General features: G+C 67.0%; 54 protein-coding genes, 1 tRNA gene and 1 pseudogene. 27 read left to right on the top strand and 29 right to left on the bottom strand.

The features are described 5' to 3' along the window. Window positions 1-164 precede the first annotated feature (164 nt). From pdhA to F0L46_RS11965, 9 genes are all read left to right on the top strand, one after another. Window positions 165-1214 (top strand): pyruvate dehydrogenase (acetyl-transferring) E1 component subunit alpha, encoded by a 1050-nt coding sequence (pdhA, locus tag F0L46_RS12005; RefSeq protein WP_149817796.1) that lies wholly within the window; start codon window positions 165-167, stop codon window positions 1212-1214. A 45-nt stretch (window positions 1215-1259) separates the two neighbouring features. After that, entirely contained in the window at window positions 1260-2714 is a 1455-nt protein-coding gene (locus F0L46_RS12000; protein WP_149817794.1) for a pyruvate dehydrogenase complex E1 component subunit beta, read from the top strand. A gap of 4 nt (window positions 2715-2718) precedes the next feature. Beyond that, window positions 2719-3012 carry a DUF5076 domain-containing protein gene (locus F0L46_RS11995; RefSeq protein WP_149817792.1) on the top strand — a complete coding sequence of 98 codons (294 nt, stop codon included), beginning with the start codon at window positions 2719-2721 and terminating at the stop codon, window positions 3010-3012. 124 nt (window positions 3013-3136) lie between these two features. After that, window positions 3137-3724 carry a Uma2 family endonuclease gene (locus F0L46_RS11990; RefSeq protein WP_149817790.1) on the top strand — a complete coding sequence of 196 codons (588 nt, stop codon included), beginning with the start codon at window positions 3137-3139 and terminating at the stop codon, window positions 3722-3724. A gap of 9 nt (window positions 3725-3733) precedes the next feature. Beyond that, the gene (locus tag F0L46_RS11985) at window positions 3734-5176 is read left to right on the top strand and encodes a pyruvate dehydrogenase complex dihydrolipoamide acetyltransferase (protein WP_149817788.1); all 1443 of its coding nucleotides are present in this window, start codon (window positions 3734-3736) and stop codon (window positions 5174-5176) included. 77 nt (window positions 5177-5253) lie between these two features. Then, on the top strand, window positions 5254-5688 hold the full coding sequence (locus F0L46_RS11980; protein WP_149817786.1) for an endonuclease domain-containing protein: 435 nt from the start codon (window positions 5254-5256) through the stop codon (window positions 5686-5688). Then, window positions 5685-7121 carry a dihydrolipoyl dehydrogenase gene (gene lpdA / locus F0L46_RS11975; protein WP_149817784.1) on the top strand — a complete coding sequence of 479 codons (1437 nt, stop codon included), beginning with the start codon at window positions 5685-5687 and terminating at the stop codon, window positions 7119-7121. The genes F0L46_RS11980 and lpdA overlap by 4 nt, the downstream gene beginning before the upstream one ends. A 349-nt stretch (window positions 7122-7470) precedes the next feature. After that, entirely contained in the window at window positions 7471-8430 is a 960-nt protein-coding gene (gene lipA, locus F0L46_RS11970) for a lipoyl synthase (RefSeq protein WP_149817782.1), read from the top strand. Between the two features lie 6 nt (window positions 8431-8436). Then, on the top strand, window positions 8437-8892 hold the full coding sequence (locus tag F0L46_RS11965; protein WP_149817781.1) for a type II toxin-antitoxin system RatA family toxin: 456 nt from the start codon (window positions 8437-8439) through the stop codon (window positions 8890-8892). Here the strand turns inward: F0L46_RS11965 and F0L46_RS11960 are convergent. Together F0L46_RS11960 and recG are read right to left on the bottom strand one after the other, a co-directional pair. Beyond that, on the bottom strand, window positions 8877-9371 hold the full coding sequence (locus F0L46_RS11960) for a CinA family protein (protein WP_149817779.1): 495 nt from the start codon (window positions 9369-9371) through the stop codon (window positions 8877-8879). The genes F0L46_RS11965 and F0L46_RS11960 overlap by 16 nt on opposite strands. Window positions 9372-9706: 335 nt before the next feature. After that, on the bottom strand, window positions 9707-11818 hold the full coding sequence (gene recG / locus F0L46_RS11955; RefSeq protein WP_149817777.1) for an ATP-dependent DNA helicase RecG: 2112 nt from the start codon (window positions 11816-11818) through the stop codon (window positions 9707-9709). 127 nt (window positions 11819-11945) lie between these two features. Here recG and F0L46_RS11950 point away from each other — a divergent pair, with 127 nt between their 5' ends. Continuing rightward, the gene (locus tag F0L46_RS11950; protein ID WP_149817775.1) at window positions 11946-12242 is read left to right on the top strand and encodes an FAD assembly factor SdhE; all 297 of its coding nucleotides are present in this window, start codon (window positions 11946-11948) and stop codon (window positions 12240-12242) included. Between the two features lie 202 nt (window positions 12243-12444). After that, window positions 12445-15969, top strand: a complete 3525-nt coding sequence (gene mfd, locus F0L46_RS11945) for a transcription-repair coupling factor (RefSeq protein WP_149817773.1) — start codon at window positions 12445-12447, stop codon at window positions 15967-15969. Between the two features lie 293 nt (window positions 15970-16262). Here mfd and F0L46_RS11940 read toward each other — a convergent pair whose 3' ends face one another. The 3 genes from F0L46_RS11940 to F0L46_RS11930 form a co-directional block, all read right to left on the bottom strand. Next, window positions 16263-16610 carry a PleD family two-component system response regulator gene (locus F0L46_RS11940; RefSeq protein WP_149817771.1) on the bottom strand — a complete coding sequence of 116 codons (348 nt, stop codon included), beginning with the start codon at window positions 16608-16610 and terminating at the stop codon, window positions 16263-16265. Between the two features lie 133 nt (window positions 16611-16743). After that, window positions 16744-18042 carry an AMP-binding protein gene (locus F0L46_RS11935; RefSeq protein ID WP_149817769.1) on the bottom strand — a complete coding sequence of 433 codons (1299 nt, stop codon included), beginning with the start codon at window positions 18040-18042 and terminating at the stop codon, window positions 16744-16746. Window positions 18043-18092: 50 nt separating this feature from the next. Continuing rightward, the gene (locus F0L46_RS11930) at window positions 18093-19892 is read right to left on the bottom strand and encodes an extracellular solute-binding protein (protein WP_149817767.1); all 1800 of its coding nucleotides are present in this window, start codon (window positions 19890-19892) and stop codon (window positions 18093-18095) included. A gap of 221 nt (window positions 19893-20113) precedes the next feature. On the opposite strand from F0L46_RS11930, the gene F0L46_RS11925 reads away from it, so the two are divergent. Continuing rightward, a complete protein-coding gene (locus tag F0L46_RS11925; RefSeq protein WP_149817765.1) occupies window positions 20114-20929 on the top strand; it encodes an invasion associated locus B family protein in 816 nt (271 codons plus the stop codon). Between the two features lie 66 nt (window positions 20930-20995). On the opposite strand, the gene F0L46_RS11920 is transcribed toward F0L46_RS11925, so the two are convergent. Next, on the bottom strand, window positions 20996-21907 hold the full coding sequence (locus F0L46_RS11920; RefSeq protein ID WP_149817763.1) for an alpha/beta fold hydrolase: 912 nt from the start codon (window positions 21905-21907) through the stop codon (window positions 20996-20998). 176 nt (window positions 21908-22083) lie between these two features. Here F0L46_RS11920 and F0L46_RS11915 point away from each other — a divergent pair, with 176 nt between their 5' ends. From F0L46_RS11915 to F0L46_RS11900, 4 genes are all read left to right on the top strand, one after another. Then, window positions 22084-22587 carry a tripartite tricarboxylate transporter TctB family protein gene (locus tag F0L46_RS11915; RefSeq protein WP_149817761.1) on the top strand — a complete coding sequence of 168 codons (504 nt, stop codon included), beginning with the start codon at window positions 22084-22086 and terminating at the stop codon, window positions 22585-22587. Between the two features lie 7 nt (window positions 22588-22594). Further along, entirely contained in the window at window positions 22595-24136 is a 1542-nt protein-coding gene (locus F0L46_RS11910; RefSeq protein ID WP_149817759.1) for a tripartite tricarboxylate transporter permease, read from the top strand. Window positions 24137-24237: 101 nt separating this feature from the next. Continuing rightward, entirely contained in the window at window positions 24238-25194 is a 957-nt protein-coding gene (locus F0L46_RS11905) for a tripartite tricarboxylate transporter substrate-binding protein (RefSeq protein ID WP_240539975.1), read from the top strand. A 123-nt stretch (window positions 25195-25317) separates the two neighbouring features. Then, a tRNA-His gene (locus F0L46_RS11900) sits at window positions 25318-25394 on the top strand. A gap of 59 nt (window positions 25395-25453) precedes the next feature. Here F0L46_RS11900 and F0L46_RS11895 read toward each other — a convergent pair. Both F0L46_RS11895 and F0L46_RS11890 read right to left on the bottom strand, forming a co-directional pair. Next, a complete protein-coding gene (locus F0L46_RS11895) occupies window positions 25454-25819 on the bottom strand; it encodes a hypothetical protein (RefSeq protein WP_149817756.1) in 366 nt (121 codons plus the stop codon). A 78-nt stretch (window positions 25820-25897) separates the two neighbouring features. Continuing rightward, the gene (locus tag F0L46_RS11890) at window positions 25898-26272 is read right to left on the bottom strand and encodes a hypothetical protein (protein WP_149817754.1); all 375 of its coding nucleotides are present in this window, start codon (window positions 26270-26272) and stop codon (window positions 25898-25900) included. Window positions 26273-26842: 570 nt separating this feature from the next. Between F0L46_RS11890 and F0L46_RS11880 the strand changes: the two genes are divergently transcribed. The 3 genes from F0L46_RS11880 (at window position 26843) to F0L46_RS11870 (ending at window position 28776) form a co-directional block, all read left to right on the top strand. Next, window positions 26843-27358, top strand: coding sequence for a Panacea domain-containing protein (locus tag F0L46_RS11880; RefSeq protein ID WP_149817751.1), 516 nt, complete (start codon window positions 26843-26845; stop codon window positions 27356-27358). 43 nt (window positions 27359-27401) lie between these two features. Continuing rightward, a complete protein-coding gene (locus F0L46_RS11875; protein ID WP_149817749.1) occupies window positions 27402-28136 on the top strand; it encodes a hypothetical protein in 735 nt (244 codons plus the stop codon). Between the two features lie 304 nt (window positions 28137-28440). Beyond that, window positions 28441-28776: a BRA0787 family protein gene (locus F0L46_RS11870; RefSeq protein WP_149817748.1), complete on the top strand. Its 336-nt coding sequence runs from the start codon at window positions 28441-28443 to the stop codon at window positions 28774-28776. Window positions 28777-28780: 4 nt separating this feature from the next. Here the strand turns inward: F0L46_RS11870 and F0L46_RS11865 are convergent, their stop codons facing one another. Next, entirely contained in the window at window positions 28781-29431 is a 651-nt protein-coding gene (locus F0L46_RS11865) for a hypothetical protein (RefSeq protein ID WP_149817746.1), read from the bottom strand. Between the two features lie 183 nt (window positions 29432-29614). Here F0L46_RS11865 and F0L46_RS11860 point away from each other — a divergent pair, with 183 nt between their 5' ends. Next, complete coding sequence (locus tag F0L46_RS11860) at window positions 29615-30349, top strand: hypothetical protein (protein ID WP_149817744.1); 735 nt, start codon at window positions 29615-29617, stop codon at window positions 30347-30349. 38 nt (window positions 30350-30387) lie between these two features. On the opposite strand, the gene F0L46_RS26155 is transcribed toward F0L46_RS11860, so the two are convergent. Both F0L46_RS26155 and F0L46_RS11855 read right to left on the bottom strand, forming a co-directional pair. After that, window positions 30388-30633 carry a hypothetical protein gene (locus F0L46_RS26155; RefSeq protein WP_188311938.1) on the bottom strand — a complete coding sequence of 82 codons (246 nt, stop codon included), beginning with the start codon at window positions 30631-30633 and terminating at the stop codon, window positions 30388-30390. 21 nt (window positions 30634-30654) lie between these two features. Continuing rightward, a complete protein-coding gene (locus tag F0L46_RS11855; protein ID WP_149817743.1) occupies window positions 30655-30870 on the bottom strand; it encodes a hypothetical protein in 216 nt (71 codons plus the stop codon). Between the two features lie 80 nt (window positions 30871-30950). Between F0L46_RS11855 and F0L46_RS27060 the strand changes: the two genes are divergently transcribed. Then, entirely contained in the window at window positions 30951-31082 is a 132-nt protein-coding gene (locus F0L46_RS27060) for a hypothetical protein (protein ID WP_276315530.1), read from the top strand. Between the two features lie 9 nt (window positions 31083-31091). After that, a complete protein-coding gene (locus tag F0L46_RS11850; protein WP_149817741.1) occupies window positions 31092-31424 on the top strand; it encodes a DHCW motif cupin fold protein in 333 nt (110 codons plus the stop codon). A 645-nt stretch (window positions 31425-32069) separates the two neighbouring features. Here F0L46_RS11850 and F0L46_RS11845 read toward each other — a convergent pair. Together F0L46_RS11845 and F0L46_RS11840 are read right to left on the bottom strand one after the other, a co-directional pair. Continuing rightward, window positions 32070-32528 carry a hypothetical protein gene (locus F0L46_RS11845; protein ID WP_149817739.1) on the bottom strand — a complete coding sequence of 153 codons (459 nt, stop codon included), beginning with the start codon at window positions 32526-32528 and terminating at the stop codon, window positions 32070-32072. A gap of 403 nt (window positions 32529-32931) precedes the next feature. Then, the gene (locus tag F0L46_RS11840) at window positions 32932-33228 is read right to left on the bottom strand and encodes a DUF3761 domain-containing protein (protein WP_149817737.1); all 297 of its coding nucleotides are present in this window, start codon (window positions 33226-33228) and stop codon (window positions 32932-32934) included. Window positions 33229-33505: 277 nt separating this feature from the next. Between F0L46_RS11840 and F0L46_RS11835 the strand changes: the two genes are divergently transcribed. Then, a complete protein-coding gene (locus F0L46_RS11835) occupies window positions 33506-34255 on the top strand; it encodes a WYL domain-containing protein (RefSeq protein WP_149817735.1) in 750 nt (249 codons plus the stop codon). A gap of 1296 nt (window positions 34256-35551) precedes the next feature. Here F0L46_RS11835 and F0L46_RS11830 read toward each other — a convergent pair. The 11 genes from F0L46_RS11830 to F0L46_RS11780 all read right to left on the bottom strand — a co-directional run bounded on the left by F0L46_RS11830 (window position 35552) and on the right by F0L46_RS11780 (window position 46823). Continuing rightward, window positions 35552-36301, bottom strand: coding sequence for a hypothetical protein (locus F0L46_RS11830; RefSeq protein ID WP_149817732.1), 750 nt, complete (start codon window positions 36299-36301; stop codon window positions 35552-35554). Window positions 36302-36407: 106 nt separating this feature from the next. After that, window positions 36408-36635, bottom strand: a complete 228-nt coding sequence (locus tag F0L46_RS11825) for a hypothetical protein (protein WP_149817730.1) — start codon at window positions 36633-36635, stop codon at window positions 36408-36410. A gap of 114 nt (window positions 36636-36749) precedes the next feature. Further along, window positions 36750-37856 (bottom strand): phage baseplate assembly protein, encoded by a 1107-nt coding sequence (locus tag F0L46_RS11820; RefSeq protein WP_149817728.1) that lies wholly within the window; start codon window positions 37854-37856, stop codon window positions 36750-36752. 100 nt (window positions 37857-37956) lie between these two features. After that, window positions 37957-39900, bottom strand: coding sequence for a hypothetical protein (locus tag F0L46_RS11815; protein ID WP_149817727.1), 1944 nt, complete (start codon window positions 39898-39900; stop codon window positions 37957-37959). Then, the gene (locus F0L46_RS11810) at window positions 39893-40171 is read right to left on the bottom strand and encodes a hypothetical protein (RefSeq protein ID WP_149817725.1); all 279 of its coding nucleotides are present in this window, start codon (window positions 40169-40171) and stop codon (window positions 39893-39895) included. Before F0L46_RS11810 ends, F0L46_RS11815 begins: the two co-directional genes overlap by 8 nt. Next, window positions 40168-40506: a hypothetical protein gene (locus F0L46_RS11805; protein ID WP_149817723.1), complete on the bottom strand. Its 339-nt coding sequence runs from the start codon at window positions 40504-40506 to the stop codon at window positions 40168-40170. Before F0L46_RS11805 ends, F0L46_RS11810 begins: the two co-directional genes overlap by 4 nt. Before the next feature lie 405 nt (window positions 40507-40911). Continuing rightward, window positions 40912-41943, bottom strand: coding sequence for a hypothetical protein (locus tag F0L46_RS11800; RefSeq protein WP_149817721.1), 1032 nt, complete (start codon window positions 41941-41943; stop codon window positions 40912-40914). 41 nt (window positions 41944-41984) lie between these two features. Then, complete coding sequence (locus tag F0L46_RS26840; RefSeq protein ID WP_240539968.1) at window positions 41985-42839, bottom strand: helix-turn-helix domain-containing protein; 855 nt, start codon at window positions 42837-42839, stop codon at window positions 41985-41987. A gap of 332 nt (window positions 42840-43171) precedes the next feature. Further along, on the bottom strand, window positions 43172-45124 hold the full coding sequence (locus F0L46_RS11790; RefSeq protein WP_188311936.1) for a bifunctional DNA primase/polymerase: 1953 nt from the start codon (window positions 45122-45124) through the stop codon (window positions 43172-43174). A gap of 127 nt (window positions 45125-45251) precedes the next feature. Then, window positions 45252-45449, bottom strand: coding sequence for a helix-turn-helix transcriptional regulator (locus tag F0L46_RS11785; protein ID WP_149817718.1), 198 nt, complete (start codon window positions 45447-45449; stop codon window positions 45252-45254). Window positions 45450-45581: 132 nt separating this feature from the next. Continuing rightward, entirely contained in the window at window positions 45582-46823 is a 1242-nt protein-coding gene (locus F0L46_RS11780) for a tyrosine-type recombinase/integrase (protein WP_149817716.1), read from the bottom strand. A 1168-nt stretch (window positions 46824-47991) separates the two neighbouring features. Between F0L46_RS11780 and F0L46_RS11775 the strand changes: the two genes are divergently transcribed. Both F0L46_RS11775 and F0L46_RS11770 read left to right on the top strand, forming a co-directional pair. Next, window positions 47992-48672: a TerC family protein gene (locus F0L46_RS11775; protein WP_149817714.1), complete on the top strand. Its 681-nt coding sequence runs from the start codon at window positions 47992-47994 to the stop codon at window positions 48670-48672. 41 nt (window positions 48673-48713) lie between these two features. Next, on the top strand, window positions 48714-49034 hold the full coding sequence (locus tag F0L46_RS11770) for a hypothetical protein (RefSeq protein WP_149817712.1): 321 nt from the start codon (window positions 48714-48716) through the stop codon (window positions 49032-49034). Between the two features lie 167 nt (window positions 49035-49201). Here the strand turns inward: F0L46_RS11770 and F0L46_RS11765 are convergent, their stop codons facing one another. The 4 genes from F0L46_RS11765 to F0L46_RS26150 form a co-directional block, all read right to left on the bottom strand. Next, complete coding sequence (locus F0L46_RS11765; protein WP_149817710.1) at window positions 49202-49429, bottom strand: YARHG domain-containing protein; 228 nt, start codon at window positions 49427-49429, stop codon at window positions 49202-49204. Between the two features lie 128 nt (window positions 49430-49557). Further along, entirely contained in the window at window positions 49558-50043 is a 486-nt protein-coding gene (locus tag F0L46_RS11760; protein WP_149817708.1) for a hypothetical protein, read from the bottom strand. A 1150-nt stretch (window positions 50044-51193) separates the two neighbouring features. Next, window positions 51194-51868 (bottom strand): sigma-70 family RNA polymerase sigma factor, encoded by a 675-nt coding sequence (locus tag F0L46_RS11755; protein ID WP_188311935.1) that lies wholly within the window; start codon window positions 51866-51868, stop codon window positions 51194-51196. Between the two features lie 584 nt (window positions 51869-52452). Continuing rightward, window positions 52453-52596 (bottom strand): hypothetical protein, encoded by a 144-nt coding sequence (locus F0L46_RS26150; RefSeq protein ID WP_188311934.1) that lies wholly within the window; start codon window positions 52594-52596, stop codon window positions 52453-52455. A 547-nt stretch (window positions 52597-53143) separates the two neighbouring features. Between F0L46_RS26150 and F0L46_RS11750 the strand changes: the two genes are divergently transcribed. Then, window positions 53144-53608 (top strand): hypothetical protein, encoded by a 465-nt coding sequence (locus F0L46_RS11750; RefSeq protein ID WP_149817704.1) that lies wholly within the window; start codon window positions 53144-53146, stop codon window positions 53606-53608. Window positions 53609-53626: 18 nt separating this feature from the next. Here F0L46_RS11750 and F0L46_RS11745 read toward each other — a convergent pair whose 3' ends face one another. Next, the gene (locus F0L46_RS11745) at window positions 53627-53827 is read right to left on the bottom strand and encodes a hypothetical protein (RefSeq protein WP_149817702.1); all 201 of its coding nucleotides are present in this window, start codon (window positions 53825-53827) and stop codon (window positions 53627-53629) included. A gap of 296 nt (window positions 53828-54123) precedes the next feature. Here F0L46_RS11745 and F0L46_RS26595 point away from each other — a divergent pair. Further along, window positions 54124-54338: pseudogene (locus tag F0L46_RS26595) on the top strand (cytochrome P460 family protein); the annotation flags it as partial.

Here is a 54338-nt window from a genome sequence, read left to right as displayed (position 1 = left end):
GCTCGAAATACTGATCAACCAAAAACCGGTTAACTGCCGAAATCTGCGGTTCAGCAATGATTTAGCTTCGCGGCGTCACGCGGCGGCGCGGCCGCGCGCCCCCTCGCTTTCGGCATGCCCGTGCGTTAAATGGGAAGGGACACGACCGCTCTGGAGAGTATTTGATGGCCACGGCTGCTCGATCCGCGGGAGGCGCAGGTGACGCCAAGGGCGCCCGCAGCGCCGGACGCGGCAAGTCCGCCTCCAACACGCCTGTGCTCAGCAAGGAGCAGGAGCTCTCCGCCTATCGCGAGATGCTGCTGATCCGCCGCTTCGAGGAGAAGTCGGGGCAGATGTACGGCATGGGCCTGATCGGCGGGTTCTGCCACCTCTATATCGGCCAGGAGGCCGTCGTCGTCGGCATGCGCATGGCGGCGCAGGACGGCGACCAGATGATCACGGGCTACCGCGATCACGGCCACATGCTCGTCATGGGCATGGACCCCAAGGGCGTCCTCGCCGAGCTCACCGGCCGCCGCGGAGGCTACTCCCGGGGCAAGGGCGGCTCGATGCACATGTTCTCCAAGGAGAAGGAGTTCTACGGCGGCCACGGCATCGTGGGCGCCCAGGTGTCGCTCGGCACCGGCATCGCCTTCGCCAACCGGTATCGCGGCACGAGCCAGGTCTGCATGACCTTCTTCGGCGACGGCGCGGCGAACCAGGGCCAGGTCTACGAGAGCTTCAACATGGCGGCGCTCTGGAAGCTGCCCGTCGTCTACGTGATCGAGAACAACCGCTACGCCATGGGCACCGCGGTGAACCGCTCCTCGGCGCAGACCGACTTCTCGAAGCGCGGCGTCTCCTTTAACATCCCCGGCGAGCAGGTCGACGGGATGGACGTGCGTGCCGTGCTGGAGGCCTCCGAGCGCGCCCTGGAGCACGCCCGCTCCGGCGAGGGGCCCTACATCCTCGAGATGATGACCTATCGCTATCGCGGCCACTCCATGTCCGACCCGGCGAAGTACCGCTCGAAGGACGAGGTGGCCCGCATGCGCGAGGAGCACGACCCCATCGAGCAGGTGCGCCGGCGCCTCCTGGAGGATCACAAGGTGGGCGAGGACCAGCTCAAGGCGATCGACGGCGAGATCCGCCAGATCGTCAACGAGGCGGCGGACTTCGCGTCCAACGATGCGGAGCCGGACGTGTCCGAGCTCTACACCGACATCCTCCTCTGAAGACCGCGCCCCTCCGGCCGCCCAACGCCCGCACGAGACACGCACATGCCCGTCGACGTTCTGATGCCCGCCCTGTCCCCCACCATGGAGCAGGGCAAGCTCTCGAAATGGATGAAGAAAGAGGGCGACCGGATCAAGTCCGGCGACGTGCTGGCCGAGATCGAGACCGACAAGGCCACCATGGAGGTGGAGGCCGTCGACGAGGGCGTGCTCGCCAAGATCCTCATCGAGGAGGGCACTGACAACGTCGCGGTGAACACCCGCATCGCCGTGATCGCGGGCGAGGGCGAGGATGTGTCGGCGGCGGCGAGCGGCGCTTCGGGCAACGGGGCCGGGGCTCCGGCACCCGCACAGCCGGCGCCGACCCCCGACATGCAGGCGGAGGGCATGACCGACCGTCCGGCTCCCGACCAGCGCTCAGGCGGAAACGCCGCGCCCGTCGCGACGCCGGCCGCGCCCGCCGTGATCTCGAACGTTGCCTCCTACGACGCCATGGCCGAGATCCCGGAGGGCACCGAGCTCGTCACCATGACCGTGCGCGAGGCCCTTCGCGACGCCATGGCCGAGGAGATGCGGCGCGACGAGACCGTCTTCGTCATGGGCGAGGAGGTCGCCGAGTACCAGGGCGCCTATAAGGTCACGCAGGGCCTTCTCCAGGAGTTCGGCGCGCGGCGCGTGGTCGACACGCCTATCACCGAGCACGGCTTCGGCGGCATGGGCGTGGGCGCGGCCTTCGTCGGCCTCAAGCCGATCGTCGAGTTCATGACCTTCAACTTCGCCCTGCAGGCGATCGACCACCTCATCAACTCGGCGGCGAAGACCCTCTACATGTCGGGCGGCCAGCTCGGCTGCCCCATCGTGTTCCGCGGGCCGAACGGCGCGGCGGCGCGGGTCGGCGCCCAGCACTCCCAGGACTTCACCGCGTGGTACAGCCAGGTGCCCGGCCTCAAGGTGGTGGCGCCCTACATGGCGGCCGACGCGAAAGGCCTGCTCAAGAGCGCGATCCGCGACCGCAACCCCGTGATCTTCCTCGAGAACGAGATCCTCTACGGGCAGTCCTTCCCTGTGCCCAAGCTCGACGACTTCACGGTGCCGCTCGGCAAGGCGCGCATCCACCGGAAGGGCAAGGACGTCACCATCGTCTCGTTCTCCATCGGCATGACCTACGCCCTGAAGGCCGCGCACGAGCTGGAGAAGGAGGGCATCGACGCGGAGGTGATCGACCTGCGCACGATCCGCCCCATGGACACGGACACCATCGTCGCCTCCGTGATGAAGACGGGGCGCTGCGTCACGGTCGAGGAGGGTTGGCCGCAATCGGGCGTCGGCGCCGAGATCGCCATGCGCATCATGGAGAATGCCTTCGACTATCTTGACGCCCCTGTGATGCGCGTGACGGGCAAGGATGTGCCGATGCCGTACGCGGCGAACCTCGAGAAGCTCGCCCTGCCGACGGTCGCCGACGTGGTCCAGGCGGCGAAGGCCGTCTGCTATCGGTGACGCGATGGCGGCGAAGTTCGAGGAGCTCTCCATCCCGCCCGACGTCCGCGAGAAGGGCGGCGTCGAGATCCTGCGCGCGTCCGTGGTGGACGGGGCGGTGAGCGTGGCCCTGCGGCGCGCCTTCGACGACCCCTTCACCTGGGGCGTCCTCCTCGTCGACCTCGCCCGCCACGCCGCGCGCGTCTACGCCATGGAAACCGGCCTCTCCGAGGACGAGGCCATGGCCCAGATCGAGGGCGGCCTGCGCGCCGAGCTCGACAACCCCACCGATCCCGGCTCCACCCAGGCCATGAACTGAACGGGCGACAGCATGCCGACGACCGCCTCCGCCATGTTCGCCCGTGAGCCCACGCTGGAGCGCGGCCGGCTCGCGCGGCATCATCGCGTCGCGGACGGGCATCCGCTGCCGCCGGAGACGGGCCATGGCTGACCACGCCTTTCGCCGCGCAACCTATGCGGACCTGGAAGCGGTGCCGTCGCACCTCGTCGCCGAGATCATCGGCGGCGAGCTGGTGACCCACCCGCGGCCCGCACCGCGCCAGGCAGGTGCGGGCGTCGAGCTGGCGATCGAGCTCGGCGGGCCTTATGGCCGCGGCCGTGGCGGTCCGGGCGGCTGGATCTTTCTCGCCGAGCCCGAGCTGCATCTCGGCTCCGACGTGGTGGTCCCCGACCTTGCCGCCTGGCGGCGGGAGCGGCTGCCCGTCGAGCCGGAGACGGCCTTCATCGAGGTCGCGCCGGACTGGGTGTGCGAGATCTCGTCGCCGTCCACCCGCGATTACGATCGCGGGGCGAAGCGGAGCATCTACGCCGCCGCGGGCGTCGGTCATCTCTGGCTGCTGAACCCACAGGCCAAGATGCTGGAAGCTTTCGCGCTCACCGGCGGCGGATGGCTGCTCCTGCACACGTTCCAGGCCGAGGACGCGATCTGCGCGGCGCCCTTCGACGCGGTGACGTTCCCCATGGCCAATCTCTTCCCCTTCGACGCGCCTCACCAGGCTGATCTCGGTTAAGGTCACGACATGCCCATCAACATCCTGATGCCCGCCCTGTCGCCCACGATGGAGAAGGGCAACCTTGCCAAGTGGCTGAAAAAAGAGGGCGACACGATCAAGTCGGGCGACATCCTGGCCGAGATCGAGACGGACAAGGCCACCATGGAGGTGGAGGCGGTCGACGAGGGCGTGCTCGCCAAGATCGTGGTGCCCGAGGGCACGGCGGACGTGCCCGTGAACCAGCTCATCGCGCTCATCGCCAGCGAGGGCGAGGATCCCGGCAGCGTCCAGGCACCGGGCGCCTCGGCGTCGTCCGCTCCCGCGCCTGCCGCGGGCGCTCCGGCGCCTGCCGCGACCCCGCAGCAGAACCTCTCGCCTGCGGGCGGCGACGCGCACCTCTCCTATGCCCGCGTCGACACCGCGCCGGGCGGCGCCCAGCCCGCCGGGCAGCCCGCGCCGGCTGCCAAGCCGAACGGGCAGGGGGGCGGCCGCGTCTTCGCCTCGCCGCTCGCCAAGCGCCTCGCCAAGGAGGCCGGCATCGACCTCTCCGGCCTCCAGGGCTCCGGACCGCACGGCCGCATCATCGAGCGCGACGTGAAGGGCGCCCAAGCCGGGGGCGCCGCGAAGCCTGCGGCTGCCGCGCCGGCGTCCGCGCCTCAGGCCCCCGCGCCGGCCGCGGCCGCGCCCGCGCCGAAGCCGGCGGCCTCGGGCACCGCCTTGGCGGGCGGGATGACGCTCGCGCAGGTCAAGGCGATGTACGAGCCTGGCTCCTACGAGGAGGTCTCGCTCGACGGGATGCGCAAGACCATCGCCAAGCGTCTCGTCGAGTCGAAGCAGACGGTCCCGCACTTCTACCTCTCGCTCGACGTCGAGCTCGACGCGCTGCTGGCGCTTCGCGAGCAGGTGAACGCGGGCGCGCCAAAGGACAAGGACGGCAAGCCCGCCTTCAAGCTCTCGGTGAACGACTTCGTCATCAAGGGCATGGCGCTCGCGCTCCAGCGCGTGCCCAACGCGAACGCGGTGTGGGCCGAGGACCGGGTGCTCAAGTTCAAGCACTCGGATGTCGGCGTCGCGGTCGCGATCGAGGGCGGCCTGTTCACCCCCGTGATCCGCAAGGCCGAGCAGAAGACCCTCTCCGCCATCTCGGCCGAGATGAAGGACCTCGCGGGCCGCGCCCGCACCCGCAAGCTCAAGCCCGAGGAATACCAGGGCGGCAGCACCGCGGTGTCCAACCTCGGCATGTTCGGCATCAAGAACTTCCAGGCCGTCATCAACCCGCCTCACGCCACGATCCTCGCGGTGGGGGCCGGCGAGCAGCGCGTGGTCGTGAAGAACGGCGCGCCTGCGGTGGTCAACGCCATGACGGTAACGCTGTCGGTCGACCACCGGGTGGTCGACGGGGCGCTGGGCGCGGAAGTGCTGCAGGCGTTCAAGGGGCTGCTGGAGAGCCCGATGGGGATGCTGGTGTGACGGGTTTCCCCTCCCCCTTGTGGGGAGGGGCCAGGGGTGGGGGTCGGGACGCAAGCTCGTCGGGACAAGAACGCGCGATGCCCTGGAACGACCCTCTCGCCCTTGCTGCCACGCCCGCCGCCCAGATCAACGCGCGTGCGCTCCGGCGAGCGCTCACCGACCCCGAGAAGCGCCTCTGGAAAGCGTTACGACAGCGCCTCCCCGTCGAGGGCTCGCATTTCAGGCGGCAGGTCACCCTCGGGTGCTACGTCGCCGATTTCTGCTGCCTCAAGGCGCGCCTGATCGTCGAGGTCGACGGACATCAGCACGGGGCTGATGGCGCGCTTGCCTACGATACGCAGCGCACGGCCACCCTGGAGGCCCAAGGCTTCCGGGTGCTCCGCTTCTCAAATCGCGACGTCATGACCGGGATCGACGTCGTGCTCGACACCATTTTCGCGGCGCTCGCCACGCCGACCCCCACCCCTGGCCCCTCCCCACAAGGGGGAGGGGGATCGGAGATCCTTCGATGACCACCTACGACATCCTCATCATCGGTGCCGGCCCGGGCGGCTATGTCGCCGCGATCCGCGCGGCGCAGCTCGGGTTCAAGACCGCGGTCGTGGACCGGGAGCATCTGGGGGGCATCTGCCTCAACTGGGGCTGCATCCCAACCAAGGCGCTGCTGCGCTCGGCCGAGATCTTCCACTACATGCAGCATGCCGGCGATTACGGCCTCTCGGTGCAGGGCGCTGGGTTCGACATCGGCAAGGTGGTGCAGCGCTCGCGTGGCGTCTCGGGCCGGCTCAACGGCGGCGTCGGGATGCTGCTCAAGAAGAACAAGGTCGACGTGATCTGGGGCGAGGCCTCGATCGAAGCCGCGCCGAAGGGCAACCAGCCCGGCACGGTCGCCGTGAAGGAGACGAAACGGGCGGAGCCCCCGAAGGGCGCGCTCGCGGCGGGTTCCTACCAAGCCAAGAACATCATCGTCGCGACGGGCGCCCGGCCCCGCGCGCTGCCGGGCATCGAGCCCGACAAGAAGCTGATCTGGACCTATTACGAGGCCATGGTGCCGCCGGCCATGCCGAAGTCTCTCCTCGTCATGGGCTCGGGCGCCATCGGCATCGAGTTCGCCTCCTTCTACCGCACCATGGGCGCCGAGGTGACCGTGGTCGAGGTGATGCCGCAGATCCTGCCCGTGGAGGATGCCGAGATCGCGGCGCTCGCCCGCAAGCGCTTCGAGAAGCAGGGCATCAAGATCCTCACGGGCACGAAGGTCGTGAAGGTCGACAAGGGCGCGGACTCGATCACGGCGACCCTCGACGACGGCAAGGGCGGCACCTCCACCATCACAGCCGACCGGCTCATCTCGGCAGTGGGCGTGGTGTGCAACGTCGAGGGGATCGGCTTGGAGGCGCTCGGCGTTAGAATCGAGCGCGGCGTCGTGGTGACGGACGGCTTGGGGCGCACCAACGTGCCGGGCATCTTCGCCATCGGGGACGTGGCGGGTCCGCCGATGCTCGCCCACAAGGCGGAGCACGAGGGCGTCATCTGCGTCGAGACCATCAAGGGGCTGCACACGCACCCGATGGACAAGGGCATGATCCCGGGCTGCACCTATTGCCACCCGCAGATCGCCTCCGTTGGGCTCACCGAGGGGAAGGCCAAGGAGCAGGGCTTCGACGTGAAGGTTGGCCGGTTCCAGTTCGTCGGCAACGGCAAGGCCATCGCGCTCGGCGAACCCGAGGGCATGGTGAAGACCATCTTCGAGAAGACATCCGGCCGCCTGCTCGGCGCCCATATGATCGGCGCCGAGGTCACCGAGCTCATCCAGGGCTACGTCGTCGCGATGAACCTCGAGACGACGGAGGAGGAGCTCATGCACACGGTGTTCCCGCACCCGACGCTCTCCGAGATGATGCACGAAAGCGTGCTCGATGCGTATGGGCGCGTGATCCATATGTGAGGACGGCTGCCGCTGCTGCGGCTTCGATCGCGACGTTGTCATCCCCGGCCGGAGCCCGTCAGGGCGGAGGGGAAGGGGACCCAGCGTGACGATGCAGTCGCAGAGCGACACAATCCACCCCGTCGAGGGGCCCTGGACGGGCAAGAGGCGCGCCTTCGGCGCCACATCGTGCCGCTGGATCCCCTTCCCCTTCGCTGACTTCGTCAGCGAAGGGGAAGGGGATGACAAACTTTGTCTCTCCCCGCCCGCGGGGAGAGGGGCATGTAGCGACCATCCGCCGTTTGCGCTTCCCCCCGCCACATCTTAAATGCAGGGCGCGCGGCCCCGATGCCCCGCCCATGGTGACCTGATGGCCGTCGTTCTCGACCTTCTCAACAAGGACAATCGCCCCCGGCATCCGGAGAAGGCGCACCGGCCGGATCAGCCGATCCAGCGCAAGCCCGACTGGATCCGCGTCAAGGCGCCGGGCAGCCCGAAATGGGCCGAGACGCACCGCATCGTGAAGGAGAACGGGCTTGTCACGGTCTGCGAGGAGGCCGGCTGCCCGAACATCGGCGAGTGCTGGGAGAAGAAGCACGCCACCTTCATGATCATGGGCGACACGTGCACCCGCGCCTGCGCCTTCTGCAACGTGAAGACCGGCATGCCGCAGGCGCTTGACGCCGCCGAGCCCGAGAGCGTGGCGGTCGCGGTGCAAAAGCTCGGCCTGGAGCACGTGGTGATCACCTCGGTGGACCGCGACGACCTCGCCGATGGCGGCGCCGGGCACTTCGCGCAGGTCATCCGCGCCATCCGGGCGCGCTCGCCGAAGACCACCATCGAGGTGCTGACCCCAGACTTCCTGCGAAAGGAGGGCGCCCTGGAGATCGTGGTCGAGGCGCGGCCCGACGTGTTCAACCACAACCTGGAGACCGTGCCCTCGAAGTACCTCAAGGTCCGCCCGGGCGCGCGCTACTTCCACTCCATCCGCCTGCTCCAGCGGGTGAAGGAGCTCGACGCGACGATCTTCACGAAGTCGGGGATCATGGTGGGCCTTGGCGAGGAGCGCAACGAGGTGCTCCAGCTCATGGACGACCTGCGCTCAGGTGACGTCGACTTCCTCACCATCGGCCAGTACCTCCAGCCCACGAAGAAGCATCACCCGGTGATCCGCTTCGTGCCCCCGGACGAGTTCAAGGCCTACGAGACCACGGCCTATGCCAAGGGCTTTCACCTCGTCTCGGCGACGCCGCTCACGCGTTCGTCGCACCATGCGGGCGAGGACTTCGCGCGGCTCAAGGCCGCCCGGCTCGCCAAGGCCGGCGCCTGAGACCCCATGCCGACCTTCTCCAGCAAGCGCCGCGTCCGGCACTCGCCGGCCAACATGTTCGACCTCGTGGCGGACGTGGAGAAATACCCGCTGTTCCTGCCGCTCTGCGAAGACCTGCGGGTGCGACGACGCGCGGCGGCCGGCGACAACGGCGTCGAGAGCCTCGTGGCCGACATGACCGTGGGCTACAAGGCGGTCCGCGAGACCTTCACGAGCCGCGTCACCCTCGAGCGGCCGAGGCTCCGCATCAATGTGGAGTACGTGGACGGGCCGTTCCGGTACCTGGAGAACCGCTGGACCTTCCACGAGGCGCCGGGCGGCTGCGAGGTGGAGTTCTTCATCACCTACGAGTTCCGCAGCTTCGCGCTCGGCGTGCTGATGGGCGCCATGTTCGACCGCGCCTTCCGCAAGTTCTCGGAGGCCTTCGAGCGCCGGGCCGACGAGGTCTACGGGCGGGCCTGAGCGGCCTCCTCCAGGAGCCCGAGCGCATCCGCCACGGCACGGCGCCTGATCTCGGCGCGCCCGAGATCGCCGTAGCGCCGCTCCAGATGGCGGGTCTCGCCGCCCCGCTCCGCAAGCCCGAAATGGACGAGCCCCACGGGCTTTTCCCCGCTGCCGCCTCCCGGGCCCGCGATGCCCGTGATCGCCACCGCGAGATCGGCCCGCGATCGGGCGAGCGCGCCCTCCGCCATGGCCCGCGCCACGGGCTCGCTTACGGCGCCATGCGCCTCGATGAGCGCCATCGGCACCCCGATCGCCTCCGCCTTCGCCTCGTTCGAATAGGTGACGAAGCCGCGCTCCACCACGGCCGAGGAGCCCGGCACCTCCGTGAGCAGGCCCGCCACGAGGCCGCCGGTGCAGGACTCGGCGGTCGCGATCATGAGGCGCTTGGCCTTGCACAGGTCGAGGAGGGCGGCGGCGCGGGGGAGGAGGTCTTGCATCGGGGAAGGGTGGCAGAGGGGAGGGCGGTTGTCACGGGGAAGCCCCCCTCTCCCAGAGGGAGAGGGGTTGGGGGGTGAGGGGGTACGACGTGGATCCAGGGTATCTCTAACTCCCTCATGCTGAGGTGCCCTGCGGAGCAGGGCCTCGAAGCACGCAGGACGCTGCCACAGCCCTCCAGAAATCCCTGGAGCGCCCTTCGAGGCCCACCTGCGGTGGGCACCTCAGGACGAGGGGCGAGGGGCGAGAGTGGGATCGACAGGTTGGGGAGATCCCTGGTTTCAGGTGGTACCCCCTCACCCCCGGCCCCTCTCCCCATGGGAGAGGGGAGGCCGCCTCACCCCGCCTGCAGCAGCTTCACCGCCGCGTCCCGCTCGAACATGTACAGCAGCACCCGCAGCGCCCGCCCGCGCTCGCTCACGAGGCGGTCGTCGCGTTCCATCACGAGGCGGGCGTCGTCGCGGGCGGCGGCCAGGAGGTCGCCGTCGATGTCGAGGCGGGCGAGGCGAAAGCCCGGCAGGCCGGACTGGCGGGTGCCGAGGATCTCGCCCTCGCCGCGCAGCTTGAGGTCCTCCTCCGCGATGCGAAAGCCGTCCTCCGTCTCACGCATGGTCTCGAGCCGCGCGCGGGACACCTGGCCGAGCGGCCCCTTGTAGAGGAGGAGGCAGGTGGAGGAGGCGGCGCCGCGGCCGATGCGGCCGCGCAGCTGGTGGAGCTGGGCAAGCCCGAAGCGCTCGGCGTGCTCGATCACCATCACGGTGGCCGCCGGCACGTCGACGCCCACCTCGATCACGGTGGTCGAGACGAGGATCTTCGTCTGGGCGCTCGTGAACCGCTCCATGGCGAGATCCTTCTCGCGGCCCGGCATCTTGCCGTGGATGAGGCCGACCTCCTCCCCGAAATACTGCTTCAAGTCCTCGAACCGGTCCTCGGCCGCCGCGAGGTCGACGACCTCGGACTCAGCGATGAGCGGGCAGACCCAGTAGACGAGCTGGCCCGCCTGAATCGCCCGCCCGATCGCGGCCACGACCTCGTCGAGGCGGTCGTTGGAGACCAGGCGCGTGGTGATGGGCTTGCGGCCGGCGGGCTTCTCGTCGAGCACCGACACGTCCATGTCGCCAAAGTAGGTGAGCGCCAGGGTGCGGGGGATGGGGGTCGCCGTCATCACCAGGATGTCGACGGACTCGCCCTTGGCGCCGAGCGCCAGACGCTGGTGGACGCCGAAGCGGTGCTGCTCGTCCACCACCGCGATGCCCAAATCCTTGAACCCGATGCCCTCCTGGAACAGCGCATGGGTGCCGACCACGATATGGATCGCTCCCGATTCCAGCCCGGCCAGCGTCGCGCGCCGCTCCGCCGCCCGGTCGCGGCCGGTGAGGAGCGCCACCTCCAGGCCCACGGCGCGCGCCATGGGGCCGATGCGCTCGTAATGCTGGCGGGCGAGGATCTCGGTGGGCGCCATCATGGCGGCCTGGCGCCCGGCTTCCACCGCGCTCGCCATGGCGAGAAGCCCCACCACCGTCTTGCCGGCGCCCACATCACCCTGGAGGAGGCGCAGCATGCGCTTGTCGGCCATGAGGTCGCCGCGGATCTCGGCGAGCGCCCGGGCCTGCGCACCCGTGAGGCTGTAGGGCAGGCCGTTGATCAGGGCGTCGACGAGGTGCCCGTCGCCCGCGTTCGTGCGGCCGGGAAGGCGGCGCATGCGGTTTCGCACCATGGCGAGGGCTAGCTGCGAGGCGAGGAGCTCGTCATAGGCCAGGCGCCGGCGCGCGGGGTTCTTGTCGGATTCCTCAGGCGGCGCATCGCTCGCCTGGTGGACGGCGCGAAGCGCGTCGGCGAAGGGCGGCAGGTTGTTCTTGGCAAGCCACGCCGCGTCCTGCCACTCGGGCATGGCGGGGAGCGTCCCGAGCGCCGTGCCGACGAACTTCGCGATGAGCCGCGAGGTCAGCCCCTCCGTCTGGCCGTAGACCGCCTCGACGGTGGGCAGCGCCGCGAAGGCGGCCTCGTCGAGGATGCGGTCCGGATGCACCATCTGGCGCCGGCCGTCCCACTGCTCCAGCTTGCCCGAGATGAAGCGCGTCGTGCCCACCGGCAGCAGCTGCTGGATCCGGGCGCGGGGCATCTTGAAGAAGACGAGCGACACGTCGCCCGTGTCGTCCTCGACCAGCACCCGGTAGGGCGCCTTCGGCCGGTCGAAGGGGGCGGGCTGGTGATGGACGACGCGCACGCGAAGCGTCACGGCCTCGCCCGGCGGCGCCTCGGCGATGGAGCCCTTGAGCGCCCGCGAGATCCCGGCATGCGGCAGATGGAAGAGAAGATCGAGCACGCGCGCGGGCCGGTTCGGCTCGGCGAGCAGCCGGTCGAGGAGCGCGACGACCTTCGGCCCGACGCCGGTCAGCGTCGAGACGGGAGCGAAAAGTGGGTCGAGGATGGAGGGACGCAGGGACATCGGTTCGGGTGGCGTTCCGCCGTGAGGCGTCTATATAGCCCAGCACGGGGACCGATGCGACGGTCCCGTTTTGTTCTCCCCGCGATTTTGCGATCGCCGCGACCATCCGCCATCCGCGAGGCACGACATGACCGGCACCTCCCGCTCCAGCGCAGACCTCGACCCGCGCCGCCGCAAGGTTCTCTTCCGCTCCTGGCACCGAGGCATGCGCGAGATGGACCTGCTCATGGGCCAGTTCTCGGACGCCGAGATCGGCACCATGTCGGACGGGGACCTCGACGATTTCGAGCTCCTGATCGAGGTCCCCGACCGCGACCTCCTGGCCTGGCTCACGGACGAGGCCGAGACGCCGTCGAACTACGACACGGCGGTGTTCCGGAGGTTGAAGGCGTTCCACACGCATCAGGGCCCGATCAACGTGTGACGACTTCCCCCTCCCCCTTGCGGGGAGGGGTTAGGGGTGGGGGGCGGGACGCGAGAGGTCTCGGTGCAGGAGAAGCCTGTACGGGCCTGCGTTCTCCCTGCTTCTCCTCCAGCTCCGACTTTTCGACCCCCACCCCCAACCCCTCCCCACAAGGGGGAGGGGAGTTGCCGAACCGCTTTTCTCTCCACGCGTTTGAGACCCCATGGCTACTCCGCTCGCCCGCGCCCTCGACGCCCTCAAGAAGGGCGACAGCCTCACCCTCGCCGGCGTCCCGGACGGCTATGACGCGCTCGTCCTCGCCGACCTCGCCCGCGGGTTGAAGGGCAGCGCCGATGGCGCCGCCGTTCTCGTCCATGTGGCCCGCGACGGGCAGCGGCAGCAAGCGCTGGCGGGAGCGCTCGGCTTCGTCGCGCCCGAGATCGAGGTGATGACCTTCCCGGCCTGGGACTGCCAGCCCTACGACCGCGTGTCGCCGACCACGGGCGTGTCGGCCCAGCGCATGACGACGCTCGCCCGGCTGGCGCGCACGCGCACCTCGGAGGAGCGCCCGCGCATCCTCTCCACCACGGTCAACGCGCTGCTCCAGCGCGTGCCGCCGCGCGCCTTCATCGCCAAGGAGACGTTCTCGGCGGCGCCCGGCAACGCCATCGCCATGGACGGGATCGTCGCCTGGCTGGAGGTGAACGGCTTCATGCGCACCGGCACCGTGCACGACACGGGCGAGTACGCGGTGCGTGGCGGCATCCTCGATCTCTTCGCGCCGGGCCTGCCCGCCCCCGTGCGCCTCGACTTCTTCGGCGACACGCTGGAATCGATCCGCGTGTTCGATCCCGAGACCCAGCGCACCACCGCGCAATTGCGCGCCCTCGACCTCGTGCCCATGAGCGAGGCCCAGCTCACGACCGAGACGATCCGGCGCTTCCGGCAAGCCTACGCGGTCCAGTTCGGCGCGCCGACCCGCGACGACCGGCTCTACGAATCGGTGAGCGAGGGCCGGCGCTATGCGGGCCTGGAGCACTGGCTGCCCCTGTTCTACGACCGCCTCGACACGCTGCTCGATTATTGCCCCGGGGTGCCGGTCGTGTTCGAGGCGGCGGTGGAGGACGCGGCGGGCGAGCGGCTTGCCACCATCCAGGACTATTACGACGCCCGTCGCTCCGCGATGGACGACAAGCAGCCCGGCGTCGCGCCCTACCGCCCGCTGCCGCCCGATGCGCTCTACATGGCGCCGGGGGAATGGGCCGAGCGGGTGGCCGATCTCGGCCTCGCGCGTACGACCCCCTTCGCGGTGCCGGAGACGAGCGGGCGCCTCGTGGCGGATTTCGGCGGGCGCCAGGGGCGCAACTTCATCGCCGAGCGCGAGGCGGAGGACGCCAACGTGTTCGCGGCCGCCGTGGAGCACGTGCGGGCGCTCCAGGCCGCGGGGCGGCGCGTGATGCTCGCCTCCTGGTCCGAGGGCTCCCGCGAGCGCCTCGCCACGGTGCTCGGCGATCACGGGCTCACGCAGGTGAAGCCCGTGCGCAGCCTCAAGGAGGCCGCGGCGCTCAAGAGCCACGAGGTCGCCTCAGCGGTGCTCGGCATCGAGGCGGGGTTCGAGGTGGGCGACCTTGCCGTGGTGGCCGAGCAGGACATCCTCGGCGACCGGCTGGTGCGGGCCAAGCGCAAGGCGCGACGCGCCCAGGACGTGCTCACCGAGGTGGCGGCGCTGACCCCCGGCGACGTGATCGTCCACGCCGACCACGGCATCGGCCGTTTCGTGGGCCTGAAAACCATCGAGGTGGCGAACGCGCCGCACGACTGCCTGGAGATCCACTATGCCGGCGGCGACCGGCTTTTCCTGCCTGTCGAGAACATCGAGCTCCTGACGCGCTACGGCTCGGAGGACACGGAGGTCCAGCTCGACAAGCTCGGCGGCGGGGCCTGGCAGGCCCGCAAGGCCAAGATGAAGAAGCGCATCCGCGAGATGGCGGGCGCGCTGATGAAGGTGGCGGCCGCGCGCATCCTGAAGGAGGCGCCCAAGCTCCCCATCCCAGACGGGCTCTACGACGAGTTCGCCGCGCGCTTCCCCTACGAGGAGACCGACGACCAGCTCAACGCCATCGACGCCACCTTGAGCGATCTCGCATCCGGCCGCCCGATGGACCGGCTGGTCTGCGGCGACGTGGGCTTCGGCAAGACCGAGGTCGCCCTGCGCGCGGCCTTCACCACCGCCATGGCGGGCAAGCAGGTGGCGGTGGTGGTGCCGACGACGCTGCTCGCGCGCCAGCACTTCCGGAACTTTTGCGACCGCTTCAAGGGCCTGCCCGTGAAGATCGCGCAGGCCTCGCGCTTCGTGCCCGCGGCCGAGATGCGCGAGGTGAAGAAGGGCATCACGGACGGCACCGTCGACATCGTGGTGGGCACCCACGCGCTTCTCGGCAAGGGCATCCAGTTCCGCGACCTCGGTCTCATCATCGTCGACGAGGAGCAGCATTTCGGCGTCTCGCACAAGGAGCGCCTCAAGGAGCTGCGGGCCGAGGTCCACGTCCTGACGCTCACCGCGACGCCGATCCCCCGCACGCTCCAGCTCGCGCTCACCGGCGTGCGCGAGCTCTCCATCATCGCGACGCCCCCGGTGGACCGCCTCGCGGTGCGCACCTTCGTGACGCCCTTCGATCCCCTTGCCATCCGCGAGGCCCTCTTGCGCGAGCGCTATCGCGGCGGCCAAGCGTTCTACGTGGTGCCGCGCCTGGAGGACCTGCCCGAGGTGAAGACGTTCCTCGAGCGCGAGATGCCCGAGGCCAAGGTGGCGATCGCCCATGGGCAGATGGCGGCAGGCCAGCTCGAGGACGTGATGACCGCGTTCTACGAGGGCAAGTACGACATCCTGCTCTCGACCACGATCGTCGAGTCGGGCCTCGACATCCCCACCGCCAACACGCTCATCGTGCACCGGGCCGACATGTTCGGCCTGGCTCAGCTCTACCAGCTGCGCGGGCGCGTCGGCCGCTCCAAAACCCGCGCCTACGCCCTCTTCACGGTCCCCGCGAACCGGCAGCTCACGGTGCAGGCGGAGCGCCGCCTCAAGGTGCTCCAGACCCTCGACACGCTCGGCGCCGGCTTCCAGCTCGCCTCCCACGACCTCGACATCCGCGGCGCGGGCAACCTGCTCGGCGAGGAACAGTCGGGGCACATCAAGGAGGTCGGCTACGAGCTCTATCAGCAGATGTTGGAAGAAGCCGTGGCGGCGCTGAAGGAGGGTGTCGAGGAGCCCCTGGAGGACCAGTGGTCCCCCACCATCGCGGTGGGCGCGCCGGTGATGATCCCGGAGGCCTACGTTCCCGATCTCGGGCTGCGGCTCGGGCTCTACCGGCGCCTCGCGACGCTCGACACCGACGCCGAGATCGACGCCTTCGGGGCCGAGCTCGTGGACCGCTTCGGCGAGAAGCCCCGGGAGGTCGACCAGCTCCTGCGCATCATGGCGATCAAGGCCCTGTGCCGCCGCGCCAACGTGGAGAAGGTCGAGGGCGGGCCGAAGGGCATCATCGTCTCCTTCCGCGACAATTCCTTCGCCAACCCCGCAGGCCTCGTGGCCTTCGTCGCCGAGCAGGGCAAGCTTGCGAAGGTCCGCCCCGACATGCGCGTGGTGTTCGTGCGCGACGTGGAGGACCTCGACGACCGCCTCAAGGCCGCGACGTCGATCATGCGCAACATGGTGCGGATCGCGGAACGCAAGAAGGCGGCGTGATGGGGGCTACTCCCCTCTCCCATGGGGAGAGGGGTCGGCGGCGAGAGGTTGGACGCTGATCCAGCGGTCTCCCTACCCCCTCATGCTGAGGAGCCTGCACCAGCAGGCGTCTCGAAGCACGCAGGACGCTGCCACAGCCTGGGGGAGATCCCTGGAGCGCCCTTCGAGGCCTTGCTTTGCAGGGTGCCTCAGGACGAGGGTGAGGATGGGGTGAGCGGGAGTCGGAGATCGCTGGATGCCCGTGGTACCCCCTCACCCCCGGCCCCTCTCCCCCTGGGAGAGGGGAGGCGCGCTCACTCCGCCTTGGAGGACGCGACGTGGGCCTGGAGCGCGGCCGCGTAGCCGCCGCCGACGCTGCGGGCGGCGGGGTCGACGACGATGACGGGGATGTTGCTCGTCGCTTCGAGCTTGCGCAGGCGGCGGGCGAGGTCCTGGAAGAGCTTGTAGTTGGGGTGCCCGTGGCTGCGGGGCATCTGGAGCAGGATCGCGGTGGGCGAGGGCAGGATCGCGAGAACTTCCTCGGTGGTCTCCAGGGAGGTGGTCACGCTGGCGAAGCCGAGCTCGGCGAGCTCCGCCGAGAGGGCATGATCCGCGCTACGCTCACCGTCATCCACGACGAGAACCTTGTAGAACTCGCTCATGTCGATGTCCTGCGATCCGCTGCACAAACGAGAGAAGAACCCGTGGTGCTCCAACGCCGAGACCGCCGAACGGTTCCTTCAGGCTTGACCATTTCGGCGCCTTGCGGCGCCGCGTAAACGGCGCCGGCGCGGCTCAGCCGACGCCGATCACGATGCCTGCGAAGACCTCCGCCTTGAAGCCCGAGGAGCGCCACTCGCCGGGAGGCGTCGCGGGCCCGCTTTGCCCCCGTTCGAAGGACCTGATGTCGCAGGCGAGCCCCGCGACCTGGATCGCCCCGTCCGCGTCGGTGCGCACGCGCATGAGGTGCCGTGTCGGCGCGTTCGCGCCGGCGGGGTCGTCGGCGAGCGTCAGGGCGAACTGATCGCCGCGCCGCGCCCGGGCCACGAGGGCGAGCTCGTCGAGGGAGAGGATGTCCACCACGCGCCGTGCGAGCGGCGTCTTGGCGCGGAAGCGCACGGGCGCGTCGTGGACGAGGATGACGGAGCGGACGCTCGGCGGCAGCCCCGCCTTCGCGATATGCGGCTCCATCCAGCCCGGGGCCACGAGATGCGTGGGCATGGGGTGGCTCGGCTGGGCGAGGGCGTCCATGAGCATGCGGCCGTCGAAGAGGCCGTGATGCTCCAGGGCGGCGCCGCTCAGGAAGGAGGCGATCAGGCCCGTGGTGATGCCGCGATGGTCGTCGGGCGCGAGGAGGCTGAGGATGCGCTCGCCCGCCTCGATCTTCGCGGCCACCAGAACCGTGACGGCCGCCGCCACCGTCGAGCGGAACGGGCGGAAGACCGGGTGGCCGGCACCCGCTCGCCGCGAGAACGTGACGAGGCCCGTCTCGCGCCCGTCCGCGAGCGGAACGGGACGGGACGAGGGGGCATCGCCCGAGCCGAGGATCACCCGGTCGAGATCGATGACGCCGTCGGGCACCAGCGGGCCGAAGGCGCAGAGGAAGCGCAGGCCGAAATAGCGCGAGGCGAGGCGGCAGAAGGTCTCGGCCGGCCGCTGCTCGCCGATCACGCCCTGCGTCACCACGGCCTGCACGTTCGCGGCCTCCAGACCCGCCGCGAGCTCGTCGTCGGACCAGCCCGCAGGCAGCAGGCAGGGTGTGAGGCCCGCTTCCTCGACGGCGAGGAGCGACAGGCACGCCTCGGAGCCGCCGGGCAGGCAAAGGCCTACCACCGCGCCCGGCGCGAGCCCGAGCCCCGCGAAGAAGGCGGCAAGGCGTCGGCGGATCTCGTCGGCGGTGCTGTAGGTCCAGGCGATGCGCGGGCGACCGCTCCAGTCCTCGCGGCCGGGCTGGTCGAGGAGCGCCAGGCGCTCGGGATGGCGCAGCGTCGCCGCCGAGACCAGCCCCGACAGGCGCATCGCCTCCCAGGCGAGGTCGGGCGCGTCGTCGTGCCCTTTGTCGACGGGCGGCTTCATCGCGGCGGTCGCGTTCATGCTCGGTCGGTCCGATGCCTGATGGGATGACGGGGCAACATGATGCTGGATCACGGGGATTCGCGCCACCACAGCTCGACGGGGACCCCGAGGAGCGGGCGGTGGACGGGCTTGCGCAGGCCCGCGTCGAAGGCGAGCCACTGGTCCGGCAGGTTGAAGAGGGGCACGACGTAGAAGCCCGCCAGCAGCAGCCGGTCGAGGGCCCGCACGGCGTCGACGAAGGCGGCCCGGGTCTCGGCGGCGAGCATCGCGTCGATGACACGGTCGACCGCGGGCTCGCGCACGCCCGCGTAGTTGAGCGATCCCGAGCGCTCGGCCGCGGCGGGGCTCCAGCGGTTGCGCTGCTCGTTCCCCGGCGACAGGGAGGCGGCCCAGGTCCATTGCACCACATCGAAGTCGAACGAGGTGAGGCGACGCCAATATTGCACGTCGTCGACCACCCGGACCCGCGCCGTGACGCCGATGCGCGCTAGCGATCCGGCATAGTTGAGCGCCAGGCGCTCCTGCGCCCGGTTGGTCACGAGGATCTCGAAGGAGAGGGGCTCGCCGGTGTCGCGCCGCCGAAGCGTCCCGTTCTGCAGCCCGAAGCCCGCCTCGCCCAGAAGCCGCAGGGCCTCGCGCGCCGCCGCACGGTCTCCGCCGCTGCCGTCGGAACCCGGCGGGAGCCACCGCCCCTCCATCACGTCGTCGCGGATCGCCACGCCCTCCAGGAGGCGCCGCTCCTCGGCTGAGGCGGGCTGACCCGTGCTCGCGAGGTCGGAGCCCTCGAAATAGCTCGCGGTACGCCGCATGGCGGCGAAGTAGAGATTGCGGTTCACCCAATCGAAATCGAATAGGAGGCTCAAGGCCTCGCGTACCCGCGCGTCGGAGAGGAGAGGCCTGCGCGTATTGAGCACGAAGGCGTTCATGCCCTTGGGCGTGCGCACCGGCACGGCCTCGCGGCGGATGCGGCCCTCGCGCGCGAGGGCGAAATCGTAGCCCGTGCTCCAGCGGGCCGGGTCGTTCTCGACGCGAAGGTCGTAGAGGCCGGCCTTGAACGCCTCGAGCAGCGTGTTGGCGTCGCGGTAGAAGTCGTAGCGGATCTCGTCGAAATTGTTGAGGCCTCGCCCCGTGGGGAGGTCGGCGCCCCAATAGTCGGGCCGGCGCGTCAGGGTCACCCGCTCGCCGGGGCGGACCTCGCTCACGGCATAGGGCCCCGAGCCGACCATGGGCTTGAGGGTGTTCTCCTCGAAGCTCTCCGAATCGGTCGCGTGGGCGGGGAAGATGGGCATGAGGCCGATGAGGAGCGGCAGCTCGCGGTCGCCCGAGTCCGGCATGTCGAAGCGGATCGTCTGGTCGTCGATCACCTCCACCGAGGCGACGCCGGCGAAGCTCGCGCGGTGGAACGGCTTGCCGCGGCTGCGCAGGAGCTCGAAGGAGAACGCCACATCCCGGGCCGTGAGGGCTACGCCGTCGGAGAAGCGGGCACGCGGGTCGAGGCGGAAGGTGGCGCGGCTGCGCCCGGCGTCGATCTCGACCGCGTTCGCCACGAGGCCGTAGAGCGTGAAGGGCTCGTCCAGCGAGCGCACCATGAGGCTCTGGAGCACGAAGCGGGACACGGCGTCGGGCGCGACGCCCTTCACGACGTGGGGGTTGAGGCCGTCGAAGGTGCCGGGCAGGCCGAGCACGAGGCGCCCGCCCTTCGGGGCTTCCGGATCGGCGTAGGGAAAATGACTGAAACCCGGGGGCAGGGCGGGCTCGCCGTGCATGGCGAGCCCGTGCGTCGGCTGGCCCGCGGCGGCCGGTGGGCCGGGCAGGAGGGCGAGCACGAGGGCGATCGCGCGAAGGATGGGCTGCGCGAAGCGTCGCATGACGGGGACCGCGTTGATTCGACGGTGCACCGTATCATGCCGGATGGTTTCAGCTTGTGACTGGAAAGCCGCGCTCGGTCGGGCTAAACAGCCGGCGCTCGCGTCATGTGTTCGCCGTATTCGGTGAAGAGTAGCGTGCGACGCGCACCACACGGATCGCACCAAGAGCGCGACCATCACCGATCGAAACGATCGAACGACACCAAGAAGGACGTATCGACATGTCATCCACGACACGTCTCGCGCGCTTGCGGGGCTCCACGACGATCCTGGCCGCGGCGGCTCTCGCCGCCGGCCTCCTCGCGCCGCTGGCCGCTTCGGCCCAGGGCAACCCGCCCGCTCCGCGCTCGGGCCAGCGCCCGGCGCAGACCCCGGCCCAGCCTGCCGCCCCCGCTCCGGCGCCTGCGGCCCCCGCCGCCCCCGGCGGCGCGGCCGGCGCCGCGGGTGCCGGCAGCGGCCCCAGCATCGTCACCGTGAAGGCCGAGCCGTCGCAGCCCGAGTGGACGAAGGTCTGCGGCCGCGACCAGGCCCAGAACGCCGAGATCTGCTACACGACCCGCGACTTCGTCTCCGACCAGGGCCAGCCCGTCCTCGCGGTGGCCGTCTACGACGTGAAGACCGCGCAGCCGCAGCGCATCGTGCGCTTCCTGATGCCGCTGGGGCTCCTGCTCCAGCCCGGCATCCGCTTCGCCCCGGACAACACCCAGGCGACCCCGGGCCGCTACGCGATCTGCTTCCCGAACGGCTGCTTCGCCGAGGGGCCCGTGTCGAACGACGCGCTCGCCGCGCTCAAGAAGGGCACCACGCTCAACGTGAGCGTCCAGAACCAGGTCGGCCGCGAGGTCACCTTCGCGGTGCCGCTCGCCGGCTTCGGCAAGGCCTTCGACGGCGCGGCGATCGACCCGAAGGTGCTCGAGGAGCAGCAGCGCAAGCTCCAGGAGGAGCTCGAGAAGCGCTCCGACGAGCTGCGCAAGCGCCTGGAGAGCAGCGCCGGCGGCGCTGCCGCCCCCGGCGCCCCGGCGCCCGCTCCCCGCTGATCCCTGGATCGCTCGACCTGAAAGACGCCGGGCCCAGCGCCCGGCGTTTTCGTATCCGGACCCGGATCAGGGCCGCGCGCCCTCCCCGAAGAAGGCGGCGAGCTCCGCGGCCACCTCGTCGGGCAGCTCCTCGGCGAGGTAGTGGCCTCCCGGCAGCGCCCGCCCGCGCACGTCCGCCGTGCGCTCGCGCCACAGGGCCAACACGTCGAAGCAGGCATGGACGGCGCCGTGCTCGCCCCAAAGCGCGAGGAGCGGCATCGGCAGGCGGGACGCGCCGTCCGCGTCGTCGTGGGCGATGTCGATGGAGGCGGCGGCCCGGTAATCCTCGCAGCTGGCGTGGATCGCGGCCGGGTCGCGAAAGCAGCGCAGGTACTCGGCGAGCGCCCGCTCGTCGAAGGGCGCCAGGCCTGCGCGTCCCGATCCGCATTTCTTGAGCCAATAGGCGTCGGGATCCGCGCCGATCATGCGCTCGGGGAAGGGCGCGGGCTGGATCAGGAAGAACCAGTGCCAATAGGCGCGGGCGAACGCGTCGTTCGTGTCGCGGTACATCTCGCGGGTCGGCGCGATGTCGAGAACCGCAAGGCGCTCCACCCGGTCCGGATGATCGGCGGCGAGCCGGTGGCCGACGCGCCCGCCCCGATCATGGCCCGCGACGTGGAAGCGCTCGAACCCCAGGAGAGCCATAAGCGCCACCATGTCGCCCGCCATGGCGCGCTTCGAATAGGGGGCGTGATCCACGGTGGACGGCGGCTTGCCGCTGCAGCCGTAGCCGCGCAGGTCGGCGCAGACCAGGGTGAAACGCTCCTGCAGGCGCCCGGCGACCGCGTGCCAGATGGCATGCGTCTGGGGATAGCCGTGGAGCAGGAGGAGCGGCGGTCCCGATCCGCCGATCGCGGCCCGGATCGTCGTCTCGGGGGTCGAGGCATCGACGACGCGAAAGCCGGGGAAGAGCGGGGAGGGCGGGCGATCGACGATCATGGGGGCTCCCGGCGCGCCGACGATGAGAGGAGTGCCTTGATCGCCGACGGCGCCGAATTCGGCAAGGATCCCACAGGTCCCAGGGGTCCGTTGCTTGATTGCCGCCGCGCCCCATGCACAAGTGTGCCGCAACACACAAAGAACGCGCAGGCGATGCGCGGCAGGGAGACGGCTCGATGGCTTCCGACGACAACACGATCAGCGTGGAGACACCGCGAGGGCCGGTTCGCGGGCCCCAGACGCTGGCGGCCGGGCTCGTGATGCTCGCGCTCGCCGGCATCGCCCTGTGGGCGCTGGGCGGGCTCTCGTCGGGCACCGCCCGCTCCATGGGCCCCGGCATGATGCCTCGCGGCCTCGCCTATATGGTGGCCGCCTGCGGCGTGCTCCTTCTCGTGTTCGGGATCATCCGCCAGAGCGACCCCATCGAGCGGTTCAGCATCCGCTCCCCGTTCTTCGTGCTCACGGGCATCCTCGCCTTCGCCCTCACGATCCGCGTCTTCGGTCTAGCGGTCGCCGGTCCCCTTTGCCTCATCATCGGCGGGCTCGCCACCCCGGACGCCCGGATCAAGGAGCTCGTCATCTTCGCGGCGATCATGACGGGCGTGTGCATCGCCCTGTTCCGCTACGCGCTGAACCTGCCGATGCCGATCCTGATCATCCCCAACGTGATCTATATCTGAGCGCCCGATGTCCGACATGTTCTCAAATCTCGGGCTCGGCCTCTCCGTCGCGCTCTCCCTGCAGAACCTGGCCCTCTGCTTCCTGGGCTGCCTCGTCGGCACCCTGATCGGCGTCCTGCCCGGCGTCGGGCCCATCGCCACCATCGCGATCCTGCTGCCCATCACCTTCGGCCTCGACCCGACGGGCGCGCTCATCATGCTGGCCGGGATCTATTACGGGGCGCAGTACGGCGGCTCGACGACCGCCATCCTCGTCAACCTCCCCGGCGAGGCGACCTCCGTCGTGACGGTGCTCGATGGCTACCAGATGGCCCGGCAGGGACGCGCCGGGGTGGCGCTCGGCATCGCGGCGCTCGGCTCGTTCTTCGCGGGCTGCGTCGCCACCGTGGCCATCGCGGCGCTCGGCGCGCCCCTCACGCGGCTCGCCCTGGTCTTCGGCCCGCACGAATATTTCTCGCTGATGGTGATGGGCCTGATCTTCGCGGTGGTGCTCGCGCGCGGCTCGATCCTCAAGGCCATCGCCATGATCTTGGCGGGCGTGCTCCTCTCCACGATCGGCACCGACCTCGAGACGGGCGAAAGCCGCATGACCTTCGGCCTCGACTTCCTGGCCGACGGCATCGACTTCGCGGTGCTCGCCATGGGCGTCTTCGGCATCGCCGAGATCCTGCGCAACCTGGACACGCCCGAGACCCGCGACGTGGTGCGCGCCAAGATCGGGCGGCTGCTGCCCGACCGCGACGACCTGCGCCAGTCCGCCATGCCGATCCTGCGCGGCACCGTGGTGGGCGGCGCGCTCGGCATCCTGCCGGGCAACGGCGCGGTGCTCGGGCCCTTCGCCTCCTACACCATGGAGAAGAAGCTCGCGAAGGATCCGCGCCGCTTCGGCCGCGGCGCCATCGAGGGCGTGGCCGGCCCGGAGGCGGCCAACAACGCGGGCGCGCAGACCTCGTTCATCCCGCTCCTGACGCTGGGCATCCCGCCGAACGCCGTGATGGCCCTGATGGTCGGCGCCATGACCATCCACGGGATCATCCCCGGCCCGCAGGTCATGACCAAGAACCCGAACCTGTTCTGGGGCATGATCGCCTCGATGTGGATCGGCAACCTGATGCTGCTCATCATCAACCTGCCGCTCATCGGGCTGTGGGTGAAGCTCCTGCAGGTGCCCTACCGGCTGCTCTTCCCCTCGATCCTGATGTTCTGCTGCATCGGCATCTACTCCATCAACAGCCAGCCCATCGACGTGATGTTCATCGCGTTCTTCGGCCTCGTCGGCTACACGCTGCTGAAGTTCGGCTTCGAGCCCGCCCCCATGCTGCTGGGCTTCGTGCTCGGCCGCCTCATGGAGGAGAACCTGCGGCGCGCCCTCATCATCGCCCGGGGTGACGCCTCGACCTTCCTGACCCGCACCATCGACACCACCGCCTTCGGCCAGCCCATCGGCATCCCGCTGAGCGGGATCCTGCTCGGCATCGCCGTGACGCTCCTGGTCATCGCGCTCCTGCCGAGCGTGCGAAAGGGCAGGGACGAGGTATTTACCGAATAAACAGGCCATGAAGCGGAGCGGCTTGCCTTCGCGCCGCTCCGCTCCATTTTAGCGGCACACGAAAAAAATCGGAGGAACTCATGAAGAAGCTTCTCGTCGGGATGGTTGCCGCGCTCGGTCTGTCGACGGGCGCCGCGCAGGCGCAGGGCGCCTATCCGGCCCGGCCCATCACCATGATCGTTCCCTTCGCGGCCGGCGGGCCGACGGACGTGGTGGCCCGCATCGTGGGCGAGCACATGTCCCGCACGCTCGGCCAGCAGATCGTGGTGGAGAACGTGGCAGGCGCGGGCGGGACCACGGGCATCACCCGCGGCGCCCAGGCGCAGGGCGACGGCTACACGATCATGATGGGCCACATGGGCACGCACGGCGCCGCGCCGGCCCTCTACCCGAACCTGCGCTATGACCCCGCGAAGGATTTCGCGCCCATCGGCCTCGCCGCTGGCACGCCGATCATCATCGTGGCGAAGAAGGACTTCCCGCCGGCGGACCTGAAGGGCTTCGTCGAGTACAGCAAGGCGAACGCCGCCAAGCTCAACGGCGCCCATGCGGGCGTGGGCTCGGTGTCCCATTCCACGGGCGTGCTCCTGAACTCGATCCTCGGCATCAAGCCGACCCTGGTGGCCTATCGCGGCACCGGCCCGGCGCTCAACGACCTCATGGCCGGCACGGTCGATTTCATGACCGACCAGATCGTCAACGTCGCGCCGCAGATCCAGGCGGGCACCATCAAGGCCTACGCGATCGCCACGCCCGAGCGCTCGCCGGCCCTGCCCGACGTGCCGACCACCAAGGAGGCCGGCCTGCCGAACTACGAGGTGAGCGCCTGGAACGCGATCTTCGCGCCCAAGAGCACCCCGAAGGAGGTGACGGCCAAGCTCGTCGACGCCCTCGACAAGGCGCTCGACGACGAGAACACCCGCAAGCGCCTCGTCGAGCTCGGCGGCGTCATCCCCTCCAAGACCGAGCGGACCCCCGACGCCCTCCAGAAGCTCGTCGAGAGCGAGGTCGCCCGCTGGACGCCCGTCCTCAAGGAGGCCGGCGCTACGGCGCAGTGACCCGGGCCGCACGGCACGATCCTCGACGGCGGGCCACGGCCCGCCGTTTCCACATCGAAGGCCTGCCCTTGCGCCATTAGGCCTTGAAAATGCCACCGGGGAGCGATAAACCCCGCCTCGCGTGCAGCCGTAGCTCAGTTGGTTAGAGCACCAGATTGTGGATCTGGGGGTCCCCCGTTCAAGCCGGGGCGGCTGTACCACTTATCTCCCAACAGTTTAGGCCTACTACGGTGCCCCGGGTTTCTCGGGGTTTTTGCGTTCAGGGTAACGCCTGGGGTAACACCGTTACCCCACCCTGGGCTACGGCGACCTCCAACGCGGCGAGCGTGAGCCGCTCGGCAGCTGTCCCGCTGGGGGAGGGGGCTGCGGTAAGCAAGGCAATCGAGGCTAGCGTCGTGACGTCTGCGGGCCCGCAACGCCGGTGCGCGACGACAGCCTCGGCTACCGCGTCAAGGCGCTCCGCAGCGGCTTGAGAGGCCGCCCAGGCGGCGTCGCGTGCTTCCCAGTCTCCGCAGGCCACCGCGGCTTCCTCGGCGTCCAGCGCGCCCTCCAAGGCGGTGCTGGCGGCGCGAGCGTCGTCCAAGAGGTCGGCGAGTGTTCTGGTCTGTTGATTCGTGCTGGTCATTGGTCTGCCCCGGAGTTGGACCGCCCCGGTTTCCGGGTGCGGCCGAGAGGAATGCGAAATGGTCGGCTTGGCGGGAGCCTAGTCCCACGGATCCCTAGCTCTGATGTGGTCGAGCACGGCCCGCACGAGCCGCTGGGCGACCGGGCCAGGCACCTGATCGAGAGCAACAAGCGCAAGGCTCGCCATGTGGCCTAAGCCCTCGGTGGTGACCGGCTTCAGGTCGGCCGCGACCTCGGCGCAGGCCGCTATCCTGGCGAGCAGCGTGGCCCTCTCGGAACGAGCCGCCTCGGTCTTCTTTTGGTCGCCGTCGCGGATCCCGTCAGCCTCGTCGTGGTGACCCTCAAGGCGGAACTGGCGTGCGGCTTGGGCCTCATAGCGAAGGCTGCGGATGACAATGTCCGCATGCTGCACGTAGCTCGGCGATGTGATAGGGACGTGTTCAGCCGTTCGCATAAGGGTTGCTCCTTTGCGGTGGTCAGGGCCGTGAGCGAGGCTGCCTCCTTGCTCCGGCCTGTCTTTTTGGTTAAACCTTAAAGAATGTTGATGTCAATTCCGGTTGAACCAAAAAAGAGAGGGCGCCCTCCAACGGGTGGTCGTGACCCGCTTGTGGGCTTCCGCGCTCCGCCCGAGATGCTTGCGACGCTGGACGCGTGGCGCGAGGCGCAGCCGGACAGACCGTCTCGGTCCGAGGCTATTCGCCGCCTAGTTGAGCGCGCTCTTAGCGTCGCCTGATACGACCAGCTGTGGCGTCGAGCGACACCGGGCGCGCGTGCCCAAGTCCCCCGGGCTGATGCTGGGCGTCGACCGTCTCGCCCTAAGCCGCTTCTTGCGCTTTAGCGAGGTGCAGCACAGTGCGCCGCCTACCCTATTGCAGCCCCTGGGACGATGCATAACGATCTTGCTTGCTGAGAGCGAGAGGTGAACATACAACGAACATGGAGTTCTGGGTCGTTCACAACGGCGAAGCTTCGTGGTAGGGTTTGCGCGACGAAAGTATAAGCGCGGGCACATGCAAGGACTGTGATGGCTCTCGCCGCCCCATACGACGCAAGAGTGGTCGCCAATCTAATCCTTGATATGGCGGAGGAGCGCGGCCTTGAGCTGACGCAGGTTTCATTACTCAAGATTTTGTATTTTTCCCACGGCTGGTTCTTAGCGCTCAACGATCGGCCGCTAATCAAGCAAGATTTCGAAGCTTGGAAGCATGGTCCTGTCGTCAAGGTCGTAAGAGACGAGTTCAAGCGCTTCGGCGGTGGGCCGATCTCTTCGCGTGCAACACGCCTGGATCTTCTTACCGGTTCACGCATTGAGGTTCCAGCGGTGGTAAGCGGAAGCGATTACGACTTCGTTCAAGCGATCTTTGACGAGTATCGCGGCTATAGTGCTTGGCAATTGTCGGATATGACGCACGAACGTGGTTCGCCATGGGATCGTATCTGGCACTCCAGCGAGCCACTAGGGCGCCTAGCACTTCGTATCCACAACGAAGACATAAAAAATCACTTCAGGCTTAGCGCGCGGCGAAGCGCTCCGCTATAGTTGCGCACGCAGGGGCAGGTTGAGCAGCTGATTGGAGACTTTTATGGCCGGACTGTCGCTTGTGAACGTCCAGGATTTTGCACGCGCAATGGGTCACGAGCCGACCCGAGCGACCCCAGAGACGGTTGCCGCGTTTCTTATGGACGAGTACCTCCGCCGCCGCGGCGGCACATTTAACTACAACCCGGCGACTAACGTGCTGTTCGAGCTATTCAGGGGCTCGATGACTGAGGAGCAGGCTTACCTGGCTTGCTTGACGACGGGCAATCCTAAAGGTCGCCCCTTCAACGCGGACGCGATTGCCCAGGTGTCGGGGTACGCCGCCGCGAATCCCTCGACCTGCTACCGGATCGGGTACGCTGCGATCGCCGTTGGCCGTGTGGGTGACCAGACCCTCTACGTAGCGATCAAAGCTCCGCTGGTGCGTGTCGTGCACAACGCGGCTCATGTCGTGATGCCGGGCTTTCGAATGTCGCACCGGCCGGTTGAGAGGCAGATCGACCTGGCGTGCTCCGTAGCACTCGCCAGCTTCGCGCGGGATGACTTCGCGGACGCCGATTTCGAGTACCTCTATGCAGGTCCGGGCCTGTCCGGGAAGCGAGAGTTCCGGGTCATCCATGGGCGGGACCGCAAAGTGTTCGATCGCGACGAAGTCGACGCACTGCTCGACGTCTATGTTAAAGGCGTCGCGCTCGTGACGGATGCCGGCGTCGAGGTCCGCGAGCCGAATCTCCGCGGGTACCAGATCATCGACCCCCGGCAGCCTGGCTTGTTCTGATCCGCCGCGGGAGAGATAGCCTCAATTTCGATGCCGCTTTCGGGGCGGCCCGGCTTGAGTTTCGGTGCAAATTGCGCCGGAACTCGTTAATTCAGCAGCTGAACCCACTCAGCGACCTGCTCGGCGCCGATTGCCTGGCGTCAGCCACCGTGTTACGCCTTCCGACGTAGCAAGTGACAGGCGGCCATATCCGCCTCGATGCTCTCGGGCTCCGGATCGCGCCGAACGATGCCCCGGACCTCACCCGATCGCCGCTCCGCTCATCGGCACTCAACAGCACTGTTGCGCCTTGAGAGGAGCCATCATGTACGCCCACACCCAAACCGCTGCATCCTATAACCCCGCCCGCGGCGGCCACGCGCCGAGCCATATCCGCCAGGCCTTCCGCGATGCGCTCGACGCTTACTTCACTTGGGAGGACGGGGCACCCGAGCCGACCGTGATCGTCCGGGGTGTCGAGACCCCCATATCTCGGGTCTGCGGTCTCGTCTGGAACTGCACCGACAAGATGCCCCATACTTCCGTCGATGATGCGCGAGACCTGCTGTCCTGGGTCGAGGCTGGCCGGAACGTGACCACATATGGCCGTGCAGCCCGCATGCTGCGGTCCAAAGTCGAGGAAGCCCTCCGGCCGGCGTAGCGCCTCAGGAGCCCTCGTCCTGCCTCTCCACGGCCGCCAGCGCGGCCGTGGCCTCGCATTCGGCGCTCGCGTCCAAGAGGGCGCGCACCTCCGCGCCGTCGAGGATGTAGGGCGTCCGCCCCTCCATGAACTTCTTGGCGATGAGCTCGCGCGTGTCCACTTGCAGGCCCGTCAGCTTCTCGGGCAGCACCACGACGGGGCGCCCCGTTTTCAGCGCAAGACGCAGGATATCCTCGGCTTTGAGCTCTGGAAGGTCCGGCCGGGTGGTGAGCAGACGCCTTTGGTTCTCTGCCTCGTGCTCCCGTCTGAACTCCTCCATCCGCTCCTCGTGATCGATTCGCTCTGCAGTCTGGGCAACGGCCGCAATGAATGCATGCGCCCGGGGGTTTTCGGTGATGAAGACCTTCGTCCAGAGAGCCTCCCCTTCTGCCGGATCAACAAGTGCCTCGCCTTGCGAGAGCGGTGTGCCTCTCGGTGCCCGGTGGATCCTTCCGGCGCCGTCCGCGTCGTAGCTGACGGTGTATTGGGACCGCTCCTCCTCGTCGCCTGTATCGGGCGCGGGCTCACAGCGACGCCGCTTTGAGGGCCTCCGTCGCTCGACACAATGGACACTGGCCCGCCATAGGCGGTGCGCCGGCGCTGCCTCGTCCTGCATGCGTCTGAGCCCCGTTTGTGCTTTGTCCGTTACCCAGAGCCCATAGGGCAACACGCGCAAGGCGATATGTCAAACGTTGCTGAAATCGAAACGTGTTGCTTCCGACCGCCGGTCCGGGCCCTATTTTGCGACGAAACCTGTGCTCGATAATCGGACGAGGGTGGCCGGGCTGGAGGCGGATGAATGGATCTAGGTTGGGTGGATGTGCTCAAACTCGCGGCGACGACGGGCATCATTACTGCGGTGCTGACCCAGGGCTTCACCTGGCTCCGGGAGAGGCTCACCGCGGCGGAGAAGAAGCGCGACGTCGCAGGTTACCTCGCGATGCGACTGGCAGTGACGCTTGAGGCCTATGCGTCAGCGTGCCAGGATCTGATCGCAAAGAATGACAACGCCGAGCATCTCCCTGACGAGCAGTACCCGGAGTGGAGTGTGAGGCTTCCTGAGCTCCCCCCATACCCTGACGACAGCGACGGATGGCGGGCGCTGAACCGTCGCCTTGCCGCGCGGGCGCTCGAGTTTCGGAACCGTGTTGCGGAGACCCAGGCGCTGATCTTCGGGGTGCTTGAGTACGACGAGGACGATGCCGACGATCTCGTCGCCGAACACGCGTGCGAGCGTGGCTTGGAGGCTTACCGGCTGGCGGTGGACCTACGAAAAGCGAGCGGTCTCGATAGGGCCGAGCTAGTTTGGAACTTTCCTGACTTGCTGGAGCAGAAGCTGGTCGAAACGAGAGCGGTGGTGGCCCAACGGGAACGGGAGCGCGCTGAAACGTCGGCACGCTGGGCGGCAGAGCGGGCGAGCCAAGGAGAGGCGTTAGCCACGGCTCTCGCTGAGCGCGAGAAGTTCGGGACGCGGTCGTTACCGGAGGTGTTAGAGGAGATCGAGCAGCTGCGCGGATCCGACGATCGCCGGTAAATTTCTGTAGTTGTGGCGTTATCCTAGCCTAGCCACCCTCACCGGGGCATGTGCCCAAGCGAGTATGCGAGGAGCGCGGCCGAGCCGGCGTAGAGGAACACGAAGCGCCAGAACATGGGCCCTTGTACCGGCTCCGCCTTGCACGTGGCTGGGGGTGGTTGCCCCGATGCCGGGCCGCCCGATCCGCAGCCGTAGCTCGAGCCCTCAATCGCGCAGATCGTCAGGAAAAGGGCGAGCGCCGCCCCGACCATTGCCAGTTCCTGCAGAATCCCTGATGCCAGCATGGGTGCCTCCCGGATAGCTGGTTAGTCGCAGACGACCTCGGGCAAGCGGATCGTCGGCTCGCGGGCTTCGGGAACGTGGGCTCGCTCCGGATAGCAGTTCTCGTCCATGGTCACGGCCGGGATCGCCCGTGCGACGGTGCTCAAGGCCTGCTCGCCTGGGATCGGCCCATCGGCGCCGCCCGTCGGCAGACTTACGACGCTCAAGGCCGCTGCGAGAACGATGTGAGGAACAATCATGTCGGCCTCCCCGACGATTGACATGAGTTAACCGCGGGGCATGAGATGAGTTGCGGCCATGCTCTTGGGGAGCAATGCGGATGCGTGCACTTCCAGTCTCAGCGAACGACAACCGCGCTGGGTGCCTCCACGAGCTCACCTGGTGGCACCTTGCCCTGCTTGCCGGGTTCCACGCCGGGGCTGCCGTGCTCCTGCATGCGCTGCGTGGCTGAGGTCGCCGCATGAAGATCCCAGCGCTCCCCTTTACGGTCACGAACTGGGCCGAGATCCAGCCCACCATCCACCCTGGCGAGACCGGCCAAGCGCTGTGGCGCATGCTCACGATCGGTGACCTCCGCGTGCGCATGGTCGAGTACACGCCGGGCTATGTGGCTGACCACTGGTGCGACCGCGGCCACGTGCTGCTCGTGCTGGAAGGCGAGCTTGAGACCGAGCTACGCGACGGACGCCGCTTCACCCTGACCCCCGGCCAGAGCTACCAGGTGTCAGACTTCGGCGACGCCGCCCACCGCTCTTCGACACGCACCGGCGCCAAGCTGTTCATCGTTGATTGAGCGACCTCGGCACGGAACTCATCAACCTCCTATTCGTAGAAGCGGGGCCATCCAAAACCCCTTTGCCGATGATCCGTGCGCGGGCTGGGACGACCGTGAAGCAGGCTTGCCTCCGACTCCGGCCGGCTGCTGGACCGGTCCGCGGGATTAGCTCACGTGCGGCCCTGGCGGATTGCCGAGCCTTTGCCGGTGGTGATGCCGCGAGTGACAGCGGCGCGAGATCGGAACGATGGGCGGAACCGAGACCAGCCGTGTACGCTCACGCACGTGCTTATGCTAATTCGCTAATGTATGAGTTCGGGACTCGACGCAACGCAAGCGCTCCACTTTTCGCGGGTGCACGCATTTGGGACGCTGGATCCACGGGATTGTGCGCGCCTCTATGCCGGCGAGGAGCAGCCCACTGACGAGCAGCAGCCCACTGATATGTGCTCAAGGGTGCCTGCCAATTCCTGGGTGCCGATCCCGCACCAACGCCTCCCTGAACGGGCTAGAAATGTTACCCTTCGACCCCTATATGACCTTGCATCGCCGGCTAGGCGGTTTTCGGCGACGCTTGACGCGGTCGAGTCCTACAGGCACGGTAAGGCGGCCTGAACTATCGGCGTCATAGAGGCGTTAAACAGATAGCAGGAATGGAGGATTTCACGATGACCGGCTGGATCGTAAAGACTTAAAGCCGCTAAACCACTCACGCGGGTAGGCGAGCTCCAATTCGTACATAGCTTGCCAGCCCAACTTCTCAGCTTCCCTCATAGCGATCCAGAGATCGTCGACTGTGCCCGCCCTTCCGTCGTCGCTGAGGGTCAGGAAGGCGGGGCTTTGGAAGGCTTCGGCAACTCGGATTGTTATCCGAACTTGCTCATAGAACTCGGCCAGCGCAACTTGGCATGACGCCTTGATCTCTGGCGTTGACTCCATAACGACGTCGTAGAAATCAGTTGTTACTGGACTTATAACGAGCGGGCGGAACGTCTTGTCTGTCCTCGCCCTTTCCCGAACGATTGTGGGAAGAGGGGTTTCCTTTAGAAACGTCTCAAATTTTTCGACACTCCGCCTCACTTCCTCGAATAAGCCTATTACCAGGCGCTTTCTTGCGGTCACGCGGGCCTTGTTGGCGCTGTACATCTCGATGAGGCGCGTCAGCAGAAAGATTATCAAAGTGACGGATGCAGCTAGAATAGCGGGTCCAGCTGGCCCGCTCCCGGTCAACCATGTCCAAAACGCATCCAATAACCCTCCCGAGGGTGTAGTTGTTGGGTTTGTGGCCGCGGTCGATGTCGGTACCGAACTACTCATTTGCTGCCGCCTATCATCGGACTATCCCTAAGCCTTATCATATTTCCAGAAGGGTGCCTCAGCAATGGCGGCTGGGCCTCCCGAACGCGTACAGTGCATCTAGCCTTCGCTAATTGGGGCCAATTAACTTCCCCCACGGGGAGCGGAATGGCATCACCCTCGAAGGGCGACACCCGTGCTGTCGGTGGAGGCTTGAGGCTCCGATAGTTTACCGCAGCCAAGCCGACACGCCCCCGTGCCGCGAGCACGTCCCGGACCGGCTGTGCGAGAAGCTGTAGGTGTCGTCACGGCAGCGCGCGGTCGCGCCCTCGGGCACGCCTCCGCCGATCCGGCGCGAGGGTGCCTGGACGTCCTCGCCGTACCGGTTCTGGTAGCTGCCCTTGCGCTCAAGCTCGAGGACGTTCGGGGCGCCTGGGATGAGCTCGCGGCTGCGGATCTCGCGGGCGCCGGCCCACGTCGAGACGAGCAGCGATGTGGCGATGATCGAAACCGCGAGGACGCGCATGATACTCTCCTTCGCGGCAGAGTTTCACAGCGTGGCCGTGTGAGTCGAGTCCGGGCGGTCATCGAACGCAATCGTCGCGCTGGCCCGTCGGTCCCGCCACCACGCGCCGCTGGGTGCAGAGCCTCGGATGTCGCCTTCTGCTCAGTGACGTGCGCGGAAGGGGGGGGGGGGGGGGGGGGGCTGAAGCTGCCTCGCGCCCTGACCTTCGGTAGGCAATCTCGACTCGACACACCCCGTAGTGGCGGGGCATTCTCGCGCCTCGTACCTGGAGGCTCACATGCTCGCCGACTATGAGGCTTTGGATAGCTGGCTCGTCATGAGGTGTGGGCGTCCCTTAGATCTACCCCCAGGGTTCACGCCCCGCGGTGGTGCGCGCGATCCATCCCATATGCTCGTGCACGGCGTGCCGCGCGATGCGGTCGACCTCGGCGGGCTCGCTGTAGGGATCTCGTACCGAGACCGAGGGGGGGATGAGACAGCCCGCATGGTCCGCCTGCGTCGAGCTTGGCTTGTCGACGGGGATGGGTACGTAACCGCCTTTTGCGAGCTGCGGCGTGAGCCGCGCCTCTTCCGGTTCAGCGGGATCGTGCAACTCGTTGACGCCCAGACCGGCGAGGTGGTTACAGATGTCCTGGCGTTCATGACCGAGCTCGGCGTCCGAGAGCCCGACCCAAACCGCCGTGCGATGTGGGAGAGCATCCGTCTCGGCATGCGGGTTCTCATGGGCCTTGCGGTGAGCGACGGCCAGGTGACCGAGGATGAGGTTCAGAACGTGGTGCTCTATGCCGATCGCCGGGCAGAGGACTTCGGCATCATGCTCGACGAGAAAGATTGTAAGAGGGTGATCCACATCGCTGCACGGCTCCGCCCGGACCTAGAGACCGCGCGAGAGGCCCTCCGCGAGATCACCGCCGATCCCGCACATGCTCGTATCGTCGTGCGCGCGATGCGGGCGCTCAGCATGGCTGATGACTTGGTGTGCGTCGCAGAAAATGCTTTCTTCCGGGACCTAGGCGTGGCGCACTGAGCTGAGACAAGCCTGCGCTCCAGACGATAAGGGTGTGAAGAGGCGCGACCGGATGCGGAAATGAACTGGCTTACGGTTGGAGGCCTGCTCCTTGACATTGTCGGCGCGCTCCTCGGCCTGGTGGCCCGCGTTTCGCCCTGGAGAAGGCGCTCGTCAGCGTTCCGGCGCTCCCGCTCCAAGCGCGCTTCTGTAGCCTGGTTCTCGCCCGCGCAACCCTCCGAGAAGCGCACGCCTTCGTACCTTCGATCAATTTCCGATAATAATTCCCCAGTATCTTTGGCCCGTATTCGGCTGAGCTTCAGCTTGCACGCATACGATTTGTCTATTATCAGCATCAATATAGTTTCTGGTCTCGTGCAATCCAGCGTATCCTATTTCGCACGCGCTCGTGTCCCAGAATTTGTCATAACAACCTGGCGAGTTTTGCAATGGCTGCGGCGGAACCTTATCGGTTCCGCCCGAACCCATTGCACAAAAAACCTTGCTTGCCCGAACACCTTTCGGGGTGATCGCGCACGACCATCGATTTCCGGTCTGTTCACCAAATAGCTCGGTGAATATGTCTTTGTTGACCGGCGTGACAGGCGTTTTGATTTGCTCTCGATGAACACAGAAAGCTACCGGAGGTCCTTGCGAAACCACAGGCGGGAGGCTTTCGCCCGGATCCGCCGCGCAATGCTGGTTCCGAGCCGCGTTCAAACACGCGCGAGTGCCTCCGAGCCGATCCCGGTCAGCACACCGGAACTTCATGTCACTAATCGCGGCTTGTTCAGATGAGCCAGTGCCTCGGATCGTAACATCGCCTGATCCGAAGTTCCAAACACCCGTACATGTCCAGGCGTAAGATCCCGAGCTGATCAAGCTGAAACCTGCCGAGATACTGGCGCACAATAAAATTCGATGCAAAGAAACGAGTTTCATCGCTTTTGCCTCGCACGAACCAACTGCAGTGTCGGCCTAGCAATCTGAAATAAATCTAACAACATATCGCCGTGCAATCAAGCAGGTTGCATCTATTGACGTCCGTGCCGAAAGCTAAAACAGCCAAGCTGATCCGGTGCGCTATTGATTGCTCCTGCGCCCATTCCAGCGCCCCGTCGCTGAAGCGCTCGCCGCCGCAACCTGTCTCCCCGGTCATGAACAAGTGTAAGTCGTTAAGGGGCTTGTCTGCGAACCACTGACCGCTCGCGCGGCTACGTGGCCCGCGTCCGGGACGCGATCCCTGCCGGCCTTGGCTCTCGAAGGTGTCTTAAGACAGGGGCTTCGCCGGCTCAGGGGCTTTCTCGACTGTGCGGTCTAACCCTGAAGCTTGTCTGCCGGCCGATCTGGCGCGCCCTCCCGGCTCACCTGCAGCTTCTGCTTGATCCCGAGCTTGCGCCGGAAGCCGTCATGCATCCTGTGAAGAACACTGTCGGCGAGGGCAAAATCCCGTTTCGTCGACTCCCGCAAATGCTCGAAGAGGCCGTTGACGGCTACCATGCGGGGCCGCAAGGCGAGAACCTGCTCCTTCGTGAGATAGCTACTCGCCTGATTGCCCTCCATCTCTTGCGGCTTCAGCATGTCGGCGAGCTGTGAGCGCTCCAGGTTGAGCGTAGTGAGTCCGTCCAACGTGCTATTGTATTTCAACTCAAGGTTCATAAGGTCGTTGAAGACCTCGTCCTCCTGGATCGCGAGCAGCAGGCTCATTTCTTGAGCGGAGAACTCGACACGATCGGGCACGTTGGCCAGCGGAAGATAGAACTGCCAGGGTTCAGGAGCCTCAGCCGCCCGCGGCTTCTCGCCGACAAACGGCTCCTCCATGTGAGAGTGGAGGCCGTCGAGGAGCGCATGGACTTTGAGGACCTTAAACAGGAGCGAATACGCGTTGGCTTCCTGCTCGGCCTTCCGGTCCTCCGCCCGCTCAGCCTTGGCCCGCTTGGCCTCTTGGCGCTGGCCCAACAAAGTCAGCACACCGCCTACCACGGTGCCGAAGATGCCGGCCCAGAACTCGGCATTCCCCGGAAGAGCCGCCCAGAACGCGGCCAACACGGCCCTGACCGTCTCCATGATCTACTCTGCGGTTTTCAGGAGCGCTCTAACAAGGTGCAGGGACGACCGTCCATCTGTGATCGACCTCGCACCTTGATCATTGCTCTAGCGCATCGGAGGTGCGCTATTTCGCGTCCTTGCTCACCGGCTTCTTCAAGCTGAGGACGCCGTCGATGATCCGCTCAAGCTCCTCCTTGCGAGCTTGGAGATCGGACACGTCGGCCGCATTTGGATAAGCCAAGGCGGCCCGGTCAGCCTGCTGCTTGTTGAGGGAGGCGTGGACCTCGGTCAACACCTTGATAGCCTCCAGAGCCTTGTCGGCAAGAGACTGCGTGATAGGCGAACTGGTCATTTGAGCTCCGCTCAAAAAATCGGGACGCGCGCAATAGCGCCTCCGGGCAGCCGACACAATGCCCTCGTCGCAGCTTCGATGCGCGGCACCGACGCTCCCGCGGCGAGGCAGCACCTACGTAACTGCCTGCGGCACCGCCGGCTCGGGCGCCCGAGAGTACGTCCCATCAAGTGGGCCGTTCTTGCGGCCAAAGACGGCCTCGTTCACGAGGTCGAGCGTGGTCGTCGTGCCGCCCTGGGCGTCCTGGCTGTACGTCACCCCTGAGACGACGAGCGGGAGGCTGCCGGGCCCGGCCGGGAAGAGCATGGGCGACTTCACCGTCACGAGCTCGCGGAGGCGCCAGAGGTCCTCGGTGCCGGGCTTGAACCAGCCCAGGTGCGTGACCTGCACGCGGATCTCCTCGGCGAGCATCTTTCTCGCTTCGTGGTCGACCCGCATCTGGAGCTCGCGTTGGTTCGAGGCCGTCTCGTCGAGCACGATAACCTTGCGGGTGGGATTCCCGCCCGGGATGGTGGCCTTCGCCGAGACCTGGGCGACCTTCTTGCCGCTCTGGCCATCGGAGCCCTGCATCTGCGAGCGCCCGACCACCGTTCCGGCTGCCGGGTCTTCAAGGTAGCATGAGGCCGCCAGGATGTTGCGGCCCTCCTCAAGGGTGACCCCGCTCTCCTTCACCTCGTTGCCCGCCTCGATGTCGCCGTGCTCGTCGGCCGCCAGCCACAGGCCACGCTGTCGGGCCAAGCGCTCGATGAACTCGAAGGGCGTCTCGCCGTGGGCGACACGGGCGGAGCGGAACGGCATGTCCCAGCCCTCTGGTCCGCCCTTGACCCGGAACTTGACACCGTAGGGCTGCAGGACCGAGTTGGCGATGGCGTCGATCTTGGCGTTCGTGAACTGACCGCCCTTCACGTCCGCGCTCGCAATGTCGAGCGGCCCGGCCTTCGAGAAGCCCGACACCATCACGCCGTGGCGGTTGGCGTCGTAGGCCGTCTGCCGGACCGCGATCGAGCCCTCGACGATGAACGGCTTGCCGCCCAGGGTGATGTCGACCACATCGCCGGGCTTGAGGCGCAGGTCCTTCGTGCGCTCCGCGTTCGGCTCGGCCAGCTGGAGATCGAAGAGCCGCTTCTCGCTGGCCTCGATCCCCCATCGGCAGGCAACCGACGTCCACCGGGCGTAGGTCTTCCCGCCCACCTTCACTTCGCAGATCCACTCGCGCGCCATGGCTTTGCTCTTTCAGATGGATTGAGGGACAGCGGGCGCACGTAGGCGCCCTGAGGTGCGTTCGTCGGTGGGGAGCCTAGGTGCCGGCCCCCAACCCTTTCTAGTTCTGCGCCGCCTGCATCGACCGCCCGCGGTTGACGTTCACCTCGCGGAAGAGGCCGTCCATGGACGTGCGGACCTTGGCGTCCTTGAAGGCGCCGTCCAAGAACACGTTCACTGTGCCGTTAGCATCCACCTTCGGGGTGCCGCCGCCGAAGCTCTGCCCCATGAGCGCATCGCCCGGTCGGGCCGTCGCGCCACGGCCGGGTGCCGTACCCTGGGCGTCCTCCGTCGGCGTCTTGCCGATCGGCCGGGCGCCGTCCAGTCCGGCTCGCGGGTGCCCGCGCCAGCCGTGCCAGGGGCCCCAGCCGCCCTTTGCGGCGTTGTCGAGCGCGAAGTCGACCTGATCGCGCCAGGTGCGCGGGTCGGAGGCGTGCGTGCCGAACTTCCTGGTGAAAGCGTCTCCGAGACCCGGGTTACGCAGGCCCGGGATGTTCGACCGGTAGTGCAGCTGGAAGGGCCCGAACGACGTTCCCTTGTCGCCCCCGGGATCCCGACCATGCTGCTTCATGAGCCGATCGGGGTCGAAGCCGTTGAGGCCCTCTGAGCGCGCCACCCGCAATGCGACATTCGGGTCGATGCCACGGGCGCGGGCGGCCCGCGTGATATAGTCCACCACCTCGCGGTTCGTGCCACGGCTCAGGGTCGGCGCAGTATCGCCTCCGCCGGTGTCCCCGCTACCGCCGCCATAGCCGCCCCCTCCGCCCATACGGCGCGCCGGGAATGAGCCGAACCCACCCAACGAGGCGTTCTGGATGAGGCCGCCGAAGCCGCCCCCTCCCCCGAAAGACTGCTGCTGGACCGTGGCGCCGCCGCTGCGCAGCCGCCCGATCTCCTCGGTGAGCTTTTCGATCGTGCGGCGAAGCTCCTCCTGGTCCTTGCGGAAGCGCTCGCCGCTATATGGCCCGATCACCTCCAGCTGCTTCTGCTTGCGACGGAGCTCGGCCTCCTTCTCCGCTAGTACGGGGTTGCCGTCGCGCCCGGTCCCGCCCAGCGGGCCGGGGATACCGTCCAGGGCCTTGAGCGCGCCCAGGAGGCCGTCCTTCTCGTAGGCCTTGGCCGCACGGTTGATCGCGTCGACCGCTTTGGTCAGGTTCTCCGCGAAGGCCTTGAGCTCGCCGCCGACGGGCTCGTTCAGCTTCTTGACCAGCTCCGTGACCGGGGGGAGCAGGTTCTTCCCGATGTCCACCTGGAGGCCCTGCATGGTCTCCCGAAGGTTCGACATCGCGCCGTTGAACTCCAAGGCGGCCGCCGCGCCGGTCTGCCCGATGGAGCGCAGGCGCTTCGCCGTCTCCGCCACGAGCTTGGGATCCGCTGCTGCATCCGCGATCCGGCCGAAGTCCTCCGTGCCGAAGAGCAGCTGGGCCACCCGGCGCCTGCGGACCGGGTCGGTGACGCCCGAGAGCTTCTTGAAGGCTCTGTCGATCGCCTCGTTGACGTTGCCGGCCCCGACCAGGTCCTCGGCGAGGTTCCCCAGCCCCATGGCGCGAAGCTCGGAGTAGACCGAGCCCCACCGACGCCTGATCTGGTCGAAGTTGTCGGCGAACTGCTTAAGCCCCCCGTTGATCGTCTCGTTGCTGACGTTGAACCGTTCACCGATAGACTGGAGCACCCGGAGGCGCTCGACCGCGACGCCGGTCTCCTTGGAGAAGATGGTGAGCTCCTTCGTCCCAATCGCGAAATTCGCCACCGCGAGCGCGACGGCGCCGAGCGCCGATGAGGCCCCAAGCGACACCACACCGATCCGGGAAAGCGCCGGCATCAGGTCGGTTTGGACCGCGCCCGCCGACTTCTTGACGTTCTCGCCGACCAGGCTCCAGTCCTTGGCAATGGCCCGCGCGTGGGGCGCCGCGGCGATGGACGCCATGTCGTTGCGCAGCTTGCGCAGTGGGCCTGAGAACTCGTCTGTGACCTTCGCGACGAGGCGAAGCTGCTCTTCAGCCATTGTGGGGCTCCTCTGGGGTGGTGCCGCTTGAGGCGGCCGGTTCTGCGGGAAGGCGAGCGAGGCGGGCCAGCACGTCGGCCTGGATCTCGTCGAAGGCCTGACGGCACGCGGCGAGCTCCTCGCCACTAATCGTCTTGATGATGTCGGCGTCCGTGATGCCCGCGGAGCGCAGGGCGATCCGGCCGATGCACCGGAGCCGTGCGGCCTCAGCGAGCGCGAGGCCGGCGGTCGTGATGACCTCGGCGACGGGGAGCGGGACGGCTTCGCTCATAGTGTGCTCCCGGCCATCCGCGGAGGTCGAGAGAGCGCCTGTGCATCGAGCCACTCGCCCCAGGCGTCAGGGTCGCTGTGCTCGCCGGCAACGGCAGCGAGAGCAGGCCAATCAGGCTCGACGATGTAGGGATCAATCCAGTCGAACTCTCGCCCGTCACCAGAGCCGAAGCCAGGGACACCGCGCGCGGCGAGAAGCTCCTCGACCACCTCGGAAAGGCTGATGCAGACGAGACAATCGACGGCGAACGCAAGATGCATCGGCAACCCGAGATCAACCGCCGCCTTCGCCGCAACGGGCCCACTTCGGCCAACGATCTGGCCCGCCAGATGCATCAGGGCTGCGTTCCCTCCAGCTGGCGCTCCCCGCTCCGATGCAGGTACAGCGGCGCGGGCCGGCGAGGCTGGCGATCTCGCCCTCGCTTCACTCGCGAGTTTAGTGGCGCGGGTCGCACCGCGCTCCTCGCCCGGTCTGCCTACACAGTTGGAGGCCAACCAGTTAAGCGCCTCCTCGCGGTTTAATTTGCCATCTGGACGAACCGGGAGGCCCTTTGCAATGTATTGCGAGACGCGCGGCCTTGTAATCCCTAGCTCAGCTGCTAGCGAGGCCTTCGTAATCACGGTCACAGGGTTGGCCTCCGTACACATGTGTTAAGTGGTTTTGAGGTATTGCACCTAGATACCCCTCGGGGTCGCGCGTTACCCGCGGAGGGCCACCCCCTCCAGGGGACCCGCAGGCCCTCATGCCGCCTCCGGGTGCTCGGCGCGCCACTCGGCCTCGAGCCGCTCGATCTCCTTCGCCCGCTCACGAGCGAGGTCGACACCGATGTCGTGGCATTCTCCCCACGTGAGATGGACGGGATTGCCGTCCAGTAAGCGGGAGGGAGGCTGCGGCCCGCCATTCCGCTCTGCGATCGCCGCGCGCCCCTCGGGGCTGTCGTCGGTGTGGGCGAGGTCCTGAGCCAGGGCCGTTGCGGCCACGGGTGCGGGAACGCTGCAGATGTCCGAGGCCATCTCCCAGCCGCCACCCACCGCTCGCCATTTGATCGGCCGCTTGAGCACCACCCGTTGGATGCGGAAGCCGGGCGAGAACTCGGGCATGACCGGCGTAAGCCTGCTGGGGAGGGCGGCAATGGGCATCGTCCCCGACCGCACCGCATCGGCAAGTCGACGGGCCTCGTCGGTCTGGATCTTGCGGACGGTCTCCGCGGGGTCGCCGTAGCCTTGGATGAACATCCGAGCGGCGCTTCTGCAGAACCCGGGGTCGAGCATCTCGATGCCCTCGGCGAGGGCTGCTTTGGCGAAGCTCTCGGCGTCCACATGATCGCCGAGACGGAAACCCCCGGAGCGTAGTGCCTGGCGGAGGGCTGCGTAGGCCTGCCCCGTCGCCTTCATCGCCTCGCGGAGGTTACGTGCGGCCTTGTCGATGGCTTCGGCCCCATCGTCGATCTGGTTGGCAACCCGCTCCCGATCGGCCTTTGCCTTCGCGTCGGTAATCGCCGCCTCGGTGGTGGAGATCCGGTCAGCCACGGTGGTGACGGCATCCTCCAGGCCGGCGACCCGGTCGGCGGCATCGCGGCACGCTGCCTCGATCTTGCTGAAGGCCCGAGCGTCCGCACCGTCCGTCTCGACGAGGAAGCGCCGGCGCTCGGCCGTGGCGGTGTCTGCGGTGGCGCGCGCCTGGGCGAGGCGGGTTTCGAGGTCGGTCCGGCGGCGGGTCAGGTCGACGAGCTCGGTCTCGAGCTTCGCGATCGGGGAGCGACGGCTGAACATTTGCGGTCCTTTTCGTGTCGATTGGTGATCGGGCGCCGCGCTCAGCTGCCCGACCTGCGGCCGACCTGGGCGGCCGGCAGGCGGCGGAGGAAGGCTTCGAGGTCCGATCGGAGCACGACCGTGCGCGACCCGTTCTTGCGGGCCATGAGGTCGCCGGAGGCGATGGCTGCGTAGAGCGCCGAGCGCGAGGTCCGGGCCGCCGTTGAGGCTTCCTCGAGAGTCATGGCGATAGGTTGAGCGATGAGCATGGGGTCCTCCATCGGCTCGAACGGTCCCACCGGCGCGGTCTGGACTCCATCCCCGAAATAATTCGACCCGGTGATTTCTTCGGGCGCGGGGTCGTCGTTGAGAGCGCGCTTGGTCTGGGCGAGGAGCCGGCGCGTCAGGGGGCTAAGCTTGCCCTCGGCGGGCGGGGCGTTGCTGGCGAGGGCAGGGGAGAGGCGGTCGTGCAGCACCCGTAGCGGCTCGCCCCAGCCGAGCTCGACGAGGCGGTCGAGCACGAAGTCGACGCCACGGTCGTTGCCGCTAGAAGCCAGGGCCACTAGGCCGGCCAGGTACCCGGCCGACTGCTCGAGCCAGGCCTGGTCCTTGGCGCTCGCCTCGCCGAGAGCCCGTTGTGCCTTCGCCTGCATGCGCTCGGCGCGCTTCACGACGCTGCTCGGGGCCGTCGTCGAGAGACGGGTCAGGATTCCGTCGAGGGAGGTGGCCCGGACCGGGGCTGCGGTGGCGAACAGCCCGATCGCGAGGTAGGCGCCGGGGTAACGGGCCATCTGGGTGTTCGGGGCGCCGGTCAGGGCCAGCCAAGCGGCAAGCTCGAACCTGCGCTTGTCCCGGTCCAGCGGGATGGCCGAGCCTTTGGGTCGACCACGTTGACGGGCGGGTGTGGTGCCGGTCATCGTCTGATCTCGTCGATGCAGCTGATGTCCAGCGAGTAGGGAGCTTCTGCTCCGGCCGACCCGAGGGGCCCGGTGCCACCACCAAGGGCCCCTTTTAGGGGGCGTCTTTCCCGCTTCCCGCAGAACAATGGTTTCAACGACTTAGCGGGGGCTTCCCGCTTCCCGCAGCCTTCCCGGCGGGAAGCTTCCTGCTTCCCGCTTCCCGCACGTCCGGTCCTCGTGATGTCAGACACTTAGCCGATCCTTCCCGCTTCCCGCAGCCTTCCCGCGCGCGCTTCCCGCAAGGGCTTCCCGCATGTCTTGGCCTGCTTCCCGCACAGTTCCCGCACGCCTCAGGCGACCGCGGAGACCACCCGGAGCCCGGTCCGCTCGTTGCGCTTGTCGAACACCTCCGAGACCACCGTGCCCGCCTCAATCCAGCTTTCGATGAGACTCCGCGCGATGGTCAGCGGGACTCCGAACTGGCTGTGGATCCTGCTCGGAGCTGCCCGCTTGCCCGCCTGCGCGGCGCGGGACCATGGGTCACCGGCATCCCACGCTGCCTGGATCGCGTTGAGGATCTGCCCCCGAAGTTCCTCCGGCACGTCCTCGCCCTCGTAGCCGTCGGGGGTCGAAACATGGAAAGCACCACGGCGCCACTCGAGGTGGACTTCCTCGCCCAGGGGGCCGTAGTTGGCCTTCTTCACCTGAAGGATGCGCCGGCTGGTGGAACGTTCATTCGGCGGCCGGGTGAGATAGAGCCGAGATCGCACCGCGTTGTTCCAGGCCCTTGATCCCGCCTCGCCTGACCCGTCGGTGATCCCGCGAAGCGAGGGGTGCGCCAGCATCACGACTGTTGCGCCGAACTCCACACAGATGCGGTTCGGCACCCTGTTCACGAATGAGGTCACCTCGGGCCCGCTGTTTGGCTGCCCCGCGAAGATGTTGGCCGCATGATCAAGGATCACCAACTCGGGCCGGATCTGGTCTATGGCGCGGAGGAGTTTGGCGAGCAGTGCGGTCGGCTGGCCGCCCGGGTGGCTTGCCGTCATCACCATCAAGTGGGCGCCGTCCTTGAGGTCGTCGGCCGTCCACCAGTACGAACCCGCGAGGTCGTCTAGGCCCGCACCTGCGGCCGCGCAGACATCCTGCTGGCGTCGGTGGAGCTCGTCCGTGTCGTCCTCGCTGAAGAGGGCAAGCACCTTGCCGCGGCGCGCGGGGCGTCCCAGGAACGTCTTCCCGAGGTCCACGGCCGTCGCCAGCTGGAGCGCCAGGAGGGACTTTCCGACACCGCCATCGCCCATGAGCAGGGTCGTCTTCTTGCGCGGGATGAGGCCCTCAACCAACCATTCCCGCGGCGGCGGATTTCGGTACGCGAGGAGCGCTGGGCGGGTGAAGGGGAGGGGCTTGGGCTTCGGTGCGACGAGATCCTCGTCCTCGACTGGATCGAAGTCGTTTGCGGGGTCGTCGACCCCGATCGGCCGCTGGCCGTACTCGTAGGCGTGCGCCACGCTCTCGGCCAAGTCCTCGAAGGGCATGGGCGGCTCACAGGTGTCGGCCCACTCCTCGGCCATGAGCTCGACGCAGGCCAGCTCACTGACCCCGAAGTCCTTGATCCGCGCCGCAACCCGGTAAGCCGTTGAGCCCCGCTGACCCTCGGGGACGCCCTTGGGCGCCTCCTGGCTCAGGAAGCGGGCTGCCCGATCGAGAGCCGGCTGCAGGTCCAGCACCGCGTCGCCGTTGGCCTCGGGGCGCGTGCGAGGCGCCGGTGTGCCGATCATGTCGCGCAGCCACGGCGGCGCGCCGCGCAGTGTGCCGCCCCGCGCCACGTAGGGCCGGCTCTGGACGACCGAGCCGGGCGCCAGCACGTAGCCGCCTTCGCCGCGGGTATCCAGCCCGGGCCCGAGCTTTGAGGCGCTCGTGGCCATGGGCTCGGCCGTGGTGAAGTAGTAGTGGACGCCACCGGACGGCGTGTCGACCGTGAACGTGTCGAGCCAGCCCGGCTCGCCGTGGTTCATGTCGAGCGCCTCGAGCGACTCGCGGCCCTTGGCGCCAGCCTTGATGTCGACGTCGAGCGCGACGCACCAGCCATCGTCACCGAAACGGCCCATGCGGATCCCGACGTTGTAGGCGTGCTCGCGGGTGACTTGCAGCACGGGGTCGCGTTCGGTCCACCACGCGCGGATCCGAGCCGGATCCCGGGTGGCGCGCTCCTGCCAGGCCTTGATCGCCGGCAGCTTGCCCTCGGGCACGCACGGGAATACGTAGAAGCCCTGCGCCGCATTGTGAAGCGCGAGGGCCAGCATAGAAGTGCCGCTCTCCTCTTGTTTCGAAAACCGCAACATAGTATCGTCAGACATTCCCTCGCCGGAGGGAGTATCCGAGAGCCGTTCTGGGTGGCCGCCCAGACGGCTTTCCTCGTTCAGGTCCATGCTATGCTGCCTTCCGGGCGTCGCGGTTGCGTTCCCAGGCAACGAGGTCTGAGAGGCGCCAGTAGCGCCGCCGGTTGATCACCATCGGCTGCGGGAATTGTAGCTTCTCGTCCCGCAGCCAACGCCACAAGCTCATGTCGGTCACGCCATACCGATCCCTCACCTTGCGTGAGGAAAGCATCTGCTCGTTCGTATCCATCAATTGTCCCCTGGGCTCGTGTTGTCGAGCCTCATTGTGTCAACGAAGCACGGGGGCAAAGGTCAGCAGAAAGGTGATGGTGAGTTAAAACTTTTTCTTGGAGTCACGCACCGTCGCGGCAGTCTGTTGCGCTCAGCGCAACATCTTGAGATGAGACGCCCAGTCCTGGAGCGCCTGCCGTTTCTCTTTCTCATAGCCGTGTCGATTGTAGATAGCCGCCACACCGCTGATCGTGCCGGCCTTATGGTTCAGGATGGCCTCAACGACGTGTGGGGGGTGTCCGATTTTCGCGATCACCGTCGCAGCCGTGCGCCGCAGGTCGTGGATGACCCAGGGAGCAATCGCGACCTCGTCGGGGTCGTCGCCTTGCTCAGTCGCGGCGTGCCTTGCAAGCTCGAGCACCTTCGCATCAAGGCGGGCCTTGGCTTTCGAGTAGCCGCTCGCGGGCCGCTCGCCATTGGTGCTGAAGATGTGGCCCGCCTTGCCGGCGACGCGTGGGATTGACGCGAGCACGGCCCGCGCCTCAGGAGCTAGTGGGACCTCATGGGCGAGGCCGTTCTTCGCTCGCTCTTTTGGGATCACCCAGGTGGAGCCGTCCTTCGAGAGCTCAGAGCGGGTCATCTGCGCGACCTCGTCCCGCCGCTGCCCCGTCAGCGCCAGCAACTGGAACATCGGGCCGAACGGAAACCCCAGCGAGTCGCTGGCGCGCCAGAAGAGGCGTAACTCGTCGTCGGACAGCACGCGGTCGCGGCTCACCTCCTGGGTTGGTGGTTGGATCCGCACCGCTGGCGATGCATCAACGATGCCGCGGTCGACCGCCCAGTTGAACATCTTCCGAACCGCGGCGAGGCTGCGGTTAGCGGCGACCGGGGTGCCACGGTCGACGAGCCCATCGAGCAGATCGACGACGTCCCGGCGACCAATGTCCTTGATCCTCCGGGTGCCCCATGCCGGTAAGACGTGCAATCTGAATAGGCGCTCCACCTCTTCGGCGGTCCGAGGGCGGTTATTAGGCGTCACGTGCCGGCGCAGGAACTCTGCGACAACGCCCGAGACGAGGTCCCGGTCTGCCGGCTCTTCCGCCGCGGCACGGCGCTGCGCGATCTTCTCGGCGCCTGGATCGCGGCCGGCAGAGACCGCCAGGAGCGCCTCGCGGGCCCGCTCACGAGCGGTTGCGAGGTCCAGGGCAGGGTAGGGGCCCAACGTCAACTTCTTCGGCTTCCCGCCCGCCCGGTAGCGGACCGCGAACGACTTAGCCCCAGAGAGCTGGACGATGAAGTACAGCCCTGGCAGGGCGCCGTCCGGGATCTCGAGGCGCTTGGCCGAATCCGGCCGCATGCGCTCGATGCTCTGAGCGGTCAGAATTTTCGCCATCGTCGTCTCCCCCTCTCTGGTCTACACGAACGAGGAACCTGGAAGGTTTCCGGGTAACGCCGGGGTAACGGGACCGCTGGGTTAAGCCGCGTTTCCCGGCGTTCTAACAGTGCCGCACGAGAGGCAGAAAGCCGTTGAGTTGTAAGCGCTTGAACCACAACAATCGATGCAGGTTGTTCGCTCTCGTTAGAGACCTTGACCAGATTGTGGATCTGGGGGTCCCCCGTTCAAGCCGGGGCGGCTGTACCACTCAAATCAGGCACTTAGCCTCAAGCCGCCCGGGCGCCGCTTACCAAAACGCGGCGCTGGTAAGCGCGTGGTAAGCAGGGCGCCAGATTCGCGCTCTCAAACCCAGGCCGGCAGGTCACGCCCGAGCCCCCGGGCGTTGCTGTTATGGCAATCCCTCGTGGCCAGCCCCGCTGCTAATCTGCTAAGGATTGGGCGGGTAGGCGAATTCGGCCCGCCCGGCGCTTGTGCCTGTTCTCTGCCTGTAAAAACAGGCACTCGGCGGTCACACACCCTCAGCCGCCGGCGTCCAGAGGTCGACGTGATAGGTCCTGCGCAGGTCGCAGTCTTCGACGGCTACGTGTGACGAGCTTCCTGACATTGCAGGCGCAGTTCCCTTGGGTTAGCTTCCAGAGCAAGACCCGAGCCGATGATCTCCCGTGAGCCGCTTATTCTTTCCGGCACTCCCGCGCGTCACTGTCATTCGTGCGATCCTGGCAGTCCTGTTGCTTGCCTATCTCGCAGCGAGCCTGGGCCCTGGTTGCCACCCCGGGATGTCTCCCTCTACGGTCGAGACGCTGCTCGTCGATGCCGACCTCGACGGCGGTGAGGACGCGGGTTCGACGGCTGCCGCTCCGCGCTGTGACCGCCGGAAGGAAGTCGCACCATTCGGAGCACGGTTGGCGATCCCGACTGCAAGCGCATGCGGACCGCTCAGCTGTCCCGCCCACTGCGCGACTGGTCCGCCAGCGGCTTGATCGCCCGGGGTGCGCGAGAGTGCGCGCCTGTCGCACGTTACCGGTCGAATGGGCTAGCGACGCCGGCGTATGAGCATTCCCCTATGACCCGCCATGCCGAGCCTGCCGACCACCGGCTCGCTCGTCCGGACACTCGCCTCGACAGGGCCGAGCGGCCGAGGTGGCTACGACGAAGTGAAGCATCCATGGACGATCTCCTTCCTCAGACGCTCAAGGTTCTCGGTATCATCTGGATCAACGTTATCCTCTCAGGTGACAACGCCGTCGTGATCGCACTTGCCTGCCGCGGTTTGCCCGACGACAAGCGCCGTCTCGGTATGGTGCTCGGCGCCGGAGTGGCTGTCGCCCTGCGTATAGTCTTCACCCTGCTCGTTGCGAGCCTCCTGTCGACGCCGTTCCTGAAGATCATCGGCGGAGCACTCCTTCTGTGGATCGCCGTCAAACTCCTCACCGACAACCCCGATGAGAACGACGAGGTCAAGGAAACGGACCGGCTCTGGAGCGCCGTGTGGACGGTCGCCGTCGCGGACGCGGTCATGAGCCTCGATAACGTCCTCGCCATTGCTGCCGTGGCGCAAGGGTCGACCTGGCTCATGATCTTCGGCTTGGCGATCTCCATCCCGCTTATCGTCGCGGGCGCGGCCCTGATCCTGGCCGTCCTGGACCGCGCGCCAGTGCTGATCTGGGCTGGGGCGGCACTCCTCGGCTGGGTGGCGGGTGATATGATCGCCTCCGATCCCTGGCTTGCCTCCACTTACGGTGAACAGACCATGCATCGCTGGGACCTGCCGGCCTCGGCCCTTGCAGCAGCTCTGGTGGTTGTGACGGCCTTCGTGGCTCGGCGGCGGTCGACCGCGGGAGCGTGACTGATCAGGACGAGGCAGGTGCAATGATCAGAGGTGGCGCAATGATCCTCGCGGCGCTTGTTGCAAGCGCTTGGCTTCTCTTGTTCCTGGCGGTCGACCATGAGGGCCTCGGCTCGCCGAGGCGCCTCGGCTATGACCTGGAGCGGCGCCTTCGGCGCGCCCGGGCGACCATGTCAGCAGCATTCTCGCGTCGCAGCGCCTGGGCTCTGATCGCGCTACATTTCGCCGTCGTCTTGGGGGTAGGTGCCGGCCTATGGTGGTTTATCCTGCCGGACGCACCCGATGAAGCTCTTTACGCGACGCTGAAGGCCGCCGGCGCCGGGATCTATGCCGAGCTCTGGGCGATGCGGTTGCGGGCTTGATCGACAGCAGCTCGATCCGGGCCAGCCGCGCCCCCTTGTCGAACTATCGCGAGGCGCTACAGGTCTCGCAGATGATCGGTACCTTTACGCCAGGATAGGTCGAGAAGTGGCGCTGGCGCGCGCCTTCGGCAGGGTGAGCAACTCCTTGGATCAGGTCCTAAGCGTCCTCAGCGCGGGCAGCGATTGGCTCGCTCTTGCGCTATGATATCAGCGACTTTCGCCCGATCTCGTGCCGACAATGGCACGTCAGCCAGGTTGTCGTACCGGCAGCCCGCGTTGCCAAACTCCCGAATGGCACGTGCGGTCTTGAAGCAGTAGCCCGCGTCTTTGTAGACGGCGTTGCGCTCGGCCCATAGCTCATCGCAAGGAAAGTCGGCGTAGCTCAGGGTCGGCATGCAAGACGCGATCGTGGCGATCGCTACGAAAAGAGCCTTAATCAAGCCGTGCTCCCTTGGGCCGAGCTTCTGAATTGATCAATAATAGGACCGGGGGTTGATGCGCCCCGGTCTGCTTCGGCACCCAATCAATTCAGAGATTTCACGCTGCCCATGATCGCGTCGATCGCGTCACGATGCTCGGCTCGCTCGTCTTCCGAGCCCCAGATCGAGAACATGATCACGCGGTTCTTGCCGCCGGGGAGCAACATGAGGTCAACCCGGGTGGGGCCGTTCTTGTCAGTGGTGTCGTACCGGAAGTTCGTCGCCTCGAGGCCGGCAAAGTTGCCTTCCGTCTGCTTTGGGGTCACCTTCTTGATCCCGTTGTCCCGCATCCACTGGTCGTTCGTGGCCAACATGGCGTCGAGGTTTTTGGCGGTGGCCGCCTCGACGTAAATCACGACGTCCTCGTTAGGCGTGCGGGCCGAGAAGCCATAGTCGATCTTCTGGATGATCCAGTCATCCGGGACCGACATCGTCAGCGCTGGATCGTTCGACGGCACGGCGAAGTTCTTAGCCTCCGCAGCCCCAACGAGGCCGACAACCACCATCGCGGCCGCAACAAACCTGTTCATCTCTGCCCCTTATGTCAGTTCTCGCATCGTGCGTGCGAGGCGACACACCTTGGCAAAACTTGAGCGCATTTGACACCTAGAACGCGCGTCGTAGCTAACGCTTCGTTCGCCGAGGGGAGATTTCAACAACCGGCGCGAGGACCGGCCACCTGTATTTCACTTGTATCATTATTAGTTGAGTGCCCGATCGGGGGCCTGTCATACTGACATGCTCCCCGCCGCTGAATCTGCTTAGGATGGGACAGGCAGGCGACCACGGCCCGTTTGCGCTGGCGCTCGTCATCAAAGACGGCGGAGATCCTGTGCCGCAGCCTTCATCGGCGCATTCACGAGGTTGCTGACCGTGCTCCCAGCACCAAGACGGGATGGAAGGCAGACGGAGTACAAGCCCACCCTCAACAGCGCGTTCGCGCCATCGTAGGGTAGTGCGACAGGTCTCTTCTACGCATTGCGAATCGTGACCGACACCGCAGCCTCACGTTGCGGATCGGCCAGCACCTCATGGCGCTCTCCGCTGTGCTCGAGGTGCGCCCGTCGCGGTGGACCGGCGCTCCTCATTCGGGACCGCCCGCGGTCAAGCCACCCGCCGATCCAGCCAAGTGGCCTCAAACGCCTTCCAGGCCTTCAAAAGGTCGCTCAGGACATCAGAGCGGCGCAGATCATCCGGCCGAAGCCCAGCCATGGTCAGCGCTACCCGCTAGAGCGTCCGAAGGGTCAGTGCCTCGTTCGCGCTCGCCGGCAGCTCCGCGAGATTGCGGGTCGCTGCCAGGATGCTGATTGCCCGGATGTCTGCATCCTCGTCACTACGAACAGCACGCCTGATCTCGTTGAGAGAGTGGGTTCGGTCGTCCAAAGATCCGCCTCGCAGGTTGGCTTGAGCAAGCCTCCCCCGTGCCGAGATTCGTCGGGCGGATCTGTGGCCGAAGCGTCGGCGACCCTGCAATGGCAACTCGGGCAAGGAGGCCGGCAGGAGCCCTGTTTCTTCCCCGCATGCCAGCCGGCAGAGGTGATGATCACGCAACGCTCGCCTGTTTTCCAGGAGGAAGGCGCACGAGCGTCGCGCTGAGGCCTCCTGGTTTCGCTCTGATCCGGCGCCCATTGAGCCGCGCGCGCTTCGCTCGGTCAGGCGTTCTTCGTTCTCCGCTGGAAACTAGGGTATCGTCAACTGCATCGGGGCACGGTTCGACATCGGCCCGTTTCCCTGTGGGTCGGTGCCCCCACGGGCCCCGCCACCCCTGCCCGGGTGGCGGGGCTTTCGCTGGGTCGGGGCCGAGCGCGGACGCATCCCCACCGGCGAAATGGGCAGGTTGACCTCGGTCGATGCTCCAGCGGGTGCATCTCCAAGGAGCTGAGCCAGCTGCTTGCGGGCGCGGTGCAATCGGCTTGCAATCGTGCCGCGGTCGACGTTCGCGATCTCTGCCGCTTCCGGGTAGGTCAGGCCGTCGACGCCGACCAGGTACACGGCTTCACGCTGGTTCGGATCAAGGTGCGCGAGAGCAGCGCTCAGATCCTTGAGGTTGAGCTGATCGATCTGATCCGGTGGGGACACGAGGCCTTCCGCCCACAGCCCGTCAACGTCCTCCACCTCTCGCCGCCGGCGCCGGAACTCGGAATAAAACTGGTTGCGCAGGATGCTGTAGAGCCACGGCACCAGCCTCGTCCCTGGTTCGAAGCTGGCGCTGTTGGCCAGAGCCTTCGCGATCGTCTCTTGTGCCAAGTCGTCCGCACGATCGTGGCTGTGGGAGAGCGAGTAGGCATACGTCCAGAGGCGCGGCCACGCGGCAAGCAAGCTGTTCCTGAACAGGGTCTCCTCGTCAGCCCTCATCCGGGGGCGGGTACGCACGGCAGCAAGCTGAAGCCAACCGGGCTGACGTATGGCCCGGCGTGCAACGCGCCTGAAACTCGCCTCCCTCACCCTAGCGTAGGTAATGAAGGCATGTTTCCCGTTCTCGGATCTGCGCATATCTGCCCCCAAGGCATATCGATTTTGAGCAATCCTGTAGGAAGCGATCGATTGCGCCGCAATCGAAATTGCGGGCTCCGTTCGCGGACTGAGCTTATCGCTACGGCTGTGACTTATATGTCGGTGGCCGGAGTACGGGTGTGCCCTTCCTCACGTCCCGCGCGTCAGTCGCCGCGGAGACTGGGCGGTGTTCTGCCACGCCCGCCCGAAGCGGCTCCGTACCTCGCTGAGGGCGCCACGGCTCCGGTCGGACCGGCGCTTGCGTTAGCCATTCGTTAATCAATCGGGCACAGCTTTGCCTTAATGCGGCTCAACAACTGGCAACGACCAGACCGCAGGGAGGAACACCGGGATGCTTGGAATCGCCAGTGTGTGGCTGCTCTGCGCGGCCATTCTCCTCGAGGGTGCTCATAGGGCTCCCCTCGTCGAAAGCCATTTGTAGAGGCTCAGAGCAGCCCGAAGCCTTTGAGCATTGCCCAGAGTAGGAAGCCGATCCACAGCACGTTAAGTGCGCCGCCGAACGTGAGCGCTGCGAGCGGCCAGAGGTCGGATGCATGCTCCTGAGAGCCTCGTGGATCGTCGTCCTGCATGGCTGCTGCCCTGTCGCCTCTGGCCGCCAGCCTTCTCGAGGGCTGCGCTCTGGCTCTTCATCGACGCCTTGTCGTTTGGGGTAGCGTGCCTTTGCCCGAAGAGCATCCCCCAGAGAGGGGAGGGACCTCACGAGGGAAGCGACGTGTGTCATTCTGGCACTCCGTTGCTCCAGCGACAGTCCAGCCTTTCCGGCTTGTACTCAGCACTCCGGCTTCGCTTCCCGTGAGCTGACTCAGCATAGCGCCAGAGTTCGAATCATCACGGGTGGTCGACGCGCAGCAGATCACGAGTTTGCATGCCCCTGGTTCATGCCTAGGGTTTATGAGCTCTTATCATGCACGGAGAAAAGTGCCCGCGGTGCGCCTCAGGTAGCTCTGAAACCGTAGCAGTAATAACGGCATGTTCTCGAAGGCCTGGATAATCTCAGCCTGCGAGTAGCCCCAAGTCGCGCTCCCGCGCCGAGTTCGTGTGACCCGTGCGCTACAGCACCGAGATGGGAATGCCGTTACGGCGACCTAAGGAAAGATCGAGCAGACAGGAGGAACAATGATGACTGTGCTGAACTCGGCCGTTCGAACGCTCGGTAAGATCGTCCTCATTGGGGCCGCAACTCTGGCCGTCACCGCCTGCAACAGCGCTGGCAGTCTCTCGCTCGTCTCGCCCATGTACGCGAGCCTTTTGAACCAAACCACCAGCCCAAAGCCAGTTGTGCCCGCCCGTGCGCCGGCGTTCGTTTCCGCTTGCCGAGACGCCGTTGCCCGAACCGCGCAATCGCATGGTGCCGTCTATGTCGAAGCTAAGGGCGCCAGCCCACTCGAGCAGATGGCCAGCGGCGGATCCGAGATCACGATTGACGTTCGCATCGTTTACCCTGGTGTCGAGCAGGCGCAGGTCCGCCAGGCGCTAATCATCTGCCGTTTGGACGAGGCGGGGAGCGTTGTAGCCCTCGCATCAGCAGAACAGCCGGGCAGTGTTGCCGAAAGCGGTGGGACGACTGCCCACGCGATGTAAGCGCCAGGTACGCGGCAGTCATGCCGTCAGCGGCGTCCACAGATCCACGTAATAGGCCCCGCACAGGTCGTACAACTCGACGGATTGGCCGTTGATGCAGCCTTTATCCCGAGCTAGGTCGGTGCGCAGCGAGGCAAGCCCCATATCCCCGAAGCGATTGAGCAGAGCAGCCTTGTCGAACTGCCACGAGGCGCCGTGGGTCTTGCAGGCGATCCGCACCTTGGCGCCCGGGTAGGTGGAGAGCAGGCGCTGGCCGGTGATCGATTCTTCGCCGCCCGCCGCCGCTCCTCAAAGCGGCACATTCCCTGACCAACTTCTCGGCAGTCATAACCGCCCAGCTTCCACACCGCGCGTACTTGCGACGGCAAAATCCTGAAACCCTTGTTGCGACGGTCAAAGAACGTGGCGGACAAAGCTGCCAAGCTCATGTGATCCGATCGTTAGCGCTCGCATACGGAGCATCTCCAGCGAGCGATGCGATCCAGCTGTAGTTCCAGATCACGACGGAGCCAGTCATGCCACGCATGTTGCCGTTTCCTTCCCGCCGCCTGTGGGCAGCCGCCGGTGCCGCTCTCAGCTCAGCACTCATTGTCTGCGGGAGCGTGGCCGTCGCGCATCAGGACAAGTATGCTATATGCGTACCAGGTGGGCTCTCGTTCGCGGAGTTCCGAGGATACGAGGACTGGACAGTGATTTCGCTGAGCAAGAGCGAGAAGCACTTCGCGGTCAC

It is taken from the genome of Salinarimonas soli (genome assembly GCF_008386575.1).
Lineage (GTDB): Bacteria > Pseudomonadota > Alphaproteobacteria > Rhizobiales > Beijerinckiaceae > Salinarimonas_A > Salinarimonas_A soli.
The sequence above is the reverse complement of the archived record's forward strand: the minus strand, read 5'-3'. Positions and strand labels throughout refer to the sequence as shown.

What these genes read in the sequence shown, in the direction of transcription:
- F0L46_RS11875 (WP_149817749.1), top strand. Translation starts at nt 27,402, where the DNA reads ATGGCCGGACTGTCGCTTGTGAACGTCCAGGATTTTGCACGCGCAATG.
- F0L46_RS11815 (WP_149817727.1), bottom strand. Translation starts at nt 39,900, where the DNA reads ATGGCTGAAGAGCAGCTTCGCCTCGTCGCGAAGGTCACAGACGAGTTC.
- F0L46_RS11990 (WP_149817790.1), top strand. Translation starts at nt 3,137, where the DNA reads ATGGCTGACCACGCCTTTCGCCGCGCAACCTATGCGGACCTGGAAGCG.
- F0L46_RS11960 (WP_149817779.1), bottom strand. Translation starts at nt 9,371, where the DNA reads ATGCAAGACCTCCTCCCCCGCGCCGCCGCCCTCCTCGACCTGTGCAAG.
- F0L46_RS11770 (WP_149817712.1), top strand. Translation starts at nt 48,714, where the DNA reads ATGATCCTCGCGGCGCTTGTTGCAAGCGCTTGGCTTCTCTTGTTCCTG.
- F0L46_RS11895 (WP_149817756.1), bottom strand. Translation starts at nt 25,819, where the DNA reads ATGACCAGCACGAATCAACAGACCAGAACACTCGCCGACCTCTTGGAC.
- F0L46_RS11835 (WP_149817735.1), top strand. Translation starts at nt 33,506, where the DNA reads ATGCTCGCCGACTATGAGGCTTTGGATAGCTGGCTCGTCATGAGGTGT.
- F0L46_RS11780 (WP_149817716.1), bottom strand. Translation starts at nt 46,823, where the DNA reads ATGGCGAAAATTCTGACCGCTCAGAGCATCGAGCGCATGCGGCCGGAT.
- F0L46_RS11810 (WP_149817725.1), bottom strand. Translation starts at nt 40,171, where the DNA reads ATGAGCGAAGCCGTCCCGCTCCCCGTCGCCGAGGTCATCACGACCGCC.
- F0L46_RS11965 (WP_149817781.1), top strand. Translation starts at nt 8,437, where the DNA reads ATGCCGACCTTCTCCAGCAAGCGCCGCGTCCGGCACTCGCCGGCCAAC.
- F0L46_RS11950 (WP_149817775.1), top strand. Translation starts at nt 11,946, where the DNA reads ATGACCGGCACCTCCCGCTCCAGCGCAGACCTCGACCCGCGCCGCCGC.
- F0L46_RS11915 (WP_149817761.1), top strand. Translation starts at nt 22,084, where the DNA reads ATGGCTTCCGACGACAACACGATCAGCGTGGAGACACCGCGAGGGCCG.
- lipA (WP_149817782.1), top strand. Translation starts at nt 7,471, where the DNA reads ATGGCCGTCGTTCTCGACCTTCTCAACAAGGACAATCGCCCCCGGCAT.
- F0L46_RS11925 (WP_149817765.1), top strand. Translation starts at nt 20,114, where the DNA reads ATGTCATCCACGACACGTCTCGCGCGCTTGCGGGGCTCCACGACGATC.
- F0L46_RS11995 (WP_149817792.1), top strand. Translation starts at nt 2,719, where the DNA reads ATGGCGGCGAAGTTCGAGGAGCTCTCCATCCCGCCCGACGTCCGCGAG.
- F0L46_RS11755 (WP_188311935.1), bottom strand. Translation starts at nt 51,868, where the DNA reads ATGAGGGCTGACGAGGAGACCCTGTTCAGGAACAGCTTGCTTGCCGCG.
- F0L46_RS11775 (WP_149817714.1), top strand. Translation starts at nt 47,992, where the DNA reads ATGGACGATCTCCTTCCTCAGACGCTCAAGGTTCTCGGTATCATCTGG.
- F0L46_RS11785 (WP_149817718.1), bottom strand. Translation starts at nt 45,449, where the DNA reads ATGGATACGAACGAGCAGATGCTTTCCTCACGCAAGGTGAGGGATCGG.
- F0L46_RS27060 (WP_276315530.1), top strand. Translation starts at nt 30,951, where the DNA reads ATGCGTGCACTTCCAGTCTCAGCGAACGACAACCGCGCTGGGTGCCTC.
- mfd (WP_149817773.1), top strand. Translation starts at nt 12,445, where the DNA reads ATGGCTACTCCGCTCGCCCGCGCCCTCGACGCCCTCAAGAAGGGCGAC.
- F0L46_RS11890 (WP_149817754.1), bottom strand. Translation starts at nt 26,272, where the DNA reads ATGCGAACGGCTGAACACGTCCCTATCACATCGCCGAGCTACGTGCAG.
- F0L46_RS11940 (WP_149817771.1), bottom strand. Translation starts at nt 16,610, where the DNA reads ATGAGCGAGTTCTACAAGGTTCTCGTCGTGGATGACGGTGAGCGTAGC.
- pdhA (WP_149817796.1), top strand. Translation starts at nt 165, where the DNA reads ATGGCCACGGCTGCTCGATCCGCGGGAGGCGCAGGTGACGCCAAGGGC.
- F0L46_RS26155 (WP_188311938.1), bottom strand. Translation starts at nt 30,633, where the DNA reads ATGCTGGCATCAGGGATTCTGCAGGAACTGGCAATGGTCGGGGCGGCG.
- F0L46_RS11850 (WP_149817741.1), top strand. Translation starts at nt 31,092, where the DNA reads ATGAAGATCCCAGCGCTCCCCTTTACGGTCACGAACTGGGCCGAGATC.
- F0L46_RS11920 (WP_149817763.1), bottom strand. Translation starts at nt 21,907, where the DNA reads ATGATCGTCGATCGCCCGCCCTCCCCGCTCTTCCCCGGCTTTCGCGTC.
- F0L46_RS11980 (WP_149817786.1), top strand. Translation starts at nt 5,254, where the DNA reads ATGCCCTGGAACGACCCTCTCGCCCTTGCTGCCACGCCCGCCGCCCAG.
- F0L46_RS11870 (WP_149817748.1), top strand. Translation starts at nt 28,441, where the DNA reads ATGTACGCCCACACCCAAACCGCTGCATCCTATAACCCCGCCCGCGGC.
- F0L46_RS11860 (WP_149817744.1), top strand. Translation starts at nt 29,615, where the DNA reads ATGGATCTAGGTTGGGTGGATGTGCTCAAACTCGCGGCGACGACGGGC.
- F0L46_RS11880 (WP_149817751.1), top strand. Translation starts at nt 26,843, where the DNA reads ATGGCTCTCGCCGCCCCATACGACGCAAGAGTGGTCGCCAATCTAATC.
- F0L46_RS11865 (WP_149817746.1), bottom strand. Translation starts at nt 29,431, where the DNA reads ATGCAGGACGAGGCAGCGCCGGCGCACCGCCTATGGCGGGCCAGTGTC.
- recG (WP_149817777.1), bottom strand. Translation starts at nt 11,818, where the DNA reads ATGTCCCTGCGTCCCTCCATCCTCGACCCACTTTTCGCTCCCGTCTCG.
- F0L46_RS11750 (WP_149817704.1), top strand. Translation starts at nt 53,144, where the DNA reads ATGATGACTGTGCTGAACTCGGCCGTTCGAACGCTCGGTAAGATCGTC.
- F0L46_RS11905 (WP_240539975.1), top strand. Translation starts at nt 24,238, where the DNA reads ATGGTTGCCGCGCTCGGTCTGTCGACGGGCGCCGCGCAGGCGCAGGGC.
- F0L46_RS11760 (WP_149817708.1), bottom strand. Translation starts at nt 50,043, where the DNA reads ATGAACAGGTTTGTTGCGGCCGCGATGGTGGTTGTCGGCCTCGTTGGG.
- F0L46_RS11825 (WP_149817730.1), bottom strand. Translation starts at nt 36,635, where the DNA reads ATGACCAGTTCGCCTATCACGCAGTCTCTTGCCGACAAGGCTCTGGAG.
- F0L46_RS11805 (WP_149817723.1), bottom strand. Translation starts at nt 40,506, where the DNA reads ATGCATCTGGCGGGCCAGATCGTTGGCCGAAGTGGGCCCGTTGCGGCG.
- F0L46_RS11790 (WP_188311936.1), bottom strand. Translation starts at nt 45,124, where the DNA reads ATGCTGGCCCTCGCGCTTCACAATGCGGCGCAGGGCTTCTACGTATTC.
- F0L46_RS12000 (WP_149817794.1), top strand. Translation starts at nt 1,260, where the DNA reads ATGCCCGTCGACGTTCTGATGCCCGCCCTGTCCCCCACCATGGAGCAG.
- F0L46_RS11840 (WP_149817737.1), bottom strand. Translation starts at nt 33,228, where the DNA reads ATGCGCGTCCTCGCGGTTTCGATCATCGCCACATCGCTGCTCGTCTCG.
- F0L46_RS11765 (WP_149817710.1), bottom strand. Translation starts at nt 49,429, where the DNA reads ATGCCGACCCTGAGCTACGCCGACTTTCCTTGCGATGAGCTATGGGCC.
- lpdA (WP_149817784.1), top strand. Translation starts at nt 5,685, where the DNA reads ATGACCACCTACGACATCCTCATCATCGGTGCCGGCCCGGGCGGCTAT.
- F0L46_RS11800 (WP_149817721.1), bottom strand. Translation starts at nt 41,943, where the DNA reads ATGTTCAGCCGTCGCTCCCCGATCGCGAAGCTCGAGACCGAGCTCGTC.
- F0L46_RS26150 (WP_188311934.1), bottom strand. Translation starts at nt 52,596, where the DNA reads ATGCAGGACGACGATCCACGAGGCTCTCAGGAGCATGCATCCGACCTC.
- F0L46_RS11830 (WP_149817732.1), bottom strand. Translation starts at nt 36,301, where the DNA reads ATGGAGACGGTCAGGGCCGTGTTGGCCGCGTTCTGGGCGGCTCTTCCG.
- F0L46_RS11910 (WP_149817759.1), top strand. Translation starts at nt 22,595, where the DNA reads ATGTCCGACATGTTCTCAAATCTCGGGCTCGGCCTCTCCGTCGCGCTC.
- F0L46_RS26840 (WP_240539968.1), bottom strand. Translation starts at nt 42,839, where the DNA reads ATGACCGGCACCACACCCGCCCGTCAACGTGGTCGACCCAAAGGCTCG.
- F0L46_RS11930 (WP_149817767.1), bottom strand. Translation starts at nt 19,892, where the DNA reads ATGCGACGCTTCGCGCAGCCCATCCTTCGCGCGATCGCCCTCGTGCTC.
- F0L46_RS11935 (WP_149817769.1), bottom strand. Translation starts at nt 18,042, where the DNA reads ATGAACGCGACCGCCGCGATGAAGCCGCCCGTCGACAAAGGGCACGAC.
- F0L46_RS11985 (WP_149817788.1), top strand. Translation starts at nt 3,734, where the DNA reads ATGCCCATCAACATCCTGATGCCCGCCCTGTCGCCCACGATGGAGAAG.
- F0L46_RS11855 (WP_149817743.1), bottom strand. Translation starts at nt 30,870, where the DNA reads ATGATTGTTCCTCACATCGTTCTCGCAGCGGCCTTGAGCGTCGTAAGT.
- F0L46_RS11820 (WP_149817728.1), bottom strand. Translation starts at nt 37,856, where the DNA reads ATGGCGCGCGAGTGGATCTGCGAAGTGAAGGTGGGCGGGAAGACCTAC.